53 protein-coding genes (1 of these 53 running past the window's edge) are annotated in these 56,855 nt (G+C 71.4%); 29 read left to right on the top strand and 24 right to left on the bottom strand.

Annotated elements, in window-relative coordinates; all coding sequences use genetic code 11:
• Nucleotides 1–385: the final stretch of an aldehyde dehydrogenase family protein gene (locus D1J51_RS09085; RefSeq protein ID WP_119074874.1), read on the top strand. It extends 1,088 nt beyond the left edge of the window; 385 of the gene's 1,473 nt are visible here — the last part of the coding sequence; its start codon lies off the left edge, out of view; its stop codon occupies nt 383–385.
• A gap of 56 nt (nt 386–441) precedes the next feature.
• Entirely contained in the window at nt 442–1,239 is a 798-nt protein-coding gene (locus tag D1J51_RS09080; RefSeq protein ID WP_205547840.1) for an SDR family NAD(P)-dependent oxidoreductase, read from the top strand.
• Nucleotides 1,240–1,280: 41 nt separating this feature from the next.
• On the opposite strand, the gene D1J51_RS09075 is transcribed toward D1J51_RS09080, so the two are convergent.
• The 5 genes from D1J51_RS09075 to D1J51_RS09055 form a co-directional block, all read right to left on the bottom strand.
• Nucleotides 1,281–2,681: an amidase gene (locus D1J51_RS09075; RefSeq protein WP_119074873.1), complete on the bottom strand. Its 1,401-nt coding sequence runs from the start codon at nt 2,679–2,681 to the stop codon at nt 1,281–1,283.
• Between the two features lie 90 nt (nt 2,682–2,771).
• On the bottom strand, nt 2,772–4,520 hold the full coding sequence (locus D1J51_RS09070; protein ID WP_119074872.1) for an ABC transporter ATP-binding protein: 1,749 nt from the start codon (nt 4,518–4,520) through the stop codon (nt 2,772–2,774).
• Nucleotides 4,520–5,443, bottom strand: a complete 924-nt coding sequence (locus D1J51_RS09065; protein WP_119074871.1) for an ABC transporter permease — start codon at nt 5,441–5,443, stop codon at nt 4,520–4,522. Before D1J51_RS09065 ends, D1J51_RS09070 begins: the two co-directional genes overlap by 1 nt.
• 2 nt (nt 5,444–5,445) lie before the next feature.
• Complete coding sequence (locus D1J51_RS09060; protein ID WP_119074870.1) at nt 5,446–6,393, bottom strand: ABC transporter permease; 948 nt, start codon at nt 6,391–6,393, stop codon at nt 5,446–5,448.
• A gap of 153 nt (nt 6,394–6,546) precedes the next feature.
• Entirely contained in the window at nt 6,547–8,067 is a 1,521-nt protein-coding gene (locus tag D1J51_RS09055; RefSeq protein ID WP_119074869.1) for an ABC transporter substrate-binding protein, read from the bottom strand.
• A gap of 239 nt (nt 8,068–8,306) precedes the next feature.
• Here D1J51_RS09055 and D1J51_RS09050 point away from each other — a divergent pair, with 239 nt between their 5' ends.
• Nucleotides 8,307–9,065: a FadR/GntR family transcriptional regulator gene (locus D1J51_RS09050; RefSeq protein WP_119074868.1), complete on the top strand. Its 759-nt coding sequence runs from the start codon at nt 8,307–8,309 to the stop codon at nt 9,063–9,065.
• A gap of 15 nt (nt 9,066–9,080) precedes the next feature.
• On the opposite strand, the gene D1J51_RS09045 is transcribed toward D1J51_RS09050, so the two are convergent.
• On the bottom strand, nt 9,081–10,340 hold the full coding sequence (locus tag D1J51_RS09045; protein ID WP_240423099.1) for an MFS transporter: 1,260 nt from the start codon (nt 10,338–10,340) through the stop codon (nt 9,081–9,083).
• A gap of 202 nt (nt 10,341–10,542) precedes the next feature.
• Here D1J51_RS09045 and D1J51_RS09040 point away from each other — a divergent pair, with 202 nt between their 5' ends.
• Together D1J51_RS09040 and D1J51_RS09035 are read left to right on the top strand one after the other, a co-directional pair.
• On the top strand, nt 10,543–11,004 hold the full coding sequence (locus tag D1J51_RS09040; RefSeq protein ID WP_119074866.1) for an Lrp/AsnC family transcriptional regulator: 462 nt from the start codon (nt 10,543–10,545) through the stop codon (nt 11,002–11,004).
• Between the two features lie 201 nt (nt 11,005–11,205).
• Nucleotides 11,206–12,516 carry a peptidoglycan DD-metalloendopeptidase family protein gene (locus D1J51_RS09035; protein WP_119074865.1) on the top strand — a complete coding sequence of 437 codons (1,311 nt, stop codon included), beginning with the start codon at nt 11,206–11,208 and terminating at the stop codon, nt 12,514–12,516.
• Nucleotides 12,517–12,631: 115 nt separating this feature from the next.
• Here the strand turns inward: D1J51_RS09035 and ppa are convergent, their stop codons facing one another.
• Nucleotides 12,632–13,123: an inorganic diphosphatase gene (gene ppa / locus D1J51_RS09030; protein WP_119074864.1), complete on the bottom strand. Its 492-nt coding sequence runs from the start codon at nt 13,121–13,123 to the stop codon at nt 12,632–12,634.
• Between the two features lie 176 nt (nt 13,124–13,299).
• On the opposite strand from ppa, the gene tilS reads away from it, so the two are divergent.
• From tilS to D1J51_RS08955, 15 genes are all read left to right on the top strand, one after another.
• A complete protein-coding gene (gene tilS, locus D1J51_RS09025; protein ID WP_119074863.1) occupies nt 13,300–14,397 on the top strand; it encodes a tRNA lysidine(34) synthetase TilS in 1,098 nt (365 codons plus the stop codon).
• A 246-nt stretch (nt 14,398–14,643) separates the two neighbouring features.
• Nucleotides 14,644–15,204: a hypoxanthine phosphoribosyltransferase gene (gene hpt / locus D1J51_RS09020; RefSeq protein ID WP_119074969.1), complete on the top strand. Its 561-nt coding sequence runs from the start codon at nt 14,644–14,646 to the stop codon at nt 15,202–15,204.
• A 132-nt stretch (nt 15,205–15,336) separates the two neighbouring features.
• Nucleotides 15,337–17,481: an ATP-dependent zinc metalloprotease FtsH gene (ftsH, locus tag D1J51_RS09015; RefSeq protein ID WP_119074862.1), complete on the top strand. Its 2,145-nt coding sequence runs from the start codon at nt 15,337–15,339 to the stop codon at nt 17,479–17,481.
• 5 nt (nt 17,482–17,486) lie between these two features.
• Nucleotides 17,487–18,074, top strand: coding sequence for a GTP cyclohydrolase I (gene folE / locus D1J51_RS09010; RefSeq protein WP_119074861.1), 588 nt, complete (start codon nt 17,487–17,489; stop codon nt 18,072–18,074).
• Nucleotides 18,071–19,357 (top strand): dihydropteroate synthase, encoded by a 1,287-nt coding sequence (gene folP / locus D1J51_RS09005; RefSeq protein WP_162903737.1) that lies wholly within the window; start codon nt 18,071–18,073, stop codon nt 19,355–19,357. Before folE ends, folP begins: the two co-directional genes overlap by 4 nt.
• Nucleotides 19,354–19,875: a 2-amino-4-hydroxy-6-hydroxymethyldihydropteridine diphosphokinase gene (gene folK, locus D1J51_RS09000; RefSeq protein ID WP_119074860.1), complete on the top strand. Its 522-nt coding sequence runs from the start codon at nt 19,354–19,356 to the stop codon at nt 19,873–19,875. The genes folP and folK overlap by 4 nt, the downstream gene beginning before the upstream one ends.
• Nucleotides 19,862–20,377 (top strand): DUF3180 family protein, encoded by a 516-nt coding sequence (locus D1J51_RS08995; RefSeq protein WP_119074859.1) that lies wholly within the window; start codon nt 19,862–19,864, stop codon nt 20,375–20,377. Before folK ends, D1J51_RS08995 begins: the two co-directional genes overlap by 14 nt.
• A gap of 108 nt (nt 20,378–20,485) precedes the next feature.
• Complete coding sequence (locus D1J51_RS08990; RefSeq protein WP_240423096.1) at nt 20,486–21,055, top strand: PH domain-containing protein; 570 nt, start codon at nt 20,486–20,488, stop codon at nt 21,053–21,055.
• 125 nt (nt 21,056–21,180) lie between these two features.
• Complete coding sequence (locus D1J51_RS08985) at nt 21,181–22,929, top strand: PH domain-containing protein (protein WP_119074857.1); 1,749 nt, start codon at nt 21,181–21,183, stop codon at nt 22,927–22,929.
• A complete protein-coding gene (locus D1J51_RS08980; RefSeq protein WP_119074856.1) occupies nt 22,926–23,633 on the top strand; it encodes a Rossmann-like and DUF2520 domain-containing protein in 708 nt (235 codons plus the stop codon). The genes D1J51_RS08985 and D1J51_RS08980 overlap by 4 nt, the downstream gene beginning before the upstream one ends.
• 40 nt (nt 23,634–23,673) lie before the next feature.
• Nucleotides 23,674–25,221, top strand: a complete 1,548-nt coding sequence (gene lysS / locus D1J51_RS08975) for a lysine--tRNA ligase (protein ID WP_119074855.1) — start codon at nt 23,674–23,676, stop codon at nt 25,219–25,221.
• Between the two features lie 44 nt (nt 25,222–25,265).
• The gene (locus D1J51_RS08970; RefSeq protein WP_119074854.1) at nt 25,266–25,445 is read left to right on the top strand and encodes a hypothetical protein; all 180 of its coding nucleotides are present in this window, start codon (nt 25,266–25,268) and stop codon (nt 25,443–25,445) included.
• Nucleotides 25,446–25,517: 72 nt separating this feature from the next.
• Nucleotides 25,518–26,999, top strand: coding sequence for a cardiolipin synthase (gene cls / locus D1J51_RS08965; protein WP_119074853.1), 1,482 nt, complete (start codon nt 25,518–25,520; stop codon nt 26,997–26,999).
• A 113-nt stretch (nt 27,000–27,112) separates the two neighbouring features.
• Entirely contained in the window at nt 27,113–28,957 is a 1,845-nt protein-coding gene (locus D1J51_RS08960) for an ATP-binding protein (RefSeq protein WP_119074852.1), read from the top strand.
• Nucleotides 28,958–28,979: 22 nt separating this feature from the next.
• Nucleotides 28,980–30,203 (top strand): serine hydrolase domain-containing protein, encoded by a 1,224-nt coding sequence (locus tag D1J51_RS08955; RefSeq protein WP_119074851.1) that lies wholly within the window; start codon nt 28,980–28,982, stop codon nt 30,201–30,203.
• A 197-nt stretch (nt 30,204–30,400) separates the two neighbouring features.
• Here the strand turns inward: D1J51_RS08955 and D1J51_RS08950 are convergent, their stop codons facing one another.
• The 9 genes from D1J51_RS08950 to D1J51_RS08910 all read right to left on the bottom strand — a co-directional run bounded on the left by D1J51_RS08950 (nt 30,401) and on the right by D1J51_RS08910 (nt 38,387).
• On the bottom strand, nt 30,401–31,000 hold the full coding sequence (locus tag D1J51_RS08950) for a histidine phosphatase family protein (RefSeq protein ID WP_119074850.1): 600 nt from the start codon (nt 30,998–31,000) through the stop codon (nt 30,401–30,403).
• Nucleotides 30,997–32,160, bottom strand: a complete 1,164-nt coding sequence (locus tag D1J51_RS08945) for an ABC transporter ATP-binding protein (protein ID WP_119074849.1) — start codon at nt 32,158–32,160, stop codon at nt 30,997–30,999. Before D1J51_RS08945 ends, D1J51_RS08950 begins: the two co-directional genes overlap by 4 nt.
• Nucleotides 32,161–32,168: 8 nt before the next feature.
• Nucleotides 32,169–33,845 carry an ABC transporter permease gene (locus D1J51_RS08940; protein WP_205547838.1) on the bottom strand — a complete coding sequence of 559 codons (1,677 nt, stop codon included), beginning with the start codon at nt 33,843–33,845 and terminating at the stop codon, nt 32,169–32,171.
• Nucleotides 33,829–34,854 carry an ABC transporter substrate-binding protein gene (locus D1J51_RS08935; RefSeq protein WP_119074848.1) on the bottom strand — a complete coding sequence of 342 codons (1,026 nt, stop codon included), beginning with the start codon at nt 34,852–34,854 and terminating at the stop codon, nt 33,829–33,831. Before D1J51_RS08935 ends, D1J51_RS08940 begins: the two co-directional genes overlap by 17 nt.
• The gene (locus D1J51_RS08930) at nt 34,844–35,668 is read right to left on the bottom strand and encodes a metallophosphoesterase (RefSeq protein ID WP_119074847.1); all 825 of its coding nucleotides are present in this window, start codon (nt 35,666–35,668) and stop codon (nt 34,844–34,846) included. The genes D1J51_RS08935 and D1J51_RS08930 overlap by 11 nt, the downstream gene beginning before the upstream one ends.
• Nucleotides 35,665–36,405 carry a tyrosine-protein phosphatase gene (locus tag D1J51_RS08925; protein ID WP_119074846.1) on the bottom strand — a complete coding sequence of 247 codons (741 nt, stop codon included), beginning with the start codon at nt 36,403–36,405 and terminating at the stop codon, nt 35,665–35,667. Before D1J51_RS08925 ends, D1J51_RS08930 begins: the two co-directional genes overlap by 4 nt.
• 246 nt (nt 36,406–36,651) lie before the next feature.
• Nucleotides 36,652–37,515, bottom strand: coding sequence for a MurR/RpiR family transcriptional regulator (locus D1J51_RS08920; RefSeq protein WP_119074845.1), 864 nt, complete (start codon nt 37,513–37,515; stop codon nt 36,652–36,654).
• A 9-nt stretch (nt 37,516–37,524) separates the two neighbouring features.
• The gene (locus D1J51_RS08915; RefSeq protein ID WP_119074844.1) at nt 37,525–37,821 is read right to left on the bottom strand and encodes a helix-turn-helix domain-containing protein; all 297 of its coding nucleotides are present in this window, start codon (nt 37,819–37,821) and stop codon (nt 37,525–37,527) included.
• A complete protein-coding gene (locus tag D1J51_RS08910) occupies nt 37,818–38,387 on the bottom strand; it encodes a hypothetical protein (RefSeq protein WP_162903736.1) in 570 nt (189 codons plus the stop codon). Before D1J51_RS08910 ends, D1J51_RS08915 begins: the two co-directional genes overlap by 4 nt.
• 118 nt (nt 38,388–38,505) lie before the next feature.
• Here D1J51_RS08910 and D1J51_RS08905 point away from each other — a divergent pair, with 118 nt between their 5' ends.
• The 4 genes from D1J51_RS08905 (at nt 38,506) to D1J51_RS08890 (ending at nt 42,692) form a co-directional block, all read left to right on the top strand.
• Nucleotides 38,506–41,031, top strand: coding sequence for an ATP-dependent Clp protease ATP-binding subunit (locus D1J51_RS08905; RefSeq protein ID WP_119074842.1), 2,526 nt, complete (start codon nt 38,506–38,508; stop codon nt 41,029–41,031).
• Nucleotides 41,032–41,247: 216 nt separating this feature from the next.
• Nucleotides 41,248–41,766, top strand: coding sequence for an amino-acid N-acetyltransferase (locus D1J51_RS08900; RefSeq protein ID WP_119074841.1), 519 nt, complete (start codon nt 41,248–41,250; stop codon nt 41,764–41,766).
• 26 nt (nt 41,767–41,792) lie between these two features.
• Nucleotides 41,793–42,425, top strand: a complete 633-nt coding sequence (locus tag D1J51_RS08895; RefSeq protein WP_119074840.1) for a hypothetical protein — start codon at nt 41,793–41,795, stop codon at nt 42,423–42,425.
• An 81-nt stretch (nt 42,426–42,506) separates the two neighbouring features.
• Entirely contained in the window at nt 42,507–42,692 is a 186-nt protein-coding gene (locus tag D1J51_RS08890; protein WP_119074839.1) for a hypothetical protein, read from the top strand.
• Between the two features lie 19 nt (nt 42,693–42,711).
• Here the strand turns inward: D1J51_RS08890 and D1J51_RS08885 are convergent, their stop codons facing one another.
• Nucleotides 42,712–44,259, bottom strand: a complete 1,548-nt coding sequence (locus tag D1J51_RS08885) for a PucR family transcriptional regulator (protein WP_119074838.1) — start codon at nt 44,257–44,259, stop codon at nt 42,712–42,714.
• Between the two features lie 137 nt (nt 44,260–44,396).
• On the opposite strand from D1J51_RS08885, the gene D1J51_RS08880 reads away from it, so the two are divergent.
• From D1J51_RS08880 to D1J51_RS08860, 5 genes are all read left to right on the top strand, one after another.
• Nucleotides 44,397–45,620 (top strand): CaiB/BaiF CoA transferase family protein, encoded by a 1,224-nt coding sequence (locus D1J51_RS08880; RefSeq protein ID WP_240423094.1) that lies wholly within the window; start codon nt 44,397–44,399, stop codon nt 45,618–45,620.
• 48 nt (nt 45,621–45,668) lie between these two features.
• Nucleotides 45,669–46,832, top strand: a complete 1,164-nt coding sequence (locus tag D1J51_RS08875; RefSeq protein WP_119074836.1) for an acyl-CoA dehydrogenase family protein — start codon at nt 45,669–45,671, stop codon at nt 46,830–46,832.
• A gap of 250 nt (nt 46,833–47,082) precedes the next feature.
• A complete protein-coding gene (locus D1J51_RS08870; RefSeq protein WP_119074835.1) occupies nt 47,083–47,532 on the top strand; it encodes a GntR family transcriptional regulator in 450 nt (149 codons plus the stop codon).
• On the top strand, nt 47,529–48,701 hold the full coding sequence (locus D1J51_RS08865; protein WP_119074834.1) for a hypothetical protein: 1,173 nt from the start codon (nt 47,529–47,531) through the stop codon (nt 48,699–48,701). Before D1J51_RS08870 ends, D1J51_RS08865 begins: the two co-directional genes overlap by 4 nt.
• 11 nt (nt 48,702–48,712) lie before the next feature.
• Nucleotides 48,713–49,714 carry a CPBP family intramembrane glutamic endopeptidase gene (locus D1J51_RS08860; RefSeq protein ID WP_119074966.1) on the top strand — a complete coding sequence of 334 codons (1,002 nt, stop codon included), beginning with the start codon at nt 48,713–48,715 and terminating at the stop codon, nt 49,712–49,714.
• Nucleotides 49,715–49,746: 32 nt separating this feature from the next.
• On the opposite strand, the gene D1J51_RS08850 is transcribed toward D1J51_RS08860, so the two are convergent.
• The 7 genes from D1J51_RS08850 to mtnA form a co-directional block, all read right to left on the bottom strand.
• On the bottom strand, nt 49,747–50,328 hold the full coding sequence (locus D1J51_RS08850) for a TetR/AcrR family transcriptional regulator (RefSeq protein WP_119074833.1): 582 nt from the start codon (nt 50,326–50,328) through the stop codon (nt 49,747–49,749).
• A gap of 9 nt (nt 50,329–50,337) precedes the next feature.
• The gene (locus D1J51_RS08845) at nt 50,338–50,826 is read right to left on the bottom strand and encodes a cupin domain-containing protein (RefSeq protein ID WP_119074832.1); all 489 of its coding nucleotides are present in this window, start codon (nt 50,824–50,826) and stop codon (nt 50,338–50,340) included.
• Nucleotides 50,823–51,737, bottom strand: coding sequence for an ABC transporter permease (locus D1J51_RS08840; protein WP_119074831.1), 915 nt, complete (start codon nt 51,735–51,737; stop codon nt 50,823–50,825). Before D1J51_RS08840 ends, D1J51_RS08845 begins: the two co-directional genes overlap by 4 nt.
• On the bottom strand, nt 51,734–52,966 hold the full coding sequence (locus D1J51_RS08835) for an ABC transporter permease (protein ID WP_119074830.1): 1,233 nt from the start codon (nt 52,964–52,966) through the stop codon (nt 51,734–51,736). Before D1J51_RS08835 ends, D1J51_RS08840 begins: the two co-directional genes overlap by 4 nt.
• Nucleotides 52,963–54,534, bottom strand: a complete 1,572-nt coding sequence (locus tag D1J51_RS08830; protein ID WP_119074829.1) for an ABC transporter ATP-binding protein — start codon at nt 54,532–54,534, stop codon at nt 52,963–52,965. The genes D1J51_RS08835 and D1J51_RS08830 overlap by 4 nt, the downstream gene beginning before the upstream one ends.
• Nucleotides 54,535–54,606: 72 nt before the next feature.
• On the bottom strand, nt 54,607–55,662 hold the full coding sequence (locus tag D1J51_RS08825) for a BMP family ABC transporter substrate-binding protein (protein WP_119074828.1): 1,056 nt from the start codon (nt 55,660–55,662) through the stop codon (nt 54,607–54,609).
• A 41-nt stretch (nt 55,663–55,703) separates the two neighbouring features.
• On the bottom strand, nt 55,704–56,747 hold the full coding sequence (gene mtnA, locus D1J51_RS08820; RefSeq protein WP_119074827.1) for an S-methyl-5-thioribose-1-phosphate isomerase: 1,044 nt from the start codon (nt 56,745–56,747) through the stop codon (nt 55,704–55,706).
• Nucleotides 56,748–56,855 lie beyond the last annotated feature (108 nt).

The raw sequence follows: 56,855 nt of genomic DNA, 5'->3' as shown, positions 1-56,855 counted from the left end.
GGGTGAGGGCGAGGCCGCCCACCTCGCGCCGATCGTGCTCGGCGACGTGCCCGCCGATGTCGACGTCTGGTGCGAGGAGATCTTCGGCCCGGTGGTCTGCCTCACCACGGTCGACTCGGTCGACGCGGCCATCGACCTGGTGAACGACTCGCGCTACGGACTCCAGGCCGCGATCTACACGGCGTCGCTCGAGAGCGCGTTCGCCGCGATCGACCGGCTCGAGGTCGGCGGCGTCGTCGTCAACGAGATCCCGGGCTTCCGCTCCGACATCATGCCGTACGGCGGCGTCAAAGACTCGGGCATCGGCCGCGAGGGCCCCCGCTTCGCCATCGAGGAGTTCACCGTCACCCGTATGGCGATGATCCGTCCGAGGACGCACGGCTAGGTCGGCCCCCGCTCTCCCGCCCCGTTTCTCTGCAGCCCCGACCCAGGAGACCCCGTATGAGCCATCCGCAGATCGACTACTCCCAGCTCTTCCGCCTCGACGGCCGTACGGTCGTCGTGATCGGTTCCGGCAGCGGCATCGGGTGCGAGTCGGCGCAAGCCCTCGCCGCCCAGGGGGCGCACGTCGTGGTCGCCGACTACTCGCTCACGGGCGCCCAGTCGACCGTGGCTCTCATCGCCGAGCGGGGCGGGGCTGCCGAGGCCTACGAGATCGACGTGCTCGACGACGACGCGGTCGCCGTGGCCGCCGAGCGCTTCGGCACGGCATCGGCGCTCGTCTTCACGGCGGCCACGAATGTGCGCAAGCGCATGGACGACTACACGCTCGACGAATTCGACCGCGTGGTCAACCTCAACCTGCGCGCCTCGTTCCAGCTGATCCGCAAGTTCGGCGCGAGGTTCGCCGCGAACGGTGGCGGGTCGATCATCGGCTTCGCGTCGATCCGCGCGCAGGTCGTCGAGCCCGGCCAGGGCGTCTACGCGGCGACGAAGGCGGGGCTCGTGCAGCTCGCGAAGACCGCCGCCGCGGAGTACGGCCCGCAGGGTGTGCGCGTGAACGTGGTGGCGCCGGGCGTCGTGGAGACGCCGCTCACCGCGCAGATCAAGGCCGACGACGAGTGGTACGGGGCCTACGCGCAGAAGGCCGCCCTCGGCCGTTGGTCGCGTCCCGACGAGCTCGCCGGCGCCGTGGTGTACCTCGCCTCCGACGCATCGTCGTTCGTGACCGGCTCGACGCTCACCGTCGACGGCGGCTGGACCGCGATCGACGGCCGCTTCACGCCTCCCGCGTCGTAGCGGCCGGCCGCACCGCTCCTCATGCGGGTCCGTGGGCGCCTTCAGGCGATCCGCGACCAGTCGACCCGGGCGTCGGTGCCGCGCATCGACTCGAACCAGAGCGCCACACGCATGAGGCGGTCGTCGGTGCCGATGCGCGAGGCGATCTGCAGGCCGATCGTGCGGCCGTCGTCCTGGATCCCCGCGCCCACCGATACGGCCGGCTGGCCCGACATGTTGTAGGGCGCGGTGAACGAGATGTGCCCCATGGTCTCGAGCGGATCGGTGATCGGCATGGGATCCTCGGCCGCGAACGCGGCGACGGGCGTGACGGGGGAGAGCACGAGGTCGAAGGGCTCGGTCGCGGCGCGAGTGAGGCGCGCCATCTCGTCGCTCATGTTGCGATTGCGCACCGTCTGCGCGGCCGAGAATCCGGCCCCGGCGCTGCACCAGTCCGCGATGAAGGGGAGCACGGCCGCCTGCTCCTCTGGGCTCAGCGCCTCGAAATCGGCGAAGGATCGGCTGCGCCAGAAGTCCACGAGCCCGTCGAGCACGGCCACCGGCACGAACGGCTCGAGCGGTACGACGGTGGCGCCGGCCTCCGCGAAGCGGGCGGCTGCGCGCTCGACGGCGGCGCGGGTCCCGGGCTCGACGGTAAGGCCGGAGCCGGCGTCGAGCTGCAGCGCGACGCGCATGCCGGAGGGGGAGAGCGGCTCGGTCGACCACTCCATCTCGCGGTACGCGCGGGTGAGGTAGTCGCGCGGATCGGGCCGCGCGATGATCGACATGAGGCGGATCGCATCGGCGGCACTGCGCGTCAGCGGCCCGGCCGCGCGGCCGGTGTAGGGCGCGTCGAGCGGGATCAGACCCTCGCTCGGCTTCAGCGCGGTGAGCCCCTGCCACGAGCCCGGGAGGCGGATCGAGCCGCCGATATCGGTGCCGACGTGGAACGGGCCGTAGCCCGCGGCCGCCGCCGTTCCGGCGCCGGCGCTCGAGCCCCCGGAGGTGTGAGCCTGATTCAGGCCGCTGCGCGTGATGCCGTGCAGGCTGGAGACGCCGGAGGAGAGCATGCCCCAGTCGGGCATCGTCGTCGACCCGACGATCACGACGCCGGCCTCGAGCAGGCGATCGGTGGTCGGCGCGTTCTGCGCCGCGATCGGCGGGTTCGGGATCGCGGTGCCCGAGGGCTTCGGGAGACCCGCGCGGGCGATGTTCTCCTTGACCGTCGCGGGGACGCCGTCGAATGCGCCCAGCTGCGCGCCGGCGCGCCAGCGCTCGGTCGACGCGGCCGCGTCGGCGCGCACCTGCTCGGGATCGAAGAGGTAGAGCGCGTTGAGCTCCGGCTCGCGCGACTCGATGCGGGCGATGATGTCCTCCGCGACCTCGGACGGCGTGATCGCGCCCTCCGCGTAGCGAGCGGCGAGCGTCGCGGCGTCGAGGGCGGCGGAGCGGTTCGAGGTCATCCTGGGCCTTTCGTCGGGGTGGGCGGGGAGGGTTTCGGCTCGCTGCGCTCGCCCGAACGGCGGTGGCGGCGGCGGCGAGCCGAGGCTCCATCAGGTGCGCTGGGCGAGCTCCTGGCGCAGCGTCAGCGACGAGTCGATGAGCCGCTTCGTATACGGGTGCTGGGGATCGAGGTACACCGACTCGGTGTCGCCGGCTTCGACGATCTCGCCCGACTGCATCACGATCACGGAGTCGCAGAGGTGCCGCACGACGTTGAGGTCGTGCGAGACGAACACGAGGGTGAGGCCGTACTCGTCGACGAGGTCGGCGAGCAGGTTGAGCACCTGCGCGCGCACCGACACGTCGAGGGCGCTGACCGGCTCATCGGCGACGACGACCTGGGGTCGGCAGATGAGCGCCCGGGCGATCGAGATGCGCTGGCGCTGGCCTCCCGAGAACTGGTGCGGGAAGCGCTCGGCCGACGATGCGGGCAGTCCCACGGCCTCGAGCATCTCGGCGACCATGCGCTTGCGGTCGGCGGCGGTCTCTCCGCGCCCCGGCACGAGCAGCGGCTCCGAGACGATCTTCTCGACCGTCATGCGCGGATCGAGCGAGCCCATCGGATCCTGGAACACGATCTGCAGGTTCTGACGCAGCTCGCGCAGCTGCGCCTCCTTCGCCCCGTTGACCTCGTTGCCCGCGACGACCGCGCTGCCGGAGGTGGGCCGGTCGAGGCCCGCGAGGATCCGCAGCAGGGTCGACTTGCCCGATCCCGACTCGCCGACGACGCCGAGCCGCCCGCCCCGCGGCACCTCGAAGGAGATGCCCTTGAGCGCGCGCACCTCGGGTGCGGCTGCGAACAGACTCGTGCGTCCGCGCGTGTACGTGCGCACCAGGTCGGTGACGCGCATCACGGGCTCGGTCGCGGGGTCGGTCGCGAAGCGCCCCGCCCGCTCAACAGGCGAAGGCGTCGGATCGCCGGCGGCCGGCGGCACGTACTGCTGCGCGGTCGCCACGGTGAAGAGGCGCCCGTTCGCATCGACGGCGTCGAGGTCGGAGGCGGCGAGCAGCCCGCGCGTGTACGGGTGCTGCGGCCGCGTGAACACCTCCTCCGTCGTGCCCTCCTCGACGACGGCGCCGTGGTTCATGACGAGCACGCGCGTGCACATGTCGGCGACCACGGCGAGGTCGTGCGTGATGAAGAGCAGCCCGGTGCCGCGCTCGCGCACGAGTTCGAGTATGAGGTCGAGCACCTGGCGCTGCACGGTCACGTCGAGGGCGGTGGTCGGCTCGTCGCAGAGCAGCAGCGACGGGTCGTTCGCCAGGGCCATCGCGAGCATCACGCGCTGGCGCTGGCCGCCCGAGAGCTGGTGCGGGTAGGCTCGCGCCGCCTGCGCCGGGTCGGGCAGGTGCACCGCGTCGAGCATCTCGACGGCGCGGCGGTTCGCCTCCGCCCTGTTGGGTGCGAGCCTGTGCTGCAGGATGATCTCCGCGACCTGCGCCCCCGCGCGCATCAGCGGGTTCAGCGCGGTGAGCGGCTCCTGGAACACCATGGCCACGTCGTTGCCGCGCAGCCGCATGAGGTCGGCCTCGGGCGCCTCGAGCAGATTGCCGGAGTACCCGTCGATCTCGACGGACCCGTCGGCGGTGACGCCGGTCGGGAGCAGGCCGAGCAGCGCGGTCGTGGTGATCGACTTGCCCGACCCCGATTCGCCGATGAGGCCGATGCGCTCGCCGTGCGCCATGTGCAGCGAGAAGTCGGAGACGAGGGTACGTTGCGGGGTGCGCACGGTGAGGCCGTCGACGCGCAGCAGGATATCGCCGCGCGCGGCGGCAGAGGCAGTGGGTTCGATGCGCATCAGCCGCGGCTCCCGTTCAGTTTCGGATCGAAGCGATCGCGCAGGCCGTCACCGAGGAGGTTGAAGCCCATGACGGCGATGGCGATGGCGATGCCCGGCCAGACGGCCAGCATCGGCTCGGTGCCCAGGAACTGCTGCGACTCCTGCAGCATGCGCCCCCAGGACGGGGTGGGGGGCGGGGTGCCGAGGCCCAGGAAGCTGAGGCCGGCCTCAGCGAGCACCGCGAGCGCGAACGAGACGGAGGACTGCACGACGACCATGCCGATGATGTTCGGCAGCACGTGACGCACGGCGATCCGGAGCCGCGACTGGCTCGCGGCGCGCGCCGCGAGCACGTACTCCGTCGTCATGACCTGCAGGGTGCCCGAGCGCGCGACGCGCGCGAAGCCCGGGATCGTCGCGATGCCGATCGCCACCATCGCGGTGAGCGTCGAGGCGCCGAAGACCGCGCTGAACATGATCGCGAGCAGCAGCGCGGGGAACGCCAGCGCGATGTCCGAGGCGCGCATGATGACCTCTTCGATCCAGCCTCCGCGGATGCCGGCGAGGATCCCGAGCGGCGTGCCGACGAGGATCGCGATGCCCACGGAGATCACGCCGACGAACAGCGTGATGCGGGCGCCGTAGAGCATGGCCGAGAAGACGTCGCGGCCGTACTTGTCGGTGCCCATGAGGTGCGCGAGGGTCGAGCCCTGGAGGCGATCGGCCGGCATGGCCTGAGTGGGGTCGTAGGGGGTCCAGACGAAGGAGACGACCGCGGCGAGGGCGACGAGGCCGATGAGGATCATGCCGACGACGAGCGTGGTCGACGGCTTGCGCCGGCCCGACTTCGCGGTGGCGCTGGTGCTGGTGTTGCCGGGCGCGCTGATCGCGCTGGTGCGCGGCGCCTGGGAGGGCGGGGTGGGGATCCGCTGCGTGCTCATGGCTAGGCGCTCCTTCGCAGGCGCGGGTCGATGAGCGTGTAGAGCACATCGACGACGAGGTTGAGGATCAGCGTGATCGCGACGAGCACCATCACGACCGACTGCACGGTGAGCATGTCGCGGTTGCCGACGGCGTCGAGCAGCATCGATCCGAGGCCCGGGATCACGAACACGCGCTCGATCACCACGGCGCCGATGATGAGCGCCGCGATCTGCACGCCGGTCACGGTGATCACGGGGATCGCGGCGTTGCGGAGGCCGTGCTTGAGCAGGGCGCCGTTCTTGCTGAGGCCCTTGGCGCGCGCGGTGCGGAGGTAGTCCTCGCTCATCACCTCGAGCACGGCGGAGCGCACGTAGCGGGTGAGGATCGCGCCCTGCACGGAGGCGAGCGCGACGACGGGCAGGATCAACCTGCGGATGAAGTCCCCGAAGCCCTCGGACGGGGCGGTCCAGCCGTTCGCGGGGAGCCAGCCGAGGCCGACCGCGAAGATCATGACGAGCAGGATGCCGGCGAGGAAGCCGGGGATCGCGACGCCGATCTGCGAGCCGAGGCCGATGGCGACGCCCGAGAAGCTGCGGTGCCTGACGGCGGCCCAGGTGCCGAGCGGGATCGCGACGAGCAGGGCGACCGCCATGGCGGTGAGCACGAGGATGAGGCTGACCTGCACGCGGTCGAGCACCATCGGGCTGATGTCGGTGCGGGTCACGTACGAGGTGCCGAAGTCGCCGCGCAGCAGCCCGCCGAACCACTCGAAGTACTGCACGATGAGCGGCCGGTCGGTGCCGAACTCCTTGCGCGTCTGCTCGAGCAGCTCGGGGGTGGCGTTCACGCCGAGCGCGATCTGGGCGGGGTCGCCCGGGATCAGGCGCATGAAGAGGAACACGACGACCGTGGCGACGACGTACGTCGCCGCGAATCTCGCGAGATTGATCAGGATCCGTATGGCCATGCGGGTTCCTCGGGGTCGGGGGTGATGCGCGGGGAGGGCGCCCCCGCGACCGGGTGGTGAGAGCCCCGCCCCGCGGGTGAGCGGTTGTCGGCCTTCGTCAGCCTCGTTCCAGATCGCAACTGCTCACCCTTGGGAAGGAGGGCGCGGGGCCGCTTACTTCCAGCTCAGGTTGGTCAGATCGAGCGCCTCGACGATGGCGTTCTCGGGCATGCCCTGGAGGTTCGCCTTCGCGACGGTGATGTTCGGGAAGAGGAACAGCACGCCCGATGCGGCGTCGTCCACGATCTGCTTGGCGACCTGCTTCATGCCGTCGACGTAGCCGGCCTCGTCGGCGGCATCGGCTTTCGCGGCGATCGGGGCGATCTTCGAGTTGTCGTACCCGATGTAGTAGTTCGGGTCGTTGAAGACGGTGAGGATGTCGCGGGCCTCGACGGCGAGCACGGTGGTCATCTGGTAGTCGTGCTTGGTGAAGACCTGATCGAGCCATACCGCGGGGAACTCGGCCGACTCGATCGTCGCGTTGATGCCGACGTCCTTGAGCTGGGAGACGACGATCTCGGAGACGGCCTGCGCGTAGGGGCGCGTCGGCACGGTGAAGGTGATGTCGAGGTTCTCCTTGCCGGCCTCCTTGAGCAGGTCCCTGGCCTTCTGGGGGTCGTACGGGTACCTGTCGCCCAGATCCTCGTAGTACGGATCGGTCGGGGTCGCGTACGTCGCGACGAGCGAGCCGTAGCCGTTCCAAGCGGTGTCGAGGATCGCCTGCTTGTCGAGCGCGTAGAGCACGGCCTGGCGCACGCGGACGTCGTCGAAGGGCGCCGCCTGGTTGTTCAGCGAGAGCGAGACCTCGCCGCTCGAAGTGCCGGTGGTCACGACGAACTTGTCGTCGGCCTCGAAGCTCGAGAGCAGTTCGGGGGCCTGCAGGTTGGCGATCGCGTCGACGTCGCCGGTCTGCAGCGCATTCGTGGTCGCGGTGGCGTCTGCGAAGTACTTGAGCGTGACCTGCTCGACGCCGGGTGCCTCGCCCCAGTAGTCGTCGCGGGTCTTGAGCACGAGGCTCTCGTTCGGCGTCCACTGCTCGACCGCGTAGGGGCCGGTGCCGACGGGGGTGCCGGCCAGGTCGTCGACGCCCTGCTCGGAGAAGATCGCGCCGACCGGCGTGGCGAGACTGAAGAGCCAGGCGTTCGAAGGCGCGCTCAGGCTCACCGACACCTCGGTGGGAGAGACGACGTCGACGCTCTCGACGACGTCCATCTTCGCCTTGAGGCTCGACACCCAGTCGGTCTTGACGCGATCGAAGCTGAACTTCACGTCATCGGCGGTGAACTCGTCGCCGTTCGAGAAGGTGACGCCCTCCTGCAGCGTGAAGGTGTAGGTCTTGCGATCTTCGCTGACCGTCCAGTCCTTCGCGAGGAGCGGGGCGATCTCGCCCGACTGGTCGAGTTCGACGAGGCCCTCGTAGACGTTCGACATCAGGGCCTGCGGAATCGCGGACCCGGCCGTGGTGGTGAAATCGAGGTTGGTCGGGGTGCCGGTGAGGGCGATGGTCGCGGTGGTGGGGCTGTCACCGGCGCCGCCCGAGCTGCTGCCGGCGCCGGCGGAGCAGCCGGCCAGGCCGACGACGGCCGCGGTTGCGAGCGCGGCCGTGGTGAGAATCGCATTCCTGTATCGCATCATTGCTTTCCTGTGACTCGGGCCCCGGGATCCGGGTCCGCTGGTGGGGGTGTGCGCGGGCGGCAATGCCCGGTCGCCGTTCCGCACTGCACAGCGTATTCGCGGGACGGGTACTGCGTGGTGCCAAATCTCGAAAGATTTCGAACCAGGATACATGGTAAGGCCACTTAAGTGGGCGCTATCATCGAATCACGCGACCGGGACCGGCGGCCGCGCTGCGCAGCGATCAGGAAGAGACTCAGGTGTCCACGACTCACAGCTTCGAGCCGGCGGTGCCCGTGCATACCTATCAGCGCATCGTCGATCAGATCGAGCAGGCCATCGTCTCCGGCGAAATCCCGGTCGGATCGCAGCTCGCCAGCGAGCGGGACCTGATGGTGCAGTTCGGCGTGAGCCGCCCGACGGTGCGCGAGGCGCTCCGCGTGCTGCAGAGCATGGGGCTGCTCGAATCCCGACCGGGGACGCGCGGCGGCCCGGTGGTGCTCGCGCCGTCGTCGAAGAACCTGTCGCGCTCCCTTCGCGCGATGATCGCCACCGACGCGCTCGACGTCTCCTCGCTCGTCGAGTACCGCGTGGTGCTCGAGGGCACCACGAGCCGGCTCGCGGCCGTGCGGCACGACGCCGATCAGCTGGCCCGGATGCGCGCCGCGATCGAGCAGATGGAGCGCGACGCCGAGGCGAACGCCGACACGTTCGCAGCCGCAGACATCGAGTTCCACGAGGCCATCTGGGAGGCGAGCGGCAACGAGGTGCTGCGCCTCACGGGCCAGGCCGTGTCGGGGGTGCTGCGCGCGATCATCCAGCACGATGTCGAGGGCGAGCACCATGACAACCGGTTGAAGCTCGAGTCCGCGGCGATCGACCGCGGGCTCTTCGCCGCGATCGAGCGGCGCGACGGCGAGCAGGCGAACCGGATCGCCCGGCGAGCCGTGGCCGATCGCTTCGGGCGGCTCGTCGAGAGCGACCTCGACCGGCGCGCGCTCGCCGCGCTCGCCGAGTGAGGCGGGTGCGCGGGATCACGCGGCGGTGCGCGATCGCCCGCCGACCCACGCGAGCAGCAGGGCGGCCGCGGCCGCGGACAGCGCGAACAGCACGACCGCGCCGGGGAGCCCCAGCCGTTCGGCGAGAGCGCCGAGCGCGATGACGGGCGCCGCGCTGCCGAGATAGGTCACCGTGTAGATCGCGCTGACGGTGGAGGCGTGGCGCAGCGGGTGCACCGCCGCGGTCGCCGCCGTGAAGGCGGCCTGGAACGCGACGCCCTGGCCCGCTCCCGCGAGCGCGCTCGCGGCGACGAGGCCCCAGACGGCGCCCGCGGCGCCCGCGGCGGCGATGCCGACGAGCGCGAGCGCGAGCACGCCGAGACCGACCGGCAGGCGCCAGCGCCCCGACAGCGGTACGAGCTGCACGAGGGCGGAGGCGGCGAGGGTCGCCGCCGCGAGGAGTCCGATGACCGGCCGCGAGTCGGTGCCCGCGATCGTCGCGAAGTGCGAGGGCGCCAGGGAGAGGCAGAAGCCGAAGACGGTGAAGCTGAGGAAGCCGGTCGCCGCCGCGACCCGGAAGGCGTGCGCGGCCGCGGGATCGTTGCGCCCGGCGGCACCCGGGGCGTCGGGTCGGGGGTCGGGGGCGTCGGCGAGGGCGATCCCGCCCGGCTGAGGCGCGCACTCCCCGTGGGGCGCGACGGCGACGACGACCGGCACGAGCGCGGCGAGCACCACGGCCACGACGAGATACGGGGTCTGGAGCGGCGCGCCCACGAGGGAGAGCAGCCCGCCCGTGATCGGCCCGGCGGCGACGCCGCCCGACGTCGCGAGCAGCGTGAGCCGGCCGACGAGCGCCGGCCGGCCCGGCAGCAGGGCCCGCAGCGCTCCCGAGCCGGTGCCCGTGGCGCACGCCACCGCGATGCCCTGCACGGCGCGGGCGACGCAGAACCATCCGAGCGTCGGCGCGAATGCGAGGGCCGCGGTGGCGAGCGCCGCGGCCGCGAGTGCTGCGATGAGCACCGTGCGGCGATTGACCCGGTCGGCGACGCGGCGGAACAGGATCAACCCCGCGATCAGCGAGAGCACATAGCTGGAGAACGCGATCGCGATCCCGAGCGATCCGATGCCCAGGCGCGTCTCGAGCAGCGGGAACAGCGGGGTGCTGAGGTTGGCGCTCACGAGCAGCGCGAACAGCGCGAGCGCGGTGAGCGCGACCCGCGCACGCGGGCGGTGCAGCGGGAGGGGTGGAACCGCGGGGCTCGGGGTGCTGAGCGGTGCGGCAGCGGTCGCGCGCATGGCGGGCTCCTTCTCCGGGCGCAGGGGTGGTGCGTCCGCGGTCTGCCCGCGGGGTGCTGCGGGCGATTCGACTCGTGCGGCGGGGGTGTCTGCCGGCACGTGAGACATTCCATCGCACGGGCATCGATCTGCGCAAGCGGCGACGTCTGAATTGAGCGATATGATCAATCCACCCGCGTTGGATGTCCATAGGGTGGTCAGAATGAGAGAGATCGATACGACAGATCGGCGTATCCTGCTGCTGCTCGATCAGGATGCGCGGATGCCGACGGCGATGATCGCGACCAGGCTCGGGCTCGCGCGCGGCACGGTGCAGGCCAGGCTGGAGAAGCTGCGCGAGGCCGGTGCGCTGCGGCTGCACAGCTCTCGGATCACGCCGCGGGCGCTCGGGCGGCCCGTGGGCGCGAGTGTGCAGGTCGAGCTCGATCAGCACCAGATCGGCGAGGCGATCGCCGCGCTCGCCGACATCCCCGAGGTGCTCGAGTGCTTCGCACCCGCGGGCAGCACCGATCTGCTGCTGCGGGTCGTCGCGCGTGATCCCGACGATCTCTATCGAGTCAGCGAGGAGATCCGGCTCTGCCCCGGGATCACGCGCACCTCGACGAGCCTGTTCCTGCGCGAGGTGATCCCGTACCGGGTGACCGGGCTGCTGAACGTCGACTGAGGGCCGACCCGCACCCCGCCCCCGCGAGCGGCGTCGCCTGCGCCGGGTTCGTTCGCCTGCGCCCTCCGGAATCGGGCCCGGTTCGCACCTCGGACGGGCGCCGCGCCATCATCCGGCTGCGCCGCGCGGCCTCGGGGCGTCCGGGCGAGAGGATGCTAGCGTATACGTGGACCAGAGTGACCCGAGGGGAGTCGGATAGGCATGCCGAACCGGAGAAACGGAACGACGAAGCGCACGATCGGCCTCATCGGTGCCTGCATTCTCGCCGCCGCGCTGCTGGCCGGCGGATCGACGACGACGGGGGCGGCGCCGGCTCAGGCGCTCGACCTGCCGACCTGGGACGACGTGCAGGCGGCGAAGCAGAACGAGGCGGCTGCCGCCGATCAGGTGACCCAGATCAAGGGGCTCATCGCGGCGGGCGCCAAGGAGCTCGATCGCCTGCGCAATGCCCAGGCCGCGGCCTACCAGGAGTTTCAGCAGGCCGAGCAGGCGTTCCAAGCCGCGACCGACAAGGCGCGCACGCTCAAGGAGCAGGCCGACAAGAGCCGAGAGGAGGCGGATCGCGCGGCGGAGCAGGCCGGCGTGATCGTCGCCCAGATGTACCGCTCGGGCGGAATCGACCGCAGCACCGAGCTGTTTCTCGAGTCCGAGGGCGGCACCGCCGACGCGCTGCTGGACCGACTGGCCTCGATGTCGAAGGCCACCGAGCGCAACACCGCCATCTCCGAGGAGGCCGAGCAGGCCAAGAACACCGCCGAATCGCTCGGCAAGCAGGCCAAGGCCGCGCAGGACGAGCGCGAACGGCTGAGCAAGGAGAAGCAGGCCGCCGAGCAGGCCGCCGCCCAGGCGGTCGAGGGCCAGCGCGAGAAGGTCGTCGCGCAGGAGCAGCAGCAGGCCGACCTGGAGCTGAAGCTCACGGCTCTGCAGGACAAGACCACGAAGACCGTCGAGGGCTACCAGGAGCGCCAGCGCATCGAGGAGGAGCAGCGTCGCGCCGAGGAGGAGCGGCGCAGGAAAGAGGCCGAGGAGCTCGCCAGGCAGGGCGGCGGCGGCGGGCCGGCCGCGCCTCCCGCCCCGGGGGCTCCGGCCCCTCCCGCCCCGCCCGGCCCCGGCTACCAGGGGTGGGTGCTGCCGGTCGACAGCTGGGTCTCCGAGGGGTTCCGGTCCCCGGGTCGCCCCGACCACACCGGCCTCGACCTCGCCGCGTCGTGCGGCACGCCGATCGTCGCCGCGTCCTCGGGCACGGTCAGCATCGCCGGCTGGGTCGACAACTTCGGCGGCAACATGGTCTACCTCAATCAGGACAACGGGTATCAGACCCGCTACGCCCACATGCAGACCTGGCCTCCGGTCAGCAACGGCCAGTACGTGCAGGCCGGGCAGCTGATCGGCTGGGTCGGGATGACCGGCAACGTGACCGGATGCCACCTCCACCTCGAGGTCTCGCCGGGCTACAGCACCGAGTACTGGGTCAACTACCTCGACCCGGCCCAGTTCATCCCGCTGCCCTGAGCCCGGCCGGCAGACGGGAGCGGGCTCGGGATCGCGGTGATCCCGAGCCCGCTCGCAGTTCTCCGCGGTGCCCGCCCCGTCGGTCGGTGCGCGACGGGGCTTTCCCGCAGACGCCTCAGTGCTGGGCCGCGAGGCGCTGCTGGGCCTCGACGATGAGCCGCTCGGCGTCGGCGGCCGATCCCCACGCGTCGACCTTGACCCACTTGCCGGGCTCGAGGTCCTTGTAGCGCTCGAAGAAGTGCTCGATCTCCTTGCGGGTGTACTCCGGGATGTCGGCCACGTCCTGGATGTGCTGCCAGCGCGGATCCTTGTGCTGCACCGCGATCACCTTGTCGTCACCGCCGGCCTCGTCGCTCATCTTCAGCACGCCGACGGGGCGCACCTTCACGCCCACGCCCGGGAACACGGGGTAGTCGAGCAGCACCAGCACATCGAGCGGATCGCCGTCCTCGCCGAGCGTCTCCTCGAAGAAGCCGTAGTCGGTGGGGTAGACGAAACCCGTGTAGAGCACGCGGTCGAGGTACACCCGGCCCGTCTCGTGATCCACCTCGTACTTGTTGCGGCTCCCCTTCGGGATCTCGATGACGGCGTCGAATGCTGCGGCCATGCGCGCTCCTCTTTCTGTAGATCGGGGCTGCGCTCCAGTGTGCGCGCCTCGGTGTGCGTTGCCCGTCTAAGGGTACCCGACGCCCACGGGCCCGACCTCGCGCCCGGAGGGCCGGATCCCCGGCTCTCTCCTCGCCGAGCGCCGATGCCCGGCGCCGATGCCGCTACGGTGGGGCTATGGTGCAGCGCGCGACCCTCGAGACCAGGCTGGCCGTGCGGCGCGCGCTCGTCGGGCGGCCCGTGCCGGAGGGCGCGGGATCCGCCCCGCTCGTGCTGGTCGCGCTCTCGGGCGGGGCCGACTCGCTCGCGCTCGCCGCGGCGACGGCGTTCGAGGCGCGCGGCGCGGGGGTGCGCGCGGGGGCGATCGTGGTGGATCACGGCCTGCAGGAGGGTTCGGCCGCCGTGGCGGCGCGCGCCGCGGAGCAGGGCGCCGGGCTCGGTCTGGATCCGGTGCTGGTGCGCCGGGTGGAGGTGGTGCCGGATCGGGGCGACGGGCCGGAGGCGGCGGCGCGCGAGGCGCGGTACGGCGCGTTCGCGCGGGCCGCGGGGGAGGCGGGAGCCCGGGCGATCCTCACCGCGCACACCCGCGACGACCAGGCCGAGCAGGTGCTGCTCGCGCTCGCCCGAGGCTCCGGGCTGCGCAGCCTCGCCGGGATCCCCGATCGGCGCGGGTTGGACGGCGGAGCGGTGATCCTGCGCCCCTTCCTGGGCGAGAAACCGTCGGTGACCCGAGCAACGACCGCGGCCGCCTGCATCGAGCAGGGGCTGGAGCCGTGGCGCGATCCGCACAACGACGACCCGTCGTACGCGCGGGTGCGGGTGCGCCGGCGCGTGCTGCCGCAGCTCGAGCGCGAACTGGGCCCGGGGGTCGCGGAGGCGCTCGCGCGCACCGCCGACCTCGCCCGTGAGGACGCCGACGCGCTCGACGCGCTCGCCGAGGAGATCGCGGACGAGGCGCTCGCGGACGAGGCGCTCGCGGGTGCTCCGCTCGCGGATCCCGTGCCCGCCGATCCCGGGCCTGGCGGTGCCGGGCTCGCAGATCCCGCCGCCGAGCCCTTCGAGATGCCGGTTGCGGTCCTTTCCGAGCTGCCGGCTGCGCTGCGTGGGCGCGTGATCCGCTCCGTCGCCTCCCGCCGCTTCGGCTCCCATCTCAGCCGCGAGCACACCCTCGCGGTGGCGGCGCTCGTCACCGACTGGCGGGGGCAGGGACCCATCGACGTGCCGGGAGCCGCGGTGGCGCGGCGCGGGAGCCTGCTCGTGTTCACGGCGCGCTGACGCTCGCCCGCCCCGCACCATCCGCCCCGCACCATCCGTCCCGCACCATCCGTCCCGCACCCTCCGCCCCGCACCCTCCGCCCCGCACCCTCCGCCGAGAGGCCATGATTTTCCCGAGACGCCACGATACTCGCGCGGATCTCTCGGCGTCTCGGGAGAACCATGGCGTTTCGCCGTCCGAAGACCGGGTCGCGAGGCAGTGGCACGGCGCGAGGCAGCGCCCCGAGCAGTGGAAGAATGGAGCGCATGGACGCGAAACAGCTGGGGGACGAACTCTCCGTCGTACTGCACACAGAAGCCGAGCTGCACACCCGGCTCGCCGAGATGGCCCGCGAGATCGAGGCCGACTACGCCGAGGAGCCCCCGCTGCTCGTCGGTGTGCTCAAGGGTGCGGTCATGGTCATGGCCGACCTGGCGCGCGAGCTGCGGTTCCACGCCCAGATGGATTGGATGGCGGTGTCGTCCTACGGAGCGGGCACGAAGTCGAGCGGCGTCGTGAAGATCCTCAAGGACCTCGACGCCGACATCTCCGGTCGGGACGTGCTGATCGTCGAGGACATCATCGACTCCGGCCTCACGCTCCACTGGCTCAAGGCGAACCTCGAGAGCCGCGGCGCGAAGTCGGTGCGCATCTGCACGATGTTGCGCAAGCCCGAGGCGCTCAAGGTGGAGGTCGACGTGGCCTACGTCGGCTTCGACATCCCCGTCGAGTTCGTGGTCGGGTACGGACTCGACTACGCCGAGAACTACCGCAACCTGCGCGACGTCGCGGTTCTCGCGCCGCACGTGTACGGCGGGGAGCAGTAGCGCTCCGCCGCGCAGGGCGCCTCAGTGCGCCGTGAGCGGACAAGACCGTGCGGCACAGTGCGATGTCAGAGGCATTGGCTACGCTTGCATGTGCCGCCGACCTGCGGTACGTCCGTCTCGAAAGGCCCCGACTTGGCAGAGAATTCAACGAAGAGCACGTCGAAGAGCAGAAAGCTGTTCCGCGGCCCGCTGCTCTACCTGATCCTCGCACCGTTGATCGTGCTGCTCGGGTGGTCGCTGCTCTCGGGCGGCGACACCCGCGAGGTGCCGACCGAGCGGGGCCTCGAGATGATCACCTCGGACCAGGCCAAGAAGGCCGAGATCATCGACGGCGACCAGCGGGTCAACCTCACGCTGACCAAGGCCGACAAGGACACCGGGACCGATCAGGTCTTCTTCTACTACGTCTCCCAGCGCGGCGAGGACGTGGTGCGGGCTATCAACCAGGCGGATCTCAAGGACGGCTTCACCGACAAGGTGCCGCAGCCGAACCCGCTGTGGTCGCTGCTCGGCTTCCTGCTGCCGCTGCTGCTCGTCGGCCTGCTGCTGTGGTGGATGCTCTCCTCGATGCAGGGCGGCGGTCGCGGGGTGATGCAGTTCGGCAAGTCCCGCGCGAAGCTCGTCAGCAAGGAGACGCCGCAGGTCACCTTCGCCGACGTCGCGGGCGCCGACGAGGCGGTCGAAGAGCTGCACGAGATCAAGGACTTCCTGCAGGACGCGACGAGGTTCCAGGCGGTCGGGGCCCGCATCCCGAAGGGCGTTCTGCTGTACGGCCCGCCCGGCACGGGCAAGACGCTGCTGGCACGCGCGGTCGCGGGCGAGGCAGGGGTGCCGTTCTACTCGATATCGGGGTCCGACTTCGTCGAGATGTTCGTCGGCGTGGGCGCGAGCCGCGTGCGCGACCTCTTCAAGGAGGCGAAGGCGAACGCGCCCGCGATCATCTTCGTCGACGAGATCGACGCGGTGGGCCAGCGGCGCGGACAGGGCATGGGCGGCGGCCACGACGAGCGCGAGCAGACGCTCAACCAACTGCTCGTCGAGATGGACGGCTTCGATCCGAAGACCAACGTCATCATGATCGCGGCCACCAACCGCCCCGACATGCTCGACCCGGCGCTGCTGCGACCGGGTCGCTTCGACCGTCAGATCGGCGTCGACGCCCCCGACATGCCGGGCCGGCTCAAGATCCTGCAGGTGCACGCCAAGGGCAAGCCGCTCTCCCAGAACGTCGACCTCGAGGTCGTCGCCCGCAAGACGCCCGGCTTCTCGGGCGCGGACCTGGCGAACGTGCTCAACGAGGCCGCGCTGTTGACCGCGCGCTCGAACGCGCAGCTCATCGACAACCGCGCGCTCGACGAGGCGATCGACCGGGTGATCGCAGGCCCGCAGCGTCGCACGCGCGTGATGAGGGACCGGGAGAAGCTCATCACGGCCTATCACGAGGGCGGGCACGCGCTCGTCGCGGCCGGGTTGAACTACACCGACCCGGTCACCAAGATCACGATCCTGCCCCGCGGGCGCGCCCTCGGCTACACGATGGTCATCCCGCTCGAGGACAAGTACTCGGTGACCCGCAACGAGCTGCAGGATCAGCTCGCCTACGCGCTCGGCGGTCGCGTGGCCGAGGAGCTCGTCTTCCACGACCCCACCACCGGAGCGGGCAACGACATCGAGAAGGCGACCGGCACGGCGCGCAAGATGGTCACCGAGTACGGCATGTCGGCCACCGTGGGCCCCGTGAAGCTGGGTCAGGCGCAGCCCGGGGCGTTCCTGGGCGAGTTCGGGCAGAGCCGCGACTACTCCGAGGGCGTCGCCGAGACCATCGACGTCGAGGTGCGCGGCCTGCTCGAGCAGGCGCACAACGAGGCCTACGAGGTGCTGGTCAACAACCGGGACATCCTCGACGCCCTCGCCCGCGAACTGCTCGAGAAGGAGACGCTCGACCACATTCAGATCGCCGAGATCTTCAAGGAGGTGCAGAAGCTGCCCGAGCGAGCCACCTGGCTCTCGCACGAGGGCCGTCCCGTCTCGGATCGCCCCCCCATCGAGGTACCGGACGAGGTGCGCACCGACGGCGTTTCAGTGGCCGACGCGGCTCCCTCCTCAGAGGGCGCGCAACCGGATCGAGAGCCCGACGCGGAACCCGCTCCCGCGGCCGATCCGGATCCGGCCGACCGGCCGCCCGCCTCGAGCCCGCCGCTCGCGCCGGGCCAGACCAGCCAGCCCCCTCGCAACCTGGGCGTGCGCGACGCGGACGACCGCGACGACAGCCGGTAGCGCCCATGGGTGAGACCGTTGACCGCGAGCGCATCGCAGCGGCGGTGCGCGAGTTGCTGAGCGCGATCGGCTCCGACCCCGACAGCCCCGAGCTCTCGAGCACCCCGTTCCGCGTCGCCGAGGCCTACGCCGAGTTCTTCTCGGGGGTGGGGCAGGACGCCGGTCGGCTGCTCTCCGATGCGGTTCCGGTCGGCGACGACACGGGCGAGCTCGTGCTGGTGCGCGACATCGTGCTGCGCTCGGTGTGCGAGCACCACCTGCTGCCCTTCCGAGGGCGCGCCCACGTCGCCTACCGGCCCGGCGACCGCGTGGTCGGGCTCAGCGCGATCCCGCGAGTCGTCGAGGTGCTCGCCGCCCGTCCGCAGGTGCAGGAGCGGCTCGGCGAGCAGATCGCCCAGACCATCGAGGACCGGCTGGGCCCGCGCGGCGTTCTCGTGGTGCTCGAGGCCAGCCACGGCTGCGTCGCGGATCGCGGAGTCAGGCAGAGCGGCGCGCTCGCGGTGACGGTGGCGTCGCGCGGCAGCCTCGGCGACCCGGCTGAGCAGGCCGGGGTGTTCGCGCTGCTCGGCCGGGCAGAGGGCGGCGAACCGTGAGCGGGATCCGCGGCGACGGGCGCGCGCTCGTCGTCGGCGTGCTCAACGTCACCCCCGACTCCTTCAGCGACGGCGGCCGCTTCGCGTCGCAGGAGCGAGCCGTCGCCCGCGGCCTCGAGCTGGCGGCGCAGGGCGCCGACATCGTCGACGTCGGGGGCGAGTCGACGAGGCCCGGGGCCGAGCCCGTCTCCGAGGGCGAGGAGCAGCGACGAGTGCTCGGCGTGATCGAGGCGCTCGCGAAGCGAGGCGTCAGCGTCTCCGTCGACACCGTTCACGCCTCGACGGCCGAGGCGGCCGTCGAGGCCGGGGCGCGCTTCATCAACGATGTCTCGGGAGGCACGTACGATCCCGAAATGCTGCGCGTCGCCGCCCGGGCGAGCCGGAACCGCGGCGCGCGCTTCGTCATCGGCCACTGGCGGGGCATCCCCGCCCCCGATCATCGGCGCTCGACCTACGCCGACGTCGTCGCGGAGGTGCGCGAGGCGCTCGCCGCCAGGGTGCGGGAGGCCGTCGCGGCGGGCGTCGATCCGGCGCGCATCGTGCTCGACCCCGGGCTCGGGTTCGACAAGACCGGCGATCAGAGCTGGAGCCTGCTGGCCCGGCTCGACGCCCTCACCGAGCTGGGCCACCCCGTGCTCGTGGGCGCGTCGCGCAAGCGAATGATCGCCGAGGTGCTCGCGGAGCTGCCGCGAGCCGCGGCTCGCGCGCCCGAGAGCGCGGCCCACGAGCGCGACCTGGCGACGGCGGTGACGAGCGCGCTCGCCGCGCGCGCCGGGGCGTGGGGCGTGCGGGTGCACGATGTCGCCGGCACCGTGCAGGCCCTCGCCGTAGCGCGGAGGTTCGGCGAGAGCTCCCTCGCCGGCCTCGCGACCGCACCGCCCGAGGGCCGGACGCGCGATCGCGTGACGCTGACCGGACTCGAGGTCCACGCGCATCACGGCGTGTTCGACTTCGAACGGGCGCGGGGCCAGCGCTTCCTCATCGACGCCGAGGTGGCGGTCGACCTGACGGCCGCGGCAGCGGGCGACGCGCTGGAGCGCACCGTGCACTACGGCGAGCTCGCCGAGGCGATCGTGGCGGCTGCGGAGCGCGATCCGGTCGACCTCATCGAGACCGTCGCCGAGCGCGTGGCCGACGTGGCGCTCGGGTTCGCCGGCGTGCACAGCGCCACGATCACCGTGCACAAGCCCGAGGCCCCGATCGCCGCCGCCTTCGCGGACGTCTCGGTCACCGTCGTGCGCCGCGCCGCCGACGCGGGCGGGGCCGGGGAGGGCGCACGATGATCGGGCAGATCGTGCGGGTCCTCTTCGCCTTCGGCGCGAACCTCGGCGACCGCGGCGAGACGATCCGCGCCGCGCAGCGCGAGCTCGCCGCGGCGCCGGGCATCCGCGAGTTCGCCGCCTCTCCGCTGCGGGAGACCGTCGCCCTCACGGCCGACGGGCCGGATCCGGAGGCCCCGCGCTATCTGAACGGCGTCGCCACAGCCGAGACCTCCCTGCCGCCGCACGAGCTGCTCGACCTCGCGCAGCGCATCGAGGCGGAGCACGGCAGGGTGCGCGGCGCCCGCTGGGGGAACCGCACGCTCGACATCGATCTCATCCTCTACGGCGGCCGGGTGGTGCGGGACGAGCGCCTCACCGTGCCGCACCCGCGGGCCCACGAGCGCGATTTCGTGCTCGCGCCCTGGCTCGACCTCGAGCCCGAGGCCGTGCTGATGGGACACGGTCGCGTGGCGGCGCTGCTGGCGCGCGTCGGCGACACGACGAGACCGTTCGCGGAGACCGGCCATGCGCAGGGTTGAGCGCAGCAACCCGCTGCTCGTGCTGGCGGCCACCGCCGCGGGGGCCGTGCTGGGCCTGCTGGTGCAGTTCGCGCTGTCGAATCGCGGGGCGCCGCCGCTGGTGCCGCCGCTTTCGCTGCCGGCCTCGCTCGTGCTCATCGCCGTCGTGCTGCTGGTGTTCGGGATCCGGCTGCGCCGTGCGCTGCGGAGGGGAGCGGGCGCGGTCAACCCCTTCCAAGCGGTGCGGCTTCTCGCGGCCGCGCGCGCCGGACAGCTCGTGGGCGCGCTGCTCGGCGGTTTCGGCGGTGGCCTCGCCATCGCGCTGCTCGGGCGCAGCGTGCCCGCTCCGACCGCGACCTGGCTTCCCATGGTTCTCGCGCTGCTCGGCGGCACGGTGCTCGTGGGCTGCGCGGCCTACGCCGAGCACTGCTGCCGTGTGCCGCCGGGCGGAGACGGCGAAGACGCCGACGAACCCGGATCAGAGCCGGGTCCCGCGGACCAGACCGCGTTCCGCAAGCCCTGAGCGGTGACCCGTGCCCGAGCGCCGCGAGCCGCGCCCGCGCGGCGGGGCGGAACCGGAGGTTCGGGTTTCGAGCCCTGAATGTCGTGCGTCGGCTCTAGGCTGGGTGGTGTGAACGATGAAGCGATGGAAACCCAGGGGTTCGCGCCCGCCGAGCAGGCATCCGAGTCGGGAGCGCCTTCCGAGACCGGCGCGAACTGGCCGACGGGCGGCGCCGAGTGGCAGCGCGTGTCGCCGTCGTACGCGTGGGCCGACCTCGCTCTGAACCTGCTGGTCATGCTCGCCGTGGCCGCGGGCCTGGTCGCAGTGCTCATCTTCGGGGGCGACCACGTGCCGCCGCCGCCGTACATCGCCCTCTCGGTCGTGATCGTCGTGCTCTTGATCAACGCGCTGCTGGCGTTCCGGCGCGTGCGGGCGATCGGCTACGTGCTGCGCGAGGACGACCTGCTGTTCCGCCGCGGCATCCTGTTCGAGCGGGTGATCGCCGTGCCGTACGGCCGGCTCCAGCTGGTCGACGTGACCCGCGGTCCGCTGCTGCGCGCGCTCGGACTCGCCACGCTCAAGTTCGTCACGGCGTCCGTCGCGACGGGAGTGCAGCTGCCCGGCCTCCGCCTCGAGGAGGCGGAGAGGCTCCGCGACCGCCTGGTCGAGCTGGCGGAGGCCCGGAGGTCGGGTCTGTGACCGGCCGGAGCGGCTATGACGGCACCGACCCGGGTCCCGGGTCTGTGCCCGGCCGGAGCGGTCCCGCCGGGCCGGGCGCGCCCGATGGGACGGAGGGCCCCCGGACGGCGGTCGAGGCAGGTCCCGTGTCCGACTCCGCGCTCCCGGGAACGCCCGATGCCGAGGGCTGGCGGCGATTGCATCCGCTCTCACCGCTGCTGCGGGGCGGTCTGGTGCTGCTCGTCGTCGCCGGCATCGTCGTCGCCAGCTTCCGCGACCGCTTCGTCGAAGTGCTCTTCGTCAGCGGGATCCTGCGCGACAGCAACAGCGTCGACGTCTCGGTCGAGGGCGACGTGGTCGACCTGTTCGGATACCTCGCGGAGCAGGGACTGCTGCTCGTGGCGCTCGGCATCGCGGCGGGCGCGATCCTGCTGATCGTGCTCTTCTCGTGGATCGCCTGGCGGTTCTCCACCTACCGCATCACGGCCGAGGCGGTGGAGGAGCGCCGCGGAGTGGTCTTCCGCAATCACCGGCGGGCACCGCTGGAGCGCATCCAGAGCGTCAATCTGCAGCGGTCGCTGCTGGCGCGGGCACTGGGGCTCACGAAGATCGAGGTGCTCACGGCCGGACAGGGCGGCAAGGTCGAACTCGCGTTCCTGGGGCACCGCGACGCCAAGCTGGTGCGCGAGCAGATCATCCGCCGCGCCGCGGAGAAGCGGAGCGGGCGGGCGGCGCGGGATCACGCGGCGCGGGAGGGGGCGGCGGGGGAGCGGAGCGAGGCGCCCACGGCGGGGGAGCCGTCGTCCGACGTCGCGGCACCCGCTCCGGTCGACTTCGACGGGCGGGCCTTCTCCGAGGCGGGCGACCGGCTGACGGCGCGTGCCCAGGACTTCGTCGACGCCGACATCGATCCGGAGGCCGCGGCCGAGCACGCCCTCGTGCGGGTGCCGGTGGGCCGCCTCGTCGGAAGCATCGCGCTCAGCTGGGAGTCGGTGATCACGGCGATCATCCTGATCGGCATCGTCGTGGGCGGCGCCGTGCTCGAGCCGGCGCTGATACTCGGCGTGATCCCGATGCTCCTCGTCATGGTCAGCGTCACCTTCAGCCAATTCAACAAGGGCTTCAACTTCACCCTCGCGCGCGGCCGCGATTCGGTGCGCACCGGCTCGGGGCTCACGTCCACCACGACCGAGTCGATCCCCTTCGGCCGCATTCACGCGGTGGAGGCGCGCCAGCCGCTGCTCTGGCGTCCGTTGGGCTGGTGGAAGGTGCGGATCACGACGGCGGGACGCTCGGTGTCGCAGGGCGGCCAGAACAGCACGCAGAACGTCGTGCTGCCCGTCGGCCCCGAGGCCGACGTGCTGCGCGTCGTCGAGACGCTGCTGCCCGGGGTCGGCGACGACGCCCGCGAGATCGACGGACTGCGCGACGGGCTCGCGGGGGCCGGGAACGGGTACCTCGACGCGGGCCCTCGAGCGGGATGGGTGCTGTGGTGGGGTCGACGCCGGGCGGGCGTGAGGATCGCCGATGCCGCGACCCGAGACGCGACCCTGCGCATTCGCCGCGGCGCGCTCACCCGGTCGCTGTCGATCATGCCGGTCGTCCGGGCCCAGTCGGTGCAGCTGCGCCGGCCGCTGCTGCACCGCCTCCTCGGGCTGGCGTCGGTGCAAGCGCACACGGTGCTCGGACCGGTGCGCATGGAGATGCGCGGAATCGAGCTGGGTGCGGCGCGGAGATTCTTCGACGAGCTCGCCTCGACGGTGCTCCGCGTTCAGGGGGCGGACGGCCTGGGCCCCACCGGGCAGGGTCCGGCGCTGACCGGCACGGAGACTCGGACCGGCGACCGGGCGCGGACCCCCGCATCCCGACCGGTCACGGACGAGGGGCCCGCGTGAGTGCCGCCTCCTCGCGACTCGGGGTCGGCGTGATCGGCGCCGGGCGCGTCGGACCGGTTCTGGCGCGGGCGCTCGCGGGCGCCGGCCACGCCATCACGGGCATCTCGGCGATCAGCGAGGAGAGCCGGGATCGCGCCGAGAGCATGCTGCCCGGCGCGCCGATCCTCGAGCCGGCCGAGGTGGTGCGCCGATCCGAGCTGGTGCTGCTCGCGGTTCCGGGAGCCGAGCTGCCCGGGCTCGTGAGCGGGCTCGCCGCCATCGGAGCCTGGCAACCGGGCCAGCTCGCGATCCACACCGCCCCGGAGCACGGGTACGGGGTCTTCGCCCCCGCTCTCGCCGTGGGCGTGATCCCGATCGCCCTGCACCCGGCCATCGTGTTCACCGGCACGAGCCTCGACCTGGGCCGACTCTCCGGCGCGACGGTCGCCGTCACGGCGCCCGCTCCCGTACTGCCGATCGGGCAGGCGCTGGCCGTCGAGATGGGCGCCGAGCCGGTCGTGGTGGGCGAGCAGGACCGGCCCGCCTACGCCGAGGCGATCGGTGCCGCGGACGAGTTCTCGCGCGCCGTCGTGCGGCAGGCCGCGGACGCGCTGCGCGCCATCGGGATCGAGCGGCCCGACCGCGCGGTGGGCGGCGTCGTGCGTGCCGCCGTCGAGGATGAGCTCATGTCCGCCGCGGGCGCCGATCCCGATCCCCGCGAGTAGGATGGATCGGTACGCCCGAACCACGGAGGAACCCGCCCATATGAGCGAGCAGACCGCAGCCGACGCGCCCCGCGAGAGCACCGAGAACGCCGAGGAGGTCTTCGAGCAGAAGCGCGTGCGCCTCGAGAAGCGCGACCGGCTGAACGCACGGGGCGACCTCGCGGGCGGCGCGTACCCCGTGACCCTTCCGGTGACCGCCACCATCCCGGAGGTGCGCGCCCGGTGGGCGCATCTCGAGGAGACCCCGGACAGCGCCTCGGGCGAGACCGTGGGAGTCGCCGGCCGTGTCGTGTTCCAGCGCAACACCGGCAAGCTGTGCTTCGCCTCGCTGCAGGCCGGCGACGGCACCCGCATCCAGGCCATGGTGAGCCTCGCGGAGGCTGGAGAGCAGTCGCTCGTCGAGTACAAGGAGCTCGTCGACCTGGGCGACCACCTCTTCGTGAGCGGCGAGGTCATCTCGAGCCGCCGCGGCGAGCTGTCGATCATGGTGCGGGAGTGGCGCATCGCCGCCAAGGCGCTCGCGCCGCTGCCGAACATGTACGCGGAGCTGAACGAGGAGACGCGCGTGCGCCAGCGCTACCTCGACCTGATCCAGCGCGAGCAGGCCCGCATCAACGTCGTCACCCGGGCCCGCACCATGGCGAGCCTGCGCCGGACCTTCGCCGAGCGCGACTTCGTCGAGGTCGAGACCCCGATGCTGCAGACCATGCACGGCGGCGCCTCCGCGCGCCCGTTCGTGACGCACTCCAACGCCTTCGACACCGAGCTCTTCCTCCGCATCGCGCCCGAGCTCTACCTCAAGCGCGCCGCGGTCGGAGGGCTCGAGCGCGTCTTCGAGATCAATCGCAACTTCCGCAACGAGGGCGCCGACTCGACCCACAGCCCCGAGTTCGCGATGCTCGAGGCGTACCAGGCCTACACCGACTATCACGGCATCGCGGACCTGACGCAGGCGCTCGTGCAGGACGCCGCGCTCGCCGCGAACGCCGGCACCGAGCGCGAGGGCACGCACGTGGTGGAGTGGGCGGACGGGACCCTCTTCGACCTCGGCGGTGACTGGGATCGCATCTCGATGTACGGCACCCTGTCCGAGGCGGCGGGCCGTGAGATCACGCCCGAGGCCTCCGTGGAGGAGCTGCTGGCCATCGCCTCTGTCTGCGGCGTCGAGGTGAAGCTGCCCAACCACGGCAAGCTCGTGGAGGAGCTGTGGGAGTACTTCGTGAAGGGCGGGCTCACGAGGCCGACCTTCGTCATGGACTTCCCGCTGGAGACGAGTCCGCTCACCCGGCACCACCGCTCCATTCCCGGCGTCGTCGAGAAGTGGGACCTCTACGTGAGGGGCTTCGAACTGGCCACCGGGTACTCCGAGCTCGTCGACCCCGTCGTGCAGCGCGAGCGCTTCGTGCAGCAGGCGGCCGAGGCCGCCCGCGGCGATGACGAGGCCATGCGCATCGACGAGGAGTTCCTGCGCGCTCTCGAGCACGGCATGCCGCCCTCGGGTGGCATGGGGATGGGGGTGGATCGCCTCCTCATGGCGCTGACGGGTCTCGGGATCCGTGAGACGATCCTGTTCCCGCTCGTCAAGTAGTCCCGCTCAGGAAGCATGGGGCGACGGCGGGTACAGTGGTGGCCATGGACAACTGGTGGGTGAACGCGGTGTGGTCGTTGACGCCGACCGTGCTGATCGGGCTCTTCTTCTGGCTCGTGCTGCGGCTGATCCTCCGGGCCGACCGCACCGAGCGGCGCATCTACCAGCAGATCGAGGACGAGGAGCGCGCGAAGGCCGGCCTTCCGGCGCGCGACGAGCGCTGAGCCGTCCCCCCTCGATAGAGTGAGTGCAGCCGTGCGGCTGCAGCGCTCGATCGTGTCGGAGGGAGGGAGGGCTTGGATCTCAGCTGGTTCCAGGTCAACTGGCCCTACGTCTGGACCCTGTCGCTCCTCATCGTCGACAACGTCATCCGGGTCGTCGCACTCTTCGTCGTGCCGCGCAACCGTCGCCCGACGGCCGGGATGGCCTGGCTCATGGCCATATTCCTGCTGCCCGTGCCGGGCCTGCTCCTGTTCCTGGTGATCGGCAGCAAGCGCCTGCCGCGCAAGCGGGAGCAGAAGCAGGAGGCCATCAACCACTTCGTCGCTCAGGTGGCGGAGCGCGAGGAGAGCGACCTCATCACACCCGAGGACCGCCTCCACCCCGGGCTGGACAGCGCCGTGAAGCTCGGGCGCTCCCTCGGCGCGCAGCCGATGCTGCGCGGCAACGACGCATCGCTCTGCATCGACTACGAGGAGTCGTTCGCGCGCATGGCGGAGGCGATCCGCGAAGCCCGGGAGTACGTGCACATCGAGTTCTACATCCTGGTGCACGACGACACGACCGACGACGTCTTCGCCGCGATGCGCGAGGCCGTGATGCGCGGCGTGAAGGTGCGGGTGCTGCTCGACCACGTCTCCGCGGTGCGCAACCCCGGCACCGCGCGCACCGCCCGGAGCCTCTCCGCGCTCGGTGCGGACTGGGCGTACATGCTGCCCGTGCGGCCGTGGCGGGGCGAGTACCAGAGGCCGGATCTGCGCAACCACCGCAAGCTCATCGTGGTCGACGGGCGCGTCGGTTTCATGGGCTCTCAGAACCTCGTCGACTCGAGCTACAATAAGGCGACGAACCGGCGACGGGGCCTGCATTGGAAAGACCTCATGGTGCGGGTGGAGGGGCCGATCGTGCTCGGTCTCGAGGCGGTGTTCCAGGGCGACTGGTATCAGGAGACCGGCGAGTACCTCACGCACCTCTCCGAGTCCGTGTTCGAGGTGGACCGGCCCGGAGAACTCGATTGCCAGATCGTGCCGAGCGGCCCCGGGTACGCAGGCGAGAACAACCTGCAGGTCTTCGTGGCCCTGATGTACACCGCCCAGCACCGCATCAGCATCACGAGCCCCTACTTCGTGCCCGACGGCTCCATCATGAACGCCCTTCGCGCCGCCACGGCGCGCGGGGTCGACGTCGAGCTCTTCGTCTCCGAGATCGGCGACCAGGCCGTGGTCTACCACGCCCAGCGCTCGTACTACGAGGAGCTGCTGCGCGCCGGGGTGCGCATCTGGATGTTCCGGCCGCCGTACATCCTGCACTCGAAGCACTTCGCGGTCGATGACGAGGTCGCCGTGGTGGGTTCCTCGAACATGGACCAGCGATCCTTCGGCCTCAACATGGAGATCTCCATGGTCGTGCACGGCCGCCGCTTCGTGCGCGATATCGACGGCGTGAGCGACTACTACCGGGCCAACTCGCGCGAGCTGACGCTCGAGGAGTGGCTGAAGCAGCCGCTCAGATCTCAGCTGCTCGACGGGCTCGCCCGTCTCACTTCTGCCCTGCAATAGCGTCTCCCCGGAGGCACCGCTGCGGTCCTTCTGCACACGCCGGGGCGTCGATTTTGGTTTTCCTCCCGGGGTGTGCAAGCATGCCACTACCGCACACGACGGAAGGAAACGCAATGGCGCGTCAAACTACTTCTCCTGTCCCCGACGAGACTGCTGCGGGCCCCTCGGGCTCGGCGGACCCGCAGCCCGGGGCCGCCTCGACCGCGGCCGCCGAGCCGTCGGCCGCCGCGAAGCCGGCGCGTGCCGCGAAGCGGAGCGCCTCGTCGAAAACGAAGACGGCCGCTCGCGCGAAGCCGACGGCGACCGCGTCGAAGACCAGGGCGAAGAGCCCGGCGGCGCGAGCGAAGAGCACGACCGCGGAGGCGTCCGGGGCCGAGGCGGAGGCGCCGGTCTCCGCGAAGCCGGTCCCTGCGAAGCCGGTCGCCGCGAAGAAGCCCCCGGCTCGCCGCAAGCGACCCCGCAAGGCCCCCGCCACGGGGCCGGTCACGATCGGCCGCAGCGGCTTCACGAAGCTCAAGAACATCTCCGAGATCCGGCACTACCTGCGCACGAGCGATACGCCGGTGTTCTTCGTCGGCGCCACGGCGTTCAACCTGCTCGGCCTCGACCGCTGGGTGCGCGGCTTCTCGTACATCTCGTACTACGACAGCTGGGACGGCACCCACCCGCGGGTGTTCACCCCCTCGGAGAAGCCGTACATCGAGTTCGAGAGCGGTGAGGAGATCAACAACTGGCTGCTGCGCAACCACGAGGTGCGCGCCCACATCGAGCGGCGCACTCCTCCGGGCGTACGCCCCCAGATCGTGATGGTCTTCTTCGACGAGGAGACCGAGCGCATCTGCGAGGAGCTCGACTACGAGCTGATTCTGCCGAGTCACGAGCTTCGCGGACGGCTCGACTCGAAGATCGTCACCACCCAGATCGCCGACTCGGTGGGGGTGCCGAGCGTGCCCAACGTGCTCACGACGGTCGAGGGCTGGGACGAACTGGTGAGGGTCACCGATCGGGCGAAGCTGGGGCAGGACCTCGTCATTCAGACGGCTTACGGCGACTCTGGCAAGACGACGTACTTCGTGACGAGCGAGGCCGAGTTCGCCGCCGTCGCCGACGAGGTGATCGGCGTCGAGATCAAGGTGATGAAGCGGATCAACAACCGCCCGATCGCCATCGAGGCCGTGAACACCCGCCACGGCACGGTGGTGGGCCCGTGCATGACGGAGATCACGGGCCACGCCGACCTCACCCCGTATCGGGGCGGATGGGCGGGCAACGAGATGTTCCCGACGGTGCTCGACGACGAGAGCCGCCACGCCGCCGTGCAGCTCGTGCGTAAGCTCGGCGACCGGCTCGGCAAGGAGGGGTACCGAGGCTTCTTCGAGGTCGACGTGCTGCTCGACACCGACACGGGCGACGTCTACCTGGGCGAGCTCAACCCGCGCGTCAGCGGTGCTTCGGCCATCACCAACGTGACCGCCGGCGCCTACGCCGACGTGCCGCTCTTCGCTTTCCACCTGCTCGAGTACTCGGGAATCGACTTCGAGATCGACGTCGACGAGATCAACGCTCGCTGGGAGGAGCTCGCCTCGGAGGACGAGTGGAGCCACATGGTGATCAAGCACACGAGCAGCACCGTGGAGCGCATCGACGCGGCGCCCCGCACCGGCCGCTACGTGCTCGACCACTATGGCAACCTCGTCTACAGCCACGGCGACCTCGACTGGCACCTGCTCACGTCGGAGTCGGAGGCGTTCTACCTGCGCATCTACCAGGAGGGCGACTACCGCTGGAAGGGCGCGGATCTCGGCATCCTCGTCACGAAGGCGCACCTGGAGGCGAGTCACGGCGGTCTGACGCTGCACGCCAAGTACCTCATCGACGCGATCCGCGGCATGTACCGGGTCACTCGGATCGACGGGGAGGAGCCGGCTCCGAAGCCCGCTCCGGCCAAGGGCAAGTGATCTCGCGTGGGATACTGTACGGATGACTGCTGAGACTGGATATGGATTAAACGGTCCGACCACCGGATTCATCCAGGTGGTGCCGCCGCTCGACCAGTGGCAGTTCGCCCCGTATCTGCAGTGGTCGATGCAGAACATCCAGTCGTTTCTGCCGGTGCGCCGGATCAGCCGGGGCGTGCGCGCGACCGAGTTCGCGCAGCGCCCAGCTGATCTGACCGCGCTCACGATTCCGCATCCGTGGGAGGAGCGGTCGGCCTCGTTCATCGAGGTGATGCAGAGCACGTTCACCGATGGCTGGATGGTGGTGCATCAGGGCGCGATCGTCGCCGAGCAGTACACGGGCACGCTGCTGCCTGCCGGGATGCACCTGCTCATGTCGGTGTCGAAATCGCTCACCGCCACCACAGCCGGCCTGCTCGCCGCGAGCGGGGAACTCGATCTCGAGAGCCCGGTGACGAGCTACGTCCCCGAACTCGCCGGTTCGGGGTACGAGGGCGCTCTGGTGCGTCACCTGGTCGATATGCGCACGGGCGTGCGCTTCTCGGAGGAGTACCTCAACGAGGACGCCGAGGTGAGGCTTCTCGAGGAGGCGATCGGCTGGGCGCCCAAGAAGCACGTCGGCGTCCCCGACTCGCTGCTGGGCTTCCTCGCGACGCTCGGCCAGGACGGCCCTCACGGGGGCGCCTTCGACTACAAGTCGTGCGAGACCGACGCGCTCGGCTTCGTGATTCAGGGGGCGGCCGGCGGCCGGCACGCGGCCGACGTGATGTCCGAGCGGCTGTGGCAGCCGATGGGTGCGGAGTTCGACGCGCACGTCGGCGTCGACGGCGTCGGCGGGGGGATGTTCGACGGGGGCGTCTCGGCCGCGATGCGGGATCTCGCCCGCTTCGGAAGCCTCTTCGCCAACCGGGGCAGTGCGCTCGACGGCGCTCGGGTGCTGCCCGAGTGGTGGGTCGACGACACCTTCGCCGGCGGGCCGGACTCGCGCGAGGCCTTCGCGCTCTCGCCCGAGCCGACGCTTATGCCCGGCGGCATGTACCGCAACGGATTCTGGTTTCCCGGCGAGAGCGCCGATGTGATGCTCGCGCTGGGCATCCACGGGCAGATGATCTATGTGAACCGGGCCACGGGCGTCGTCGGGGTCAAGGTCTCCAGCTGGCCCACCCCGCAGGACGCGGAGAAGCTCTTCTGGACGGTGCGGGCCTTCGAGGCCGCCTCGTGGGCGCTGAGCCGCGGAGAGATCTGAGGCCGTTCTCGCCCGCCCGGCTTGATCAGAGCCCGCCCGGTCCGGGTCCGGCTCGGTACGGTGAACGAGCGCACCGAGGCGCGGGTCGACGGCATCGACCGCGAGGTGCGGGCGATCTCGAAGCGGGCGTTCCCCGAGTAGGCCGCTCGGTCGGTGAGCGGTGAGCGGCGCGCGTGAGGGGCGCCGGTGATCGCGTGTCAGAGGGGTGCGGCGCCGACCGACGCGGCGGCCCCGGCGGCCGAGAACCGGTGGGCTCGCGGTTCCGCCTGATCGGCGTCGCGCCGCACGATCCAGATCTCCCCGTTGACGATGCGGGGCGCGGGCCTGCCGGTGATCCGGGTCAGACCCGAGCGGATCAGCGCTCCATGCGCGACGACCACGGATCCCGGCGCCTCGTCGAGCAGCCGCAGCACGGCGTTCGACGAGCGCTCGGCGAGCGCCTCGAGCGACTCGGCGCCCGGCACCTCGAGCCCGGGCCACCGGGCGTGGGCCTCCTCGACGGCCAGTCCCTCGGCGAGCCCGAAGTCGCGCTCCCAGAGCGCCTCATCGATGACGGGCGAGCCGAGTTCCAGGCTCTCGGAGAGGATCTCCGCGGTTTCGATCGCGCGGAGCATCGGAGAGCTCACCAGCCCGTGCCACCGGCCGGCCCCGCGCAGGAGCGCCGCGGTGGCCGCGGCCTGCGCTCGGCCGGTGGTGTTGAGCGGTACCTCCGTGCGCCCTTGGATGCGGCCCGCGAGGTTCCAATCGGTTTCTCCGTGGCGCACCAGCGCGAGGGTGCGAGGGTGGGAGCGGCTCATGATCTCACTATAGGACGGACGAGTTCTCCGGCAGCCGCACCGGTCTCCTCCGCCTTCGCGATCCGGCCATCGACTTCGGTGTCGGCGTCGGCCTCGGGATAGGCGATCGCCCGCTCGATCTCGACGCGCACCCGCGCGCCCGCCGGGCACCGCAGCGCCCGCCCGCGGCTGCGCAGCCGCAACCCGTGCCAGTCGACGACCAGGTCGTCGCCGTCTCGGCCGAACAGCGACGACACGACCACCGCGGGGCCGCCGGGGTCCTCGGTGATGCGCACGTGCTCGGGAAGCACGGCGAGCCCCGTGCCGCGAGCGAGGCCCGCCGATGCGGCATCCGAGCCGGTTCCCGCGGCCGCTGCGAGTAGATCCGGCGGCACGTGGAGGTCGTGCCCGCTCGCGCGGAATCCACTCGAGTCGAGCGCGCCCCCGATGACGGTCGCGTCGGCGATGAAGGCGGCCACGAAGGCCGAGGCCGGGTGTCGCAGCACGTCGTCCGGCGCCCCCTGCTGCTGGATGCGCCCGCCGTCGAGCACCACGATCCTGTCCGCGAGGGCGAGCGCCTCGCTGCGATCGTGGGTGACGTGCAGCACCGTGAGACCCAGCTCACGGGTGAGCAGCCGGAGCTCGAGGCGCAGACGGTCGCGCAGCGGCTCATCGAGGGCGGAGAGGGCCTCGTCGAGCAGCAGTACCCGAGGGCGCGCGATCACCGCCCGGGCGATCGCGACCCGCTGCCGCTGCCCTCCCGAAAGCGTCGCCGGGTTGCGGCGTTCGAAGCCGCCGAGCCCGACGAGCTCCAGCGCCTCCGACACGCGACGGGAGCGCTCGGCGCGGGTCACGCCGGCGAGCCTGAGCGGATACTCGACGTTTCGTCCGACGTTCCAGTGCGGCCAGACCGCGTGCTGCTGGAAGACCATGCCGAGGCCGCGGCGCTCGGGCTCCACGCAGCGGCTCGCGTCCGCGACCACCGCGTCGCCGATCCGCACCGAGCCCGCGGTGGGGCGCACGAAGCCCGCGACCGTGCGCAGCAGCGTCGTCTTGCCCGAGCCGGAGGGGCCGATGAGCGCGACGAACTCACCATCGCCGACCCGGAGGTCGATGTCGGCGAGGCCGAGGTGACCGCCCGGGTAGGCGAGGCTGACCGAGGTGAGGGAGACCGAAGACATGAGTGATCCTAACGGGCGCTGCGCGCCGTGAGGCCGAGGCCGGCGAGGCCGACGAGTGCGACGATGAGCGAGAGGGCGGAGGAGGCGTTGTAGGCGCCGGCCTGCTGCAGGTTGAAGATGACGACGCCGAGGGTCTGCGAGCCGGGTGAGAGCAGCAGCACCGACAGCGTGAGCTCGCGCACCGCGGTGAGCGCGACGAGCACGGCCCCCGACAGTGCCGCCGGAACCGCCATTCGGCAGGACACGTCCCACAGCGCCCGCAGTCGTGAGGCGCCGGCCACCCGTGCCGCCTCCTCGGCAGCGCCGGGCGTGGCGGCGAGCGGTGCGCTCACCGACTGCACGACCAGCGCGAGGAACGACGTGAGGTAGGCGCAGAGAATGATCCACGGCGTGTTGTAGAGCCCGATGCTCGGGGCGATCACCAGCCAGGCGACCGCGATCACGAGGCCCGGGATCGCCTGCGGCAGCAGAGCGAGCCCGAGCAGCCCGGCGTTGTCCCGTGCGCGCGTGCGGGTCACGAGCGTGCCGATGGCCAGTCCCAGCAGGCCGCAGATCACCGCCGCCGAGACCGCGAGCATCACCGAGTTGCCGATGCCGGTGAGCGTGCCCGACGCCGTCAGCGCGCGCTCGAAGCTCGCGAGCGTGATGTTCTCGGGCGTGAACGGCACGCCGGGGGCGGGCAGCAGCGACTGCGCCGTCAGGGTGACGAGCGGCAGTACGGTGATGGCGAGCACCAGGGCGGCCGCGACGATCCCCAGCGGGAGGCGCGCACGCCCGAGCGGCAGGCGGTCCGGTGCCGCGGCCTGCGCGTCGAGCTCGACGCGGGTGCGCGTGCGGAGCAGATCGACGACCACGCCGAGCAGTGCGATCGCCAGCAGCACGAAGCCGATCGCCGCGACCACGGCGAGCGGATCCTCGACGGTGCCCGACTGGAGGTACCGGTAGACGAGCGTCGACAGGGTGACGTAGCGCTCGGGGAGGCCGATGATCGACGGGATGCCGAAATCGGCGAGGTTGGACACCGCGACGAGCGTGAACGAGGAGAGCATGGCGGGGCGCAGCAGCGGGAGCGTCACCGCCATCAGCGCGCGCCCGGCCGAGGAGCCGGCGATCCGCGCCGCCTGCTCGAGATCGGCGGGCACGCGCCGCAGCGCCGCGGTGACGATCATCATGGCGACGGGGTATCCGTGCACCGTGAGCAGGAAGACGACGCCGTCGCCCCCGTAGAGATTCCAGAGCGGAGCGCCGAAGCGGGCCGACCACCACGAGTTGACGGGCGAGCTCGGGCCGAGCAGGCTCAGCCAGGCGATGGCGCCCACGAACGGCGGCATGAGCAGCGGGCTGAGCGCGAGCAGGCGCAGGATCCGGCGGCCGGGCAGGTCGGTTCGCTCGAGCAGCAGGGCGAAGGCGGTGCCCACGACCACGGCGAGCGCTCCCGACAGCGCTGCCGAGACGAGGGAGTTGATCGCGGCGTCGAACACGGCCGGATCGGCGAGCCCGGCCCATCCGCCGCCCGTCGCGGCGAGCACCACGATCGCGGCGATGGGCAGCAGCACGAGCGCGCCGACCGCGACCCACAGCGCGCCCCGAACGGCGCCGAGGCCGTCGAGACGCGCGGTGCGCCCGCGGGGCCGGCCGGCGACGGTCGGCCCCGCGGGCGCGAGCAGGCTACTGGAAGAGCCCATTGAAGGTCTCGAGCGCCGCGGCCTGGCTCGCGCGGATCTTCTTGAGATCGGGGTTGAGGAGCGTGATGTCCGAGATCTTCGGGGCGCCCTCGGGGCTCTGCACGTCCTCGCGGATCGGCAGGTAGGACTGGGTGACTGCGATCTCCTGGCCCTGCTTGCTGATCAGGAAGTCGACCAGCAGCTTCGCCGCCTCGGGCTCCTCGGTGTCCGCGAAGATGCCGACGGGCTGCGAGACGAAGGGCACGCCCTCCTCGGGGTACACGGCCTCGATGGGGGAGCCCGCGGCGGCGAGGTCGCGCACGAGCGAGTCGACCACGACGCCCACGGGGCGGCTGCCGTCGGCCACGGCCTGCGACACGGGGCCGTTGCTCTCGGCGATCAGGGGCTTGTTCGCGGCGAGGCCCTCGAGCCAGCTCCGGCCGAGCTTCGGCTCGTCGAGCCAGACCGCCGCGTTGTAGGCGGCCGCGCCGGAGACATCGGGGTTGGGCATGGCGATCTTGCCGGCGTAGGCCGGATCGGTGAGATCGTTCCACGAGGTCGGCGCGTCGGTGATGGTGTTGGTGTTGATCGCGATGACGGTCGGCAGCAGGCGGGTGCCGACGTAGAAGCCCTCGGGGTCGACGAGATCCTGCCGGATGCTCTTGGCCTCGGGCGACTCGTACTTGAGCAGCAGGTCCCGTTCGGCGTAGTCCTCGAAGGTGGGAGCGTCGGCGGCGAGCAGCAGGTCGGCGCCGATGTCGCCGGCCTTCTCCTCGGCGGCGATGCGGGCGGTGAGGTCGCCGGTGCCGGCGCGGAAGACCTCGACCGAGATGTCGGGGTACTGCTCGGTGAAGGCCGCGATGAGCTCGTCGATCTTCTCCTGCGGTTCGGACGTGTAGAGAGTGAGGCTTGCGGCCTTGGGCTGCTGGGCCTCCGCCGAGGCGCCGGAGGCGCCGGGGGAGCAGGCGGTGAGTGCCAGGCCGGCAACGGCGAGCGCTGCGATGGCGCCGATCGAACGCTTACGGAGCATGGGTGGTGTTCTCTGCTTTCTCTGAGGGGGAGGTGATGGGAAGGGCGAAGATGGGTTGCGGGGGCCGGAGGTCGATGGCGGCGGCGCTTACGCCCGGGGCGGTGAGCTGCACGAGAGAGAACATGGGGGCGTCGTGCCCGGCGACGGTGTCGGGGCCGGCGTCCATCACCTGGTGGTACGCGAGCGAGGGCCCGACGAACACCGGGATGCCGCCGAGCGAGGCCGCGAGCGGGTGATGGAAGTGACCGGCGAGGATCGCGCGGGTGTCGGATCTCTCGAGTACGGTCAGGAGCTCGTGAGCGTCGGCGAGGCCCTGCTTGCTGAGCGACGGCAGCGGCGACTCGACCGGCGGGTGGTGCAGCGCGATGATGCTGCCCGCGCCGTAGGGCTCCCGGAGCGTCTCGGCGAGCCACGCCAGCTGCGCGGGGCCGAGCGAGCCCGCGCTCGAGTCGAGGCGCAGGATGCGATGCCCCTCGACGTGCTCCACGCCGTAGTGGCGGTGGTGGTGGCCCGGAAGCGAAGCTGCGGCGGCGGGCTCGTCGTGGTTGCCGAGTACGGTGAACACGGGGGCTCCCACGATCTCCTCGAGCCGTGCGCACGCCCGCGCGACGGACGCGTAGGCGCCCGGGTGGCCGCGTTGGATGAGATCGCCCGTGATGACGACCGCCTCGGGGGTCATGCCCACCGAGCGCGCGTAGTCCCCCACGCGCTCGAGCCGGCCGACCCCGTCGACGGTGCCGTAGAGCAGCCCCTCCTCGGTGGCGTGCACGTCGCTGACGTGCAGCACGGTGAAGCGCCCGGTCGCGGAGCTCATCGAGCCGGCTCCGGATCGGTTGCGAGCGGCGACGCGGCGGTGCGCGCGGCGAGGGGGAGGACTATCGCGGACGCGCGACGAGCCAGCGCCGCCAGGTGCTCGGGGCGGGCGCCGTGCCGCAGCAGGTAGGCGCTCGCCCCACCCTGTTCCTCCACGAGGTCCAGGGCCGAGACGAGGGCTTCGGTCGGGCTGTCGAGGTGCAGCCGCTCGGCATCGGCGCGCGCCTCGGCCGCCAGGCCGAGCGCGTCGAGCTGCTCGCTGACGAGCGCGCGACGGGCCGGGCGCACGGAGAGCTCGGAGCGCGCGTAGTCGTCGATCACGTCCTCTCGGCGCTCTCCGGCGGCCAGCCGGGTGAGTGCGATCACCAGACCGGTGCGGTCCTTGCCGGCGGTGCAGTGCACGACCGCGGTTCCCGGGTGCTCGGCGATGGCGATCACCGCGGCCGCGAGCTCCGGCCCGCGATCCCGGATCAGATCCAGGTAGATCGACTCGATCCTGCCGCTTGCGGGAGGGTGCTCGCCGTAGACGGGGAGCGAGCGCACCGTGAGGGAGTGGCGACGGGTGCGATGCTCGGAGGGCTCGCGCAGGTCGATCACGAGGTCGACGCCCCGCTCGCGCAGTGCGCGTTCGCCGTCGACGGTGAGGCCGTCGAGCGCGGCCGAGCGCACGAGCCAGGGAGCGGTCTCGGCTCCGATGCCGCGGGCGTTGTAGCTGCCGTCGAGCGGGAATTCGAACACGGGCTCCTCCGGGTCGCACGACCATCATTCCGTATTGTTCCAGCAACTCTGGAACGCGTTACATCACCACTATCGAGGGCCCGAGTGGCCGCAGGGTGAACGGCAGGGGAATCCGGTGCGAAGAGTCGGGGAAGTCGGCGGGACGGGTGGCGCCCGGCGCGCGGCGGGGCCCGGCCGCGGGCGGGCCGCACCGCGGCGGGGCCGAGATTCGCGGGCGCAGAACGAGGATCGCGGTCTGCGCCGAAGCTACTCGCCGGTGTCGGCGAGCGCGCGGGCGACGACCGAGCGCATGGCCTGCGAGTCGGTGGTCTCGGCGGCGTCGAGGCCATCGGCGACCGCCATGAGCAGCGCGTGCAGCAGCACCGAGTGGCTGAGGCGCACGAAGAAGGGGTCCACGGAATGCTGGGGGCCGACCGCGCCCGTCGACACGACCACGTCGGCGAGCTCCGGGATCGGGGCGCGGGTGTAGCTGCAGAGGGCGATCACGGCCGCGCCGCGCTGCTTCGCCGCGCGGCAGGTCGCGAGCGTGTGGGTGTTCGCCCCCGAGTGGCTGAGCGCCACGCAGACGTCTTCCGGTCCGAGCGTGTGCGCCGCGAACTGCTGCGCGAGGATGTCGATCGGGGCCTCGACCGCGCGGCCTATGGTGGCGAAGCGCATCGCCGCGTCCTGCAGCGGCGGAGCGGAGAAGCCGTTGGCGGTGAAGAACACCCGCCTCGCTCCGGCGACAACGGTCGCCGCCCCGGCGAGCGCCTCGCGGTCCACCGCGTCGCGACCGAGCAGCAGGGCCTCGCGTGCGCTCTCGAACACGCGGCTGACGCCGTCCCCCGGTGCGGCGTCGGCGGGAGCGCCCTCGCGCGCGAGTTCGAGCCGCAGGTGCTGGAAGCCCGTGAAGCCGAGCCGCTGGCAGGCCCGGATGACAGTCGCCGCGGACGTGCCCGCGGCCGCGGCGAGCTGCTGGGTGGACCACTGCGGCACCTCGACGGAGTGGTCCAGCACCGCTTTGGCGACCGCGCTCTCGCTCGGGCCGAGCAGGGCGGCATAGGCCCGGATGCGTGCGAGGGTCGAGCTTGCACCGGTCTCGAGGGCTCGTGATGCGGCGTGCGGTGACATGCGCACAGGCTAGTGCACGCGGATGTCGGCGGCATGAAGCCCCGCCCTCCCGGCCGCGGCGGGTCGGGCGCGGGTGGAGTCGGAGACGACGAGCAGCTCGCCCACCTCGCAGTCGAGCGCCCGGCAGAGCGCGGTGAGGGTGGAGAAGCGGATGGCGCGGGCCCGGTTGTTCTTGAGCACCGAGAGGTTGACGAGGTTCACGCCCACGCGCTCGCTGAGCTGGGTGAGCGTCATGCCGCGCTCGGCGAGCAGCTCGTCGAGGCGGCAGTGGATCGCGTGGCCCTCCTCGGGCTCGGCGGGGCTCACACCAGGCCCTCGGTGTCGCGCTGCATCCGCGCGCCCACGGTGAACGCGGTCAGGATCACCGCGAACGCGAAGGCCGCGATGATGAACAGCGCCGGATCGGCGACGAGGAAGACGAAACCGTCGCTGTTCCCGGCTCCCAGCTCGACCAGCACGCTCCCGCCGACCGCGCCGTCGAGGGCGAGGGCGAGGGCGGTGCCCGCGCCCTCGAGTCCGGTGATGCCGGCAGTGGTGGCCAGGGCGGTGTTGCCGCGGCCGAAGACGCGCCCGCGAAGAATGCTGCGGGCGAGGAGCACCGGGCGGAGGGTCACCGTGGTGACGGTGCCGAAGCGGATGACCTGCTCGAGGATCTCGAGCCCGAAGGTCGAACCGGTGAGCCGGGGAACCGTCACAGTGGCGGTGTCGACCTGGAGCGGCACCGCCTCTCCGCCGGGCCCGATCGGCGCTTGCAGCTCGAGGCCGATCGGCTGGACGGTGACGGGGATGCTCTCTCCGAGCAGTACCCGCATGACGCGGAAGCAGGCGCCGATGCCGGCCCCCAGCACGATTCCCAGCCCGGCGAATGTCAACCCCCGGCCCAGTCACGCCTGCGGCGAACACGGCCCCGCGATCCCGGATCAACCCGTAGCCTGGATGCATCGACCGGAGTCGCACCGTCGACGCGTCACCGGTTACAGGAGGTTATTGATGTTCGAGAGATTCACCGACCGCGCCCGCCGGGTGGTTGTGCTCGCCCAGGAAGAGGCGAAGATGCTCAACCACAACTACATCGGCACGGAGCACATTCTGCTGGGCCTGATCCACGAGGGCGAGGGCGTCGCCGCGAAGGCGCTCGAGCAGCTCGAGATCTCGCTCGACGCGGTGCGCGCGCAGGTGACCGACATCATCGGGACCGGGCAGCAGCCGCCGTCGGGCCACATCCCCTTCACGCCGCGCGCCAAGAAGGTGCTCGAGCTGAGCCTGCGCGAGGCCCTGCAGCTCGGCCACAACTACATCGGCACGGAGCACATCCTGCTCGGCCTCATCCGCGAGGGCGAGGGCGTCGCGGCGCAGGTGCTCGTGAAGCTGGGCGCCGACCTCAACCGCGTGCGCCAGACCGTGATCCAGCTGCTCTCCGGCTACCAGGCGGGCAAGGAGAGCGCTCCCGTCGGCGCCCCCGAGCAGCAGGGCGAGACCAAGGGCTCGCAGGTGCTCGACAACTTCGGCCGCAACCTGACGCAGGCCGCGCGCGAGGGCAAGCTCGATCCGGTGATCGGCCGCGAGAAGGAGGTCGAGCGGGTCATGCAGATCCTCTCGCGCCGCTCGAAGAACAACCCGGTGCTGATCGGCGAGCCCGGCGTCGGCAAGACCGCCGTGGTGGAGGGCCTGGCGCAGGCCATCATCAAGGGCGAGGTGCCCGAGACGCTCAAGGACAAGCAGGTCTACGTGCTCGACCTCGGCTCGATGATCGCGGGCAGCCGCTACCGCGGCGACTTCGAGGAGCGCCTGAAGAAGGTGACCAAGGAGATCCGCAACCGCGGCGACATCATCATCTTCATCGATGAGATCCACACGCTCGTCGGCGCGGGCGCGGCGGAGGGCGCGATCGACGCGGCCAACATCCTGAAGCCGATGCTGGCCCGCGGCGAGCTGCAGACCATCGGCGCGACCACGCTCGACGAGTACCGCAAGCACTTCGAGAAGGACGCCGCGCTCGAGCGCCGCTTCCAGTCGATCCAGGTGGCCGAGCCGAGCCTGCCGCACTCGATCAACATCCTCAAGGGCCTGCGCGACCGCTACGAGGCGCACCACAAGGTGTCGATCACCGACGGCGCGATCGTGGCCGCGGTGAACCTCGCCGATCGCTACGTGCAGGATCGCTTCCTGCCCGACAAAGCGATCGACCTGATCGACGAGGCCGGCGCCCGCCTGCGCCTGTCGATCCTGTCGAGCCCGCCCGAGCTGCGCGAGTTCGACGAGAAGATCGCGGTCGTGCGCGCCGAGAAGGAGCAGGCCATCGAGGCCCAGGACTTCGAGGCCGCCGCGAACAAGCGCGATGAGGAGAAGAAGCTGATCGCCGAGCGGTTGCGGCTCGAGAAGCAGTGGCGCTCGGGCGACGTCGCCACGAAGGCCGAGGTCGACGAGGGGCTCATCGCCGAGGTGCTCGCCCAGGCGACCGGCATCCCGGTGTTCAAGCTGACCGAGGAGGAGACCTCGCGTCTGCGGTTCATGGAGGAGGCCCTGCATCAGCGGGTCATCGGCCAGAACGAGGCGATCTCGGCGCTCGCGAAGACGATCCGCCGCCAGCGCGCGGGTCTGAAGGATCCGAAGCGGCCCTCCGGCTCCTTCATCTTCGCCGGTCCCACCGGCGTCGGCAAGACCGAGCTCGCGAAGGCGCTCGCCGAGTTCCTGTTCGACGACGAGGACGCGCTGATCTCGCTCGACATGTCCGAGTACGGCGAGAAGCACACCGTCTCGCGCCTCTTCGGCGCGCCCCCGGGGTTCGTCGGCTTCGAGGAGGGCGGCCAGCTCACCGAGAAGGTGCGCCGCAAGCCGTTCTCGGTCGTGCTCTTCGATGAGATCGAGAAGGCCCACCCCGACATCTTCAACTCGCTGCTGCAGATCCTGGAGGAGGGTCGCCTCACCGACGGTCAGGGCCGCGTGATCGACTTCAAGAACACGGTCATCATCATGACGACCAACCTGGGGTCGAGCGCGATCGCGGGCGGCCCGGTCGGCTTCCAGATCGAGGGCGACTCCTCGATCGGCTACGAGTCGATGAAGGGCAAGGTCAACGAGGAGCTGAAGAAGCACTTCAAGCCCGAGTTCCTGAACCGCGTCGACGACACGATCGTGTTCCCGCAGCTCACCAAGGAGGAGCTGCTGCAGATCGTGGACCTCTTCGTGAAGCAGCTGAAGGATCGCCTGCTCGACCGCGACATGCACATCGAGGTCTCCCCGGCAGCGCGCGAGCGCCTCGCCGAGGTCGGCTACGATCCCACGCTGGGCGCGCGCCCGCTGCGCCGCGCGATGCAGCGGGAGATCGAGGATCGTCTCTCGGAGCGCATCCTGGGCGCCGACCTGCTCGCGGGCGACCTGGTGAAGGTCGATTTCGTCGACGGCGAGTTCACCTTCGCGACCGACCGCCAGTCGCAGAAGGCGCACGGCGGGACCTCGGCTTCATCGGCAGCCGCGGTGGCGTCGACCGCGGCGACCCCGGGGGTCGCCGAGTAACGGAGTTCCGAGTAGCGGGATCCCGATCCCGCGCCGATCGGAAGGGTCCGCTGCTCCTCCGCTCCCCCCACCGAGACGCCACGGTTCTCCCGAAACACCAAGATATTCACGCGATTTTCGTGGCGTCTCGGGAGAATCGTGGCGTTTCGGCGCGGCCGCGGAACCGATCGGCCGTGGGCTCGCGTCCGCGCGCGCCCGCGGCAGTAGGCTGGGGAGATGAGCCAGACCTCCGAGATCCTGATTCGCAGTGCTCACACGGGCGACGTGCCGCGCATGGCCGAGCTGATGGAGCCTCTGGTCGCGCGCCGCATCCTGCTCGGCAAGGATCTGGTCGACCTGTACGCGGCGGTGCCCGAGTTCCTCGTGGCGGCCGGTCCCGGCGGCGAGGTCGTCGGCTACGGGGCCGTTCACGTGATGTGGGATCAGCTGGGCGAGGTGCGCACGCTCGGCGTCTCGGAGGAGTGGCTCGGTAGGGGGGTGGGGCACCGCCTGCTGGAGTCGCTCGAGGGGCGGGCCCGCGACCTCGGTCTGACGCGGCTCTTCTGCCTCACCTTCGAAATCGACTTCTTCGAGAGGCACGGTTTCGAGGAGCTGAGCGAGGACACCGAACTCGTCGCGGCCGAGGTGTACGCCGAGCTGTTGCGGTCGAGCGACGAGGGTGTGGCGGAGTTTCTCGATCTCGCGCGCGTGAAGCCCAACACCCTCGGCAACACGCGGATGCTGAAGCGTCTGTAGCGCCGTTTCCGCGTTACCCTGACGCCATGTCGACGCTGAAGGATCCGGTGGGCCCGAAGGACCGCAAGGTCTACATCAGGCGTCGCCTGCTGGTGCTCGCGGGGTTCATCGCGGTGGTCGCGGTCGTCGTGCTGGTGTTCGTGAAACCCGGATCGAGCGGCGGCGTGGAGGACGCCCGCGAGGTCGAGGTGCCCAGCGATCTGCCCGCCTCGCCGGAGCCCTCAGACGACTCCGGCTCGAAGGACGGGGGCGCGGTGCCGGCGTGCGCAGCCGGACAGTTGGCGGTGACCCCCGTGACCGATAAGACCGACTACGCGGAGGGCGAGCTGCCGCTGCTCTCGCTGAGCGTCGAGAACACCGGTGAACAGGCGTGCTCCGCCGACCTCGGAACCGCGGGCATGGAGTTCTCCGTCTCCAGCGGCGACGATCAGGTGTGGCGCTCGACGGACTGCCAGAAGAACGCCAAGAGCCTCGCGGTGGTTCTCGACCCGGGGAAGCCGCTCGAGACCGAGGGGATCAAGTGGGACCGCACGCGCTCCAGCCCAGAGACGTGCGATATCACGCGCGATCCGGTGGCCGCCGGGGGCGCCTCCTACCACCTGCGAGTGTCGGCCGCGGGCGCGCAGGGGACGGGGACGGCGCAGTTCCTGCTTTACTGACCCGCGCCGCCGATGGGCGGCGGGTGTTCCGATTCGGTGAAATGTGATGCCGAACACGTCGAAACGGAGTTATGGTTAGGCATGGAAAAGAAGAAGGCCTCGGAGACCGGCATCCGCATGGAGATCCCTCAGGGAACCGGCGAGGCCGTCGCCGTGGACGAGCTCATCGATGATCTCCTGCACGGCGACATCCGCGGGGCCCTGAACGCCCTGCACGAGCCTCACCGGGAGGCCGAGGTCGGCCCGGAGGCGGCGCCGAGCACCTGAAGTCGCGGGCGCTTGCTCCTCAGCTCGTCAGGTCCTCGAGGCGCAGCGCGAACCAGAGTTCTGCGCGATCGTCGGGGTCGGCGAGCGAACGCCCGGTAAGACGTTCGACGCGGGCGATCCGGTCCCGCAGGGTGTTGCGATGGATCCCGAGCGCCGCCGCCGCGGGGCCGCGCTGTCCGCCGGTCTCGAAGACTGCGCGCAGCGTCTCCCTCAGCAGCCGGCGCTCCGGCGCGGGCAGCCGCTCGTCGTGCGCGGAGAGCGGGCCCAGCACGCGAGCGCTCAGCGCGCGGGGCGGCGCATCCGGTGAAGCGGGATCGGCGGTCCCGGATCCGCTTCGGGAGGCGCCGGGACCGCCTCCGCGTTCCTCGGCTCGCTCCAGGTCCGTCAGGGCCTCGAGCAGCGGCGCGTCGCGATCGGCCCGGACGATCTCCGGGACGCGGGGCTGGGCGTAGAGGGGAGCGGTGAGGGAGAGCGAGCGCAGTCGAGCGCTCGCCGAGCGCCGGCTCAGCACCGCCTCGGAGATCGACTCCGACCGGCCGATCACGACGTCGAGTCCGTGTTCGGCCGCGGTCGCGAGAGCCCGCTCGAGCGCCGCCTCCGTGTCCGGGCACAGCTGCCAGGCGAGCGCGATGCCGGGGCCCCGTGGCGCCTCGTCCCCGGGCGCGATGAGGCGGTCGAGGCCGCTGCGGGGCCTCCTGCGCCAGTCGGCGATGTTCTCGGCGCCGCCCTGCACCGCGACCGCGCGCACCCGATCGGGAAGCGGCAGTTCGGGGGCGAGGATCCGGGCGGCGCCGAGCGCCTCGCCGCCGCGCAGGAGCGCCGCGGTGAGGCGCTCCCAGCGCTCCCGCTCGCGCGTCTCCTCGGCGCGGTCGCCGCGTAGACCGAGGCCGAGTACCATCGAGCCCGCCGCGATGACGGCGTGCCCCTCGGGGGTGAGCGGCGCGTCACCGGCGACGGCGAGCTGAAACGCCCCGTCTCCGTCGAGCGAGACCCGCTCGACATTGCCGTCGCGCGCCGCCGCGAAGCCCGCGGTGCTCGCCAGAACGGCTCCGTCCGAGCCGACGAGGGCGAGCTGCTTGCCGGTGGCCTGGGCGATGCTCGCGATGATCTCGGCCGGATCCCGACCCCCTCTCGCCCCGTCGAGCAGGCGCTGCTGGGCCTGCAGCGCCGAGCGGGCGGCGCGCAGCTCGTCGGAGCGCAGCAGCGCCGCTATGGCCTTGGTGACGGCGATGAACGGCACCGGCAGCGGGATCTCGAAGAGCGCAACGCGGTACTCGCTGGTCGCTCGGGTGAGCGGCGGCGGGATCCGATCGTGGTTCACCCCGACCCCGAAGCCGATCGCGGCGACGCGCGCCCGGTTCAGGCTCGCGACGAAGTCCCGCCAGCGCGGGTCGTCGAAGCTTAGGGCGAGGCCCGTCGTCAGGATGATCTCGCCGCCCTCCAGGTATCCGCCGAGATCGAGCAGCTCGGTCGTCGAGCTCCAGCTGATCTCGGGATCGCCCGGGCCGGCCTGAACGAGACGCAGGCCGAGATCCGGGAGCGCGAGCAACTGGGAAAGCGTGGCCATGAGGAGATTCTTGCACAGAGCTAACGGGCATGCCTATGCAAGGATGCGCCGGACGGTGAAGGGGGCGCCCGTAGACTGACGACATGACGCGACGCGGGCCGAAGGGGCGGCGTACGGACCCGGACGAGAGGTGCGAAGTGAGCGAGCGAGCGGATCAGGCCGGGAACGGCGGGGCGCTGACGGGGATCCGCGTCGCCGATTTCTCGCGAGTGCTCGCCGGCCCCTACGCCACCATGATCCTCGCAGACCTCGGCGCCGACGTCATCAAGATCGAGAGCCCGGACGGCGACGGCACCCGCCAGTGGCGGCCGCCCGTGAACGCGATCGGGCAGAGCACCTACTTCGCCGGCGTGAACCGGGGCAAGCGCTCGGTGGTGTGCGACCTGCGCGATCCCGACGGGATCGCGCGCGCCCGGGAGCTCGCGCGCACCGCCGACGTCGTCATCGAGAACTTCAAACCCGGCACCATGGAGAAGTTCGGTCTCGGCTACGAGGCCCTCGCCGCCGAGAACCCCGGCCTCGTCTACTGCTCCATCTCCGGTTTCGGCGACGCCGCCGGACGGGACCTGCCCGGGTACGACCTGCTGGTGCAGGCCGTCGGCGGGCTCATGAGCATCACCGGTCAGAGCGACGCCGAGGGCGGGGAGCCGACCAAGGTGGGGGTGGCGCTCGTCGACATCCTCACCGGGCTCAACGCCGTGATCGGCATCCAGGCCGCACTGCGCGCCCGAGAGCGAGCCGGAGCCGGGCCGGACGAGGGCGCCGATTCCCCCACGGCCGGCCGCGGCCAGCACGTGCGAGTGACCCTGCTCGGATCGCTGCTCTCGGCGCTCGCCAACCAGGCCTCCTCGACCCTCGAGACGGGCGTATCGCCGGGGCGCATGGGCAACGCGCATCCGTCGATCGCTCCGTACGAGACCTTCGCTGCGGCCGATCAGGCGATCGCGCTCGCCGTCGGCACCGACGGGCAGTTCGCGCGCCTCGGCGAGGTGCTCGGGATCCCCGAGATCGCGAGCGACGACCGCTTCGCGAGCAATCCGCAGCGCGTCGCGCATCGCGCCGAGCTGCGCGCGACCCTCGAGGAGCGCCTGCGCACGCGCGAGGCCGCGCACTGGATCGATGCGCTCACGGCGGCGAGCGTCCCCGCCGGGCGCGTCAACACGATCGCCCAGGCCATCGAGCTCGCCGAGTCGCTGGGCCTCGATCCGGTCGCCCGCACCGACGCCGCGGCTCCCGACGGCGCCCGCCACGTGCTCAGCTCCATCGCGACGCCCATCTCGCTCTCCGGCACACCGGCCGCCTACCGCCTGCCGCCGCCGGGCGTCGGCGACCACCAGCACGCCGGCTGGCTGCCCCGCTAGCGCGACCCGGCCCGATCCCGAACGTTCCCACCGAGCAAAGGACCCGTCATGACCACCACCATCGACCAGCTCTTCGACGTCTCCGACTTCGTCACCGAGGAGGAGCGCGACTGGCAGCTGCGGGCGCGCGAGTTCGCCCGGACCCGCATCCGGCCGATCATCGATCAGGCGTTCGAGGAGCGCCGCCTGCCCGCCGAACTGCTGCCCGAGGTGGGCGAGTTCGGAGCCTTCGGCATGTACATGGACGGCTACGGGCTGCGCGGCGCGTCGTCGGTGGCGTACGGCCTCGTGGCGATGGAGTTCGAGGCGGTCGACTCCGGCTTCCGCACCGCGCTGTCGGTGCAGGGCTCGCTCGCGATGGGGGCCATCTACAAGTTCGGCTCCGAGGAGCAGAAGCAGCGCTGGCTCCCGGCCATGGGCCGCGGCGAGGCGATCGGCTTCTTCGGCCTCACCGAGCCGCAGGGCGGATCCGACCCCAACACCATGATCACCACCGCCCGGCGCGATGGTGGGGAGTGGGTGCTCAACGGCAAGAAGCGATGGATCGGCCTCGCCACCATCGCGCAGGTCGGCGTGATCTGGGCGAAGGACGACGAGGGGATCGTGCGCGGCTTCGTCGTGCCGACCGACACCTCCGGGTTCAAGGCCACCGCCATCGAGAACAAGCTGTCGATGCGCGCCTCGCTGCAGTGCGAGATCGAACTGACCGACGTACGGCTGCCGGCCGACGCGATCCTGCCCGGCTCGAAGGGGCTGTCGTCTCCGTTCAAGTGCCTCAACGAGGCGCGCTACGGCATCGTCTGGGGGGTCATGGGCGCCGCGCGCTCGTGCCTCGAGGCCGCGGTCTCGAGGGCCCAGACCCGTGAGGTGTTCGGCGCGCCGATCGGGGGCAAGCAGATCATCCAGGCCAAGCTCGCCGACATGTTCGTCGAGTACGAGAAGGGCCTGCTGCTGGCGCTGCACCTCGGCCGTCTCAAGGACGCGGGGAACCTCTCGTACGGGCAGATCTCGGTGGGCAAGCTCAACAACGTGCGCGAGGCCATCGGGATCGCGGGGACCGCGCGTGCGATCCTGGGCGGCGACGGCATCACGAGCGACTTCCCTGTGATGCGCCACATGGCCAACCTCGAGTCGGTGCGCACCTACGAGGGCACCGACGAGGTGCACCAGCTGGTGATCGGCCGCGAGCTGACGGGCATCGCCGCGTTCTAGCTTGTGCGGCGAGGCGCGGCGGCCCTGTCGGCTCGTCGGCGGCCCGTGCCGGCCCGTCGGCGATCCGTGTGCGCCTTCTTGCCGCTCGCACCGAGACGGAGTGGCAAGAAGGCGCACACGGATCTAGGGCGGGGCGGGATCCGGGCGGGATCCGGGGCGGGATCTAGGGCGGGCGGGATCCAGGGTAGGGCGGGGCGGAATCGGGGCGATCCGTCGAGCAAATAGTTCTATCCGAGGTAGAGTTATTGCCATGCTGGTGAGAGTGAACGAGGCGAGCGAGCGGCCCATCTACGCCCAGATCGCCGACTCGGTGCGCGCCGACATCGCGAGCGGCCGGATCGGGCCCGGCACCGTGCTGCCCCCCGCCCGGGAGGTGGCGACCGGGCTCGGCATCAACGTGCACACGGTGCTGCGGGCCTATCAGCAGCTGCGCGACGAGGGGCTGGTCGACCTCAAACGGAGGCGCGGGGCGGTAGTGACGCAGCGCGCGACGGGATTCGGCGAGCTGCGCGACGAGGCGCGGGCGCTGGTACGCCGAGCGTCGGAGCTCGGGGTCGGCCCCGACGCGCTCGCCTCTCTCATCACGGGCGACGCCGCGGCTTCGGCATCCGAGGAGCGGTTCGAGCAGGTTCGGAAGCGCGCCGCGACGGGCTCTGCGCCGGGAGACGCGGGATCCTTGGCCGGCGGAGCAGCTGCGTGACGGGCGACCGCCACCTCCGCGTGGTGGGGGAGACCGGAGAGGACCCCTGGGGCGGCCCCGAGGCGATGCAGCCCGGGCTCACGGAGCATCAGCAGCGCGATCTCGCACGCGCGCGGCGCGCGGCGCTGTGGGCCGGGCTGATCCTGCCGATCTCGCTCGTCGCGACGAGCTCCCTGCTGCTGATCCTGTGGCTTCCCCGCCTGCCCGATCCGCTCGCGACGCACTGGTCGGGCGCTGCCGGCCCCGACGGGTTCGGCCCGCCGTGGCTGAACGTCGTCGCCAACGCGGGCATCGGCGTCGGTATGGCGCTCATGTTCTGGCTGATCGTGCACTTCGGCAGCCGTCCCTCGGCCGGCGCGCGGCTCTCGGGCGGCCGGGCGCTGCCCGCCTGGTCGGCGTGGCAACGCGCCGTCGCGGCGATGGGGTGCGGAACGGTGCTGTTCACCTGCTTCATGTTCGTCGCGACGACCTGGATCCAGCTCGATCTCGATGATGCGCGCGACGCGCCCGGCGTCACCGGGCTGATGGGGATCGGCTTCCTCCTCTGGATCCTGGTCGCCGTCGCCGCGTTCCTCGTGCAGCCGAAGGTGAGGATCGACCGTCCGGGCGGGGGCGATGCCGCGCCGCTCGCGCTCGAGAGGACCGAACGCGCCGTGTGGGTCGGCGAGGTGCGGCCGTCGGGAGTCTTCATCTGGGTGATGGGCGGCGCGATCGTCTTCATCGGGGCGATCACGGCACTCACTTTCCTGGATCCGAGCGCTCCGCCGTTCGCGCGCTGGGTCATGATCGGATCGACGACGCTGCTGATCGTCCTGGGGGCGACGAGCCTGTGGTATCGAGTGCGCGTCGACGACGCGGGCATCGAGGCGCGCTCGATCCTGGGGTGGCCCCGGTTCCGGGTGCCGGTCTCCGACATCGACCGGGTGGCCGCGGGGCAGATCAACCCGCTGAGCGACTTCGGCGGCTGGGGGTGGCGATGGTCGCCGGGCCGCTTCGGGATCGTGATGCGCACCGGCGAGGGCATTCTCGTGACCCGGAGGAACGGGGGCGTCTGGGCGGTGACCGTCGACGGGGCGCAGGAGGGCGCCGCACTGCTCGCGGCCGTCGCCGACCGCACGCGCGAGGGCGGCGGAAGGCCCACCGGAGGAGAACGAGCGACGGGAGCATAGTGGAGGAGCAGATGGAGAACACGGCGCACCCGGCCCCCGGCGGGTTCGACGCGCGCGCGGATCGCCCGGCGCGGGGCGTGCCCTGGGGAGCCGTCGCGCTGTTCGTCGTGCTCGCTTACGGCCTGGCCTGGCTCGTCGCGCTGCCGCTGTGGCTCAAGGGGTCGGCCGACCCGGCCTTTCCCGCGCTGTTCGGCCTGCTCTCCGCAGCGATGATGCTCACGCCGGCCCTCGCCACGCTCGGCGCGCTCTTCGCGGCGCGCACGCCTCGCCGGGAGCGACTGCGCTTCCTCGGCATGTGGCCGCTCCGTCCGGCGAAGCGGGTCGTCTGGTTCACCGTCGCCGCGCTGTTCGCGCCGCTCCTCGTGGCCATGCTGACCACCGGGCTGGCGGGAGCGCTGGGTTGGGTACGGCTCGACCTCGTGAACTTCTCCGGCTTCGCGGAGGCGAACGCGGCCGCACTGCCCGAGGGCGTGGATCCCGGCATCCTCCCTCCGCCCGGCGTGCTCATCGCGATCCAGCTGCTCACCTTCCCGGTGCTCGCGCTGATCCCGAACTCGCTGCTCGGCTTCACCGAGGAGATCGGCTGGCGCGGGTGGCTGCTGCCCGCGCTCCGGCCGCTCGGGATCTGGCCGGCCCTGCTCCTCTCCGGCGCGATCTGGGGTCTGTGGCACATGCCGCTGACGCTGCTCGGCCACAACTACGGGCTGACCGACTGGCGGGGCGTCGCCCTCATGACCGTCAACTCGGTGCTCTGGGGCATGGCATTCGGGTGGCTCCGTCTGCGCAGCGGCTCCGTGTGGCCCGCGGCGGTGGGGCACGGCGCCTTCAACGGGGTCGGCGGCACGATCATCTGGTTCGCCGCGGCGGGCGCCGAGGTGCGGCCCGAGCTCGTGACGATAGTCGGCGCCGCCGGGTGGATCGTGATCGGGGTGATGATCCTCATCCTCGCCCTCGCCGGGCAGTTCCGCAGGGAGCCGGAGCTCGCGCCGTCTCGCCGCCGCCCGCGAACCTGAGCGCCGCGGAGCGCCGGGCGCCCGGATTCCTCCTACGGCCGCGCCGGGAACCACCAGGAGGGCGCCAGCGCGGTGACCGACCGCAGAAAGGACCGCCGGTCCGAGACGCCGCTCAGCACCCACGCCTTGATCGCGCCCACGAGCCCCATGCCGAGAAAACGCGCGACGACGTCCACCTCGAGCTCGGGCAGCGGCGGCTCGTACAGCGCGCGCTGCTCGAGGTACTGCTTGAGCGTCTCCGTGAAGTGGTCGGCGAGCAGGTTGGGCACCGTGCCGTCGCGCGGCGTGTTGATCGACAGCAGGTAGAGGCCCCGGTGCCGGTCGATGTGGTCGAGGATCTGGTCGACGCTCGCGACGAAGATCTCGACGGGGTCGGCGGTGAGCTCGGCGTAGCTGGTGATGAAGTGCTCGCGCGCCGGATCGAGCTCGAGGCTCAGGGCCGAGCCGAGCGTCTCGGCGGGGCTGGCGAAGTGCTTGTAGAAGGTCACCCGGTTGATGCCCGCGCGCTCGGCGAGCTCGGAGACCGTGATGTCGGGGACGGGCTTCTCGGTCGCCAGCTGGATGATCGCACCGTGCAGCGCCGCTCGGGTGCGAACGATTCGCGCGTCGGTCATGAGACCACCCTAGTGCGCCGGGGCCTGCAGCGGGCGGGTGAGCTCGGCGATGCGCCCGGCCGCGGCGGGGTGGCGCCGCTGCAGGGCCCCCCGCTCGCCCAGCTCGAAGCCCTCCCAGCGGAACGGGGGAGCCATCGTGGTGCCGACGAGCGTCCACTCGCCGAGCGGGGAGGATCCCTGCATCACGCCCGGCGCGACCACGGCCTGGGGCAGCTGCCCCGCATCGGGATCCGGCCCGAGCAGGAGTTCCTCGGCGCCTCCCCCCGGGTGCAGCAGCAGTATCCGCAGCGGCGATCCTGCGTACCAGTGATACACCTCCACCGAGTCGAGGGCGTGCAGTGCCGAGAAATCGGGGCGCGCGAGGAGGTAGTAGATGGCGCTCGAGTGCTCGTCGAGGTGCGTGCGCCGGAACAGCCCGCCCTCATGCTCGAGCGGCTCGAGGTCCAGGCGATCCGCCCAGCGCGCGGCCTCGGCGGGAAGCGCGTGATCGCAATTCACGCGAGCGCCGCCTCGCGCGTCCTGCGGAAGCGCCTGCTCATCAGGATCAGCACCAGCAGGGTCACCACGTAGGGGCCCGCGTCGGTGAGCTGCTGGGGCAGCCCGAACGACTGCAGGCGGAATCCGAGCGCGTCGGCGAAGCCGAAGAGCAGCGCGGCGCCGAGCACCCCGACGGGGTGGGCGCGCGCGAGCATCACGGCGACGACCGCGATCCAGCCGCGGCCCGCCGACATGTTCTCGGTGAACTGCACCACGTTGCCGAGCGCGAGCTGCGCGCCGCCCAATCCCGCGAGGGCGCCCGAGGCGATCACCGCGCCCAGCTGGTACCGCTGCGGGTCGACGCCCATCGTGGCCGCCGCGAGCGGGCGCTCGCCCACGCCGCGCAGCCGCAGTCCCAGCGGCGTGCGGAACATCACGATCCAGAGCGCGGGCACGAGCAGCAGCGCCAGGTAGCCGAGGGGCGAGAGGGCGAACAGCGCCCCGAGCACCGGGATGTCGGCGAGGATCGGGATGCGCCAGATCGGGATGCCGTCGATGCCCGGATCCTGGAACACGCCCTGCACGTCGAAGATCGCGACGAGCAGGAAGCTGGTCATGCCGACGGCGAGGATGTTCATGGCGATCGCGAGCACGATCGGGTCGCCCCGGCGATAGACCGCGCCGTAGCCCAGGATCAGCGAGAACAGCGCCCCCGCCACCGTGGCGACGATCACGCCGACGATCCAGTTCTGGGTGAAGAACGACGCGGCGACGCCGCAGAAGGCGCCGATGAGGATCATGCCCTCGAGGCCGATGTTGAAGATGCCGACGCGTTCGGCGAGCATGCCGCCGAGCGCCGCGAGCAGGATCGGGATCAGGGAGCGCAGCACCGAGGAGAGGAGATCCTGATCGAACAGGTCGAGGAAGTTCATCGCTCGGACTCCTTCGACTCGGCCGCGGTCGGGGTCGCGGCTACGGGGGCGGGCGCGTGCGTCGTGAGCGGCGATGGGCCCATCGGCGTCTCGTCGAGGGACGGTTCGCCGCTCGCGGCGCCGCGCTTCCCTCGACGGAATCGGGGGAGCGCCACCCGGAAGGCGAGCAGGATGATGACGAGCGCCTGGATCACCGCCGCGATCTGCGGCGAGAGGCCGAGCTCGCGGCCCATCGCGTCGCTGCCCACCATGATCGCGGCGAAGAAGAGCCCGGCGATCGCGATGCCGACGGGACGGTAGAGGGCGAGCAGCGTGACGAGCAGCGCTGTCCAGGCGTAATTGGTCTGTATGAAGTAGCCCTCGATGAGGCGCGTGTTGGGGGCGCCGATGGTGAGCATGAGGCCGAAGAGACCCGCGAGACCGCCGGAGAGCGCCATGGTGCGCAGCACGAGGGGCCCGGGCTTCACCCCGCCGTAGCGCACGAACTCGGCGTTCTGCCCGCTGAGGCCCGACTCGAAGCCGTAGCGGGTGCGGCGGTTCATGAAGATCACGCCGATCACCACGACGGCCAGCGCCACGAGCGACCAGTTGACGCCCGTCAGCACCGCCGTGACCGGGTTCGTCGGGCCGAGGCCGTTCCGCAGGGTGTCGGCGAAGGCGGAGTCCCGCGGCACGAGCATGGAGAGCTGCACCTCCGGGCGCAGCTGCTTGCTGGCGACGAGGTCGGAGGTGGGCTCGTCGAGCCTGAAGCGGATGAGCCAGGAGGAGAAGTAGCGCGCGGGGTAGTTGAGCAGCAGGGTGGAGAGCAGGATCGGCACCCCGAGCAGGTTCTGCAGCACCGCGGCGATGAGGCCCCAGGCGGCGCCGACGGCGATCGCGGCGACGAGGGCGAGCGGCACGATGAGCGCCGCGGGGCCGGGAACGTAGATCGCCACCATGCCGCCGGCGAGGGCACCCAGTCCGGCCTGTCCCTCGGTGCCGAGGTTGAGCACGCCGGCGCGGAACGCGATGGCGATCGCGATCCCGATGCCCACGATCGGGATCGCCCGCTGCAGGGTGTTGGCGATGCCCGGGCCGGTGCCGAACGATCCGTTCACCATGGCCACGTAGCCGCTCACGGGATCCACCCCCGCCAGAGCCATGAAGCACGCGCCGATCAGCAGCGCGAGCACGATCGAGACCGGGATCGGGCCTGCGAGCCAGCGGCCGAATCTCTGCGGGGCGTTCACGAGGCGGCCTCCCTCTGCTCGGTGCGCAGCGCGGCGAACACCCCTGGGCGGTGCCGTTCCTCGGGTTCGTGCCCGGCCATGTACAGGCCGAGCAGCGCCTCGGTCGCCTCCGCCTTCGGCACCTCGGCGACGACGCGTCCGTCGAACATCACGAGGATGCGGGAGGAGAGCGACAGGATCTCGCTCAGCTCGGCTGAGATGAGCAGCAGCGCGCCGCCGCCGTCGCGATACTCGCAGAGCTCGCGGTGGATGGACTCGATGGCGCCGATGTCGACGCCGCGGGTCGGCTGCTCGGCGATGAGCACGGGGGAGCGGTAGTCGAGCTCGCGCGCCACGACGACCTTCTGCAGGTTGCCGCCCGAGAGCGTGCCGACCGGCGTGGCGGGCCCGGCGATCTTCACGCCGAAGCGCCGGATGAGGCGCTTCGCGTGCTCGAGCATGGCGCCGCGCGAGAGCAGTCCGCGGCGCAGCAGCGGGGCGCTGCGGTGGTGGCCGAGGGCCAGGTTGTCGACGGCGTCGGCCGTGCCGGCGCTGCCGACCGCGTGGCGATCCTCGGGGATGTACGCGATGCCTCCGTCGCGCCGCTGGGCGATCGATGCGCGGCTGAGATCCCGGCCCCGCACCGACACGCTGCCCGAGCCGGCGCGCCGCATGCCGATCACGGCCTCGGCGAGCTCCACCTGGCCGTTGCCCGCTACGCCCGCGATGCCGACGACCTCGCCCTCGCGCACGAAGAGGCTGACCCCTGAGACGGCGTCGCGGTCGCCCGACCCCGGTACGCTGAGATCGCGCACCTCGAGCACCGTCTCGCCAGGCTCTCGAGCGGGCGGGGGAGTGCTGAGGTCCACGTCGCGGCCCGTCATGTGGCGGGTGATCTCGCTGGGCGAGCTCTGCGCGGTGACGAGGGTCGCGACGTTGCGGCCGTCCCGCAGCACCGTGACGCGGTCCGAGATCGCCATGACCTCGTTCAGCTTGTGGGTGATGAGGATGATGGTGCGGCCGTCGGCCCTGAGCGCGCGCAGCACGTCGAAGAGGCGCTCGGTCTCCTGCGGGGTGAGCACGGCAGTGGGCTCATCGAGGATCAGCACGCGCGCCTCGCGGTAGAGCGCCTTCACGATCTCGACGCGCTGCAGCACGCCGACGGGAACGGAGTCGACGCGGGCCGTCGGATCGAGCGCGAGGCCGTACCGCTCGGCGATCTGCGCCACCTCGCGGTTGGCCGCCTGGCGGTCGATGAGCCCGCGCTTCGTCGGCTCACTGCGGAACACCACGTTCTCGGCGATGGTGAGCGACGGGAAGAGCTTGAACGACTGGAAGACCATGCCGATGCCGGCGTCGATCGCGTCGAGCGGCGACGCGATCTCGCGGCTCTCGCCGCGGATCGAGATCTCGCCCGCGTCGGGCCGGTGAACTCCGGCGAGCATCGACATGAGGATCGACTTGCCCGCGCCGTTCTCGCCCATGAGGGCGTGGATCTCGCCGCTCTCGACCTCGAAGTCGACATCGTCGTCGGCGAGCACCCCGGGAAAGCGCTTGGTGATCCCGCGCATCGAGACTTCGGCGACCATCACCGCTCCTATTCGTCGTGTGGATGAAGCGCCGGTGGCCGGGCGAGCACCCCGCCCGACCACCGGTCGACGCTACGCGGTCGGATCGGTGACCTCGATCTTGCCCGACACGATGTCATCGCGCACCTGCTGGACCTTCGTGAGCACCTCGGCGTTCTGCATGACCGTGCACTGGGAGTCCTTGGCGCCATCGGAGAGGCTGACGATGTTCATGCCCTCCTCCTTGAGGCCGAAGGAGGTCGTGGCCTCCTTCGCGCTCTTGCCGTCCATGATCTCGCCGACCACGGTCTCGACCACCTTGTCGACGGCCTTGATGGTGCCGTCGACCACGAAGCCGGGGGCCATGGGGCACTGGTTGGCGTCGACGCCGTAGGTGAAGAAGCCCTCTTGGGCGGCGGCCTCCATGATGCCGCCGTTCGAGGCCGCGCCCACCGCGAACACCTGGTCGACGCCCGTGCCGGCGAAGGCGATCGCCTGCTCCTTGGCGCGCGCGGTGTCGGCGAAGGGATTGTCGCCGCCGATGACCTGCGGGGCGACGGTCTCGACGTCGGGGTTGACGCTCTTCGCTCCCTCGGCGAAGCCGTCCGAGTACTTCTTCAGCAGCGGGTTGTCGACCGAGATGACCGAGCCGACCTTGTTCGCCTGCGTGAGCATGCCCGCCTCGACGCCGAGCAGGTAGGAGGGCTCCTGCTCGCGGAAGGTGGCCTGGTAGAGGTTCTCGGGGGCGCCGTCGACGAAGGTGTCGATGAGCAGGAACTTCTGCTGCGGGTTCTGCTCGGCGAGCTCGGCCGCCATGTCGCCGAACTGGAAGCCGAGCATCACGATGACCTCGGGGGCCTTCGAGATCGCGGCCTCGACGTTCTGGCGACGCTGCGCGTCGTCCTTCGACTCGTAGGTCTCCTGGGTGCCCTCGAACTGCTCCGCGACGTTCTCGATGCCCGTCTTGCCCGACTTGAGGAACTCGTTCTGGCCGATCGGGTCGCTCGTGATGTAGATGAAGCGGGGGCCGTCGGCGCCCGTCCCCGCGGATCCGTCGCCGTTGCCGCTCGCGCAGGAGGTGAGCAGGAGGGCTGCGGAGGCCGCGCCTGCGATCAGTGCCGCACGAGCGCGGCGCTTGGTGAAGAACATGCTGCTTCCTTTACTGATGAGAAGTGGGATTGGGAATGAGCTTAGGAGCGAAGCGCGTCGAATGGTACATCGGCGAGGGTTTCGCCCCGGCCCGGCAGGATCACGCGCCGCTCGGTGACGATGGCGGTGACGAGCTCGTGGGGGGTGACGTCGAAGGCCGGGTTGACGGCGTCGACGCCCTTGGGCGCGGTGCGCGTTCCGCCGAAGCCGGCGACCTCGTCCGGGCCGCGATCCTCGATCTCGATGTCGGCCCCGCTCGCGGTGGCCATGTCGACGGTCGACTCCGGGGCGACCACGATGAAGGGCACGCCCGCGTGCCGCGCGGCGAGAGCGAGCGAGAAGGAGCCGATCTTGTTGGCGGAGTCCCCGTTGGCGGCGATGCGATCGGCGCCGATGAACACCGCGTCGGCGATGCCGCGCGACAGCAGGAAGGGCCCGGCGGAGTCGATGATGAGCCGGAAGGGCGCATCCATGCGCTGCAGCTCCCACGCCGTCAGACGAGCACCCTGAAGCAGAGGCCGGGTCTCGAGCGGGAAGGCCTCCTCGAGCGACCCCTGCTCGAGGAGGGTCTGGATCACTCCGAGGGCGGTGCCGCGCTCGACCGTCGCGAGGCTGCCCGTGTTGCAGATGGTCATCACCCGCACGCGGTCCTTCCCCGTGAGCTCGCGGGTCAGATCGGCGCCGCGCAGCCCCATGGAGACGCAGGCGGCGATGTCCTCGTCGCGGATCGCGAGAGCCTCCTCGAGGATCGCGGCGGCTCCCCGGTCGAGGCGCGTCAGCGCGCGATCGACGCCCCACGAGAGATTGACGGCGGTGGGGCGCGCCTCCCGCAGCAGGGCGGCCTGGCGGCGCACCTCGTCGCGATCCAGCTCCTCGTCCCCGTTCGCCGCCTCCACGCTCGCGGCGATGAGCGCGACCCCCATCGCGCCGGCCACACCCAGGGCGGGGGCACCGCGAACGGCGAGGCGCCGGATGTCGTCGATGAGCTCGGGAAGTTCCGTGACGCGGAGCATTTCGAGTCGGTGCGGCAGCAGAGTCTGGTCGATGAGCTCGATGGCTCCGTCGACCCAGTCGATCGTACGCAAGCGGTATCCTTCCCGTTCTCCCCGACGTTCAAGAATACCCCTCCACGCCGCTCGGACGCGCGCGATCCGGTTCACAGGGCGGATTCAATTGGTTGTCGCAACACCCTG

Source organism: Leucobacter sp. wl10 (assembly GCF_003569785.1).
Taxonomy (GTDB): domain Bacteria; phylum Actinomycetota; class Actinomycetes; order Actinomycetales; family Microbacteriaceae; genus Leucobacter.
This window is presented reverse-complemented; position numbering and strand designations above follow the sequence as displayed.

Coding starts and splice junctions, on each gene's coding strand:
- D1J51_RS08830 (WP_119074829.1), bottom strand. CDS start 54,534: ATGGTCGCCGAAGTCTCGATGCGCGGGATCACCAAGCGCTTTCCCGGG.
- hpt (WP_119074969.1), top strand. CDS start 14,644: ATGGACGCGAAACAGCTGGGGGACGAACTCTCCGTCGTACTGCACACA.
- D1J51_RS09035 (WP_119074865.1), top strand. CDS start 11,206: ATGCCGAACCGGAGAAACGGAACGACGAAGCGCACGATCGGCCTCATC.
- D1J51_RS08895 (WP_119074840.1), top strand. CDS start 41,793: ATGTCGACGCTGAAGGATCCGGTGGGCCCGAAGGACCGCAAGGTCTAC.
- D1J51_RS08970 (WP_119074854.1), top strand. CDS start 25,266: ATGGACAACTGGTGGGTGAACGCGGTGTGGTCGTTGACGCCGACCGTG.
- D1J51_RS08890 (WP_119074839.1), top strand. CDS start 42,507: ATGGAAAAGAAGAAGGCCTCGGAGACCGGCATCCGCATGGAGATCCCT.
- D1J51_RS08960 (WP_119074852.1), top strand. CDS start 27,113: ATGGCGCGTCAAACTACTTCTCCTGTCCCCGACGAGACTGCTGCGGGC.
- D1J51_RS08945 (WP_119074849.1), bottom strand. CDS start 32,160: ATGTCTTCGGTCTCCCTCACCTCGGTCAGCCTCGCCTACCCGGGCGGT.
- D1J51_RS08860 (WP_119074966.1), top strand. CDS start 48,713: ATGGAGAACACGGCGCACCCGGCCCCCGGCGGGTTCGACGCGCGCGCG.
- D1J51_RS08920 (WP_119074845.1), bottom strand. CDS start 37,515: ATGTCACCGCACGCCGCATCACGAGCCCTCGAGACCGGTGCAAGCTCG.
- D1J51_RS08935 (WP_119074848.1), bottom strand. CDS start 34,854: ATGCTCCGTAAGCGTTCGATCGGCGCCATCGCAGCGCTCGCCGTTGCC.
- lysS (WP_119074855.1), top strand. CDS start 23,674: ATGAGCGAGCAGACCGCAGCCGACGCGCCCCGCGAGAGCACCGAGAAC.
- D1J51_RS08905 (WP_119074842.1), top strand. CDS start 38,506: ATGTTCGAGAGATTCACCGACCGCGCCCGCCGGGTGGTTGTGCTCGCC.
- D1J51_RS08885 (WP_119074838.1), bottom strand. CDS start 44,259: ATGGCCACGCTTTCCCAGTTGCTCGCGCTCCCGGATCTCGGCCTGCGT.
- tilS (WP_119074863.1), top strand. CDS start 13,300: ATGGTGCAGCGCGCGACCCTCGAGACCAGGCTGGCCGTGCGGCGCGCG.
- folE (WP_119074861.1), top strand. CDS start 17,487: ATGGGTGAGACCGTTGACCGCGAGCGCATCGCAGCGGCGGTGCGCGAG.
- D1J51_RS08825 (WP_119074828.1), bottom strand. CDS start 55,662: ATGTTCTTCACCAAGCGCCGCGCTCGTGCGGCACTGATCGCAGGCGCG.
- folK (WP_119074860.1), top strand. CDS start 19,354: ATGATCGGGCAGATCGTGCGGGTCCTCTTCGCCTTCGGCGCGAACCTC.
- D1J51_RS09080 (WP_205547840.1), top strand. CDS start 442: ATGAGCCATCCGCAGATCGACTACTCCCAGCTCTTCCGCCTCGACGGC.
- D1J51_RS08840 (WP_119074831.1), bottom strand. CDS start 51,737: ATGAACTTCCTCGACCTGTTCGATCAGGATCTCCTCTCCTCGGTGCTG.
- D1J51_RS09070 (WP_119074872.1), bottom strand. CDS start 4,520: ATGCGCATCGAACCCACTGCCTCTGCCGCCGCGCGCGGCGATATCCTG.
- D1J51_RS09040 (WP_119074866.1), top strand. CDS start 10,543: ATGAGAGAGATCGATACGACAGATCGGCGTATCCTGCTGCTGCTCGAT.
- D1J51_RS08995 (WP_119074859.1), top strand. CDS start 19,862: ATGCGCAGGGTTGAGCGCAGCAACCCGCTGCTCGTGCTGGCGGCCACC.
- D1J51_RS09055 (WP_119074869.1), bottom strand. CDS start 8,067: ATGATGCGATACAGGAATGCGATTCTCACCACGGCCGCGCTCGCAACC.
- D1J51_RS08900 (WP_119074841.1), top strand. CDS start 41,248: ATGAGCCAGACCTCCGAGATCCTGATTCGCAGTGCTCACACGGGCGAC.
- D1J51_RS08870 (WP_119074835.1), top strand. CDS start 47,083: ATGCTGGTGAGAGTGAACGAGGCGAGCGAGCGGCCCATCTACGCCCAG.
- ppa (WP_119074864.1), bottom strand. CDS start 13,123: ATGGCCGCAGCATTCGACGCCGTCATCGAGATCCCGAAGGGGAGCCGC.
- D1J51_RS08850 (WP_119074833.1), bottom strand. CDS start 50,328: ATGACCGACGCGCGAATCGTTCGCACCCGAGCGGCGCTGCACGGTGCG.
- D1J51_RS09045 (WP_240423099.1), bottom strand. CDS start 10,340: ATGCGCGCGACCGCTGCCGCACCGCTCAGCACCCCGAGCCCCGCGGTT.
- D1J51_RS08950 (WP_119074850.1), bottom strand. CDS start 31,000: ATGAGCCGCTCCCACCCTCGCACCCTCGCGCTGGTGCGCCACGGAGAA.
- D1J51_RS08955 (WP_119074851.1), top strand. CDS start 28,980: ATGACTGCTGAGACTGGATATGGATTAAACGGTCCGACCACCGGATTC.
- D1J51_RS08930 (WP_119074847.1), bottom strand. CDS start 35,668: ATGAGCTCCGCGACCGGGCGCTTCACCGTGCTGCACGTCAGCGACGTG.
- D1J51_RS08875 (WP_119074836.1), top strand. CDS start 45,669: ATGACCACCACCATCGACCAGCTCTTCGACGTCTCCGACTTCGTCACC.
- D1J51_RS09065 (WP_119074871.1), bottom strand. CDS start 5,443: ATGAGCACGCAGCGGATCCCCACCCCGCCCTCCCAGGCGCCGCGCACC.
- D1J51_RS08940 (WP_205547838.1), bottom strand. CDS start 33,845: ATGGGCTCTTCCAGTAGCCTGCTCGCGCCCGCGGGGCCGACCGTCGCC.
- D1J51_RS09075 (WP_119074873.1), bottom strand. CDS start 2,681: ATGACCTCGAACCGCTCCGCCGCCCTCGACGCCGCGACGCTCGCCGCT.
- D1J51_RS09060 (WP_119074870.1), bottom strand. CDS start 6,393: ATGGCCATACGGATCCTGATCAATCTCGCGAGATTCGCGGCGACGTAC.